The sequence below is a fragment of the Streptosporangium sp. NPDC002524 genome (assembly GCF_040295985.1).
Lineage (GTDB): Bacteria > Actinomycetota > Actinomycetes > Streptosporangiales > Streptosporangiaceae > Streptosporangium.
Genome location: NZ_JBEOWK010000005.1, coordinates 63,621 through 118,914, shown reverse-complemented (window position 1 = coordinate 118,914; position 55,294 = coordinate 63,621). Strand labels below are relative to the sequence as shown.

59 protein-coding genes and 2 tRNA genes (1 of these 61 running past the window's edge) are annotated in these 55,294 nt (G+C 68.1%); 23 read left to right on the top strand and 38 right to left on the bottom strand.

Annotated features, from left to right (window positions below):
- Positions 1-1,464, bottom strand: the 5' portion of a protein-coding gene (locus ABT053_RS09830) for an alkaline phosphatase family protein (protein WP_350968522.1). The gene continues 921 nt to the left of window position 1, outside the view; only the first 1,464 of its 2,385 coding nucleotides appear in the window; it begins with the start codon at positions 1,462-1,464; its stop codon lies off the left edge, out of view.
- Positions 1,465-1,773: 309 nt separating this feature from the next.
- Here ABT053_RS09830 and ABT053_RS09825 point away from each other — a divergent pair, with 309 nt between their 5' ends.
- The 3 genes from ABT053_RS09825 to serS all read left to right on the top strand — a co-directional run bounded on the left by ABT053_RS09825 (position 1,774) and on the right by serS (position 6,027).
- Positions 1,774-3,312 carry a glycosyltransferase 87 family protein gene (locus ABT053_RS09825; protein WP_350968521.1) on the top strand — a complete coding sequence of 513 codons (1,539 nt, stop codon included), beginning with the start codon at positions 1,774-1,776 and terminating at the stop codon, positions 3,310-3,312.
- Between the two features lie 273 nt (positions 3,313-3,585).
- Positions 3,586-4,506, top strand: a complete 921-nt coding sequence (gene pheA, locus ABT053_RS09820; RefSeq protein ID WP_350968520.1) for a prephenate dehydratase — start codon at positions 3,586-3,588, stop codon at positions 4,504-4,506.
- 258 nt (positions 4,507-4,764) lie between these two features.
- Positions 4,765-6,027: a serine--tRNA ligase gene (gene serS / locus ABT053_RS09815; RefSeq protein ID WP_350968519.1), complete on the top strand. Its 1,263-nt coding sequence runs from the start codon at positions 4,765-4,767 to the stop codon at positions 6,025-6,027.
- Between the two features lie 62 nt (positions 6,028-6,089).
- Here serS and ABT053_RS09810 read toward each other — a convergent pair whose 3' ends face one another.
- Positions 6,090-7,295, bottom strand: a complete 1,206-nt coding sequence (locus tag ABT053_RS09810) for a hypothetical protein (RefSeq protein WP_350968518.1) — start codon at positions 7,293-7,295, stop codon at positions 6,090-6,092.
- A gap of 369 nt (positions 7,296-7,664) precedes the next feature.
- The gene (locus ABT053_RS09805) at positions 7,665-7,868 is read right to left on the bottom strand and encodes a cold-shock protein (protein WP_012886943.1); all 204 of its coding nucleotides are present in this window, start codon (positions 7,866-7,868) and stop codon (positions 7,665-7,667) included.
- A 237-nt stretch (positions 7,869-8,105) separates the two neighbouring features.
- Between ABT053_RS09805 and ABT053_RS09800 the strand changes: the two genes are divergently transcribed.
- Positions 8,106-8,906, top strand: coding sequence for an HAD family hydrolase (locus tag ABT053_RS09800; protein ID WP_350968517.1), 801 nt, complete (start codon positions 8,106-8,108; stop codon positions 8,904-8,906).
- A gap of 145 nt (positions 8,907-9,051) precedes the next feature.
- On the opposite strand, the gene ABT053_RS09795 is transcribed toward ABT053_RS09800, so the two are convergent.
- Both ABT053_RS09795 and ABT053_RS09790 read right to left on the bottom strand, forming a co-directional pair.
- The gene (locus ABT053_RS09795; RefSeq protein ID WP_350968516.1) at positions 9,052-9,567 is read right to left on the bottom strand and encodes a bacterial proteasome activator family protein; all 516 of its coding nucleotides are present in this window, start codon (positions 9,565-9,567) and stop codon (positions 9,052-9,054) included.
- A gap of 4 nt (positions 9,568-9,571) precedes the next feature.
- Entirely contained in the window at positions 9,572-10,528 is a 957-nt protein-coding gene (locus ABT053_RS09790) for an NAD(P)H-quinone oxidoreductase (RefSeq protein ID WP_350968515.1), read from the bottom strand.
- A gap of 117 nt (positions 10,529-10,645) precedes the next feature.
- Here ABT053_RS09790 and ABT053_RS09785 point away from each other — a divergent pair, with 117 nt between their 5' ends.
- Entirely contained in the window at positions 10,646-13,081 is a 2,436-nt protein-coding gene (locus ABT053_RS09785) for a nucleotide-binding protein (protein ID WP_350968514.1), read from the top strand.
- A 119-nt stretch (positions 13,082-13,200) separates the two neighbouring features.
- A tRNA-Ser gene (locus ABT053_RS09780) sits at positions 13,201-13,289 on the top strand.
- An 80-nt stretch (positions 13,290-13,369) separates the two neighbouring features.
- Here the strand turns inward: ABT053_RS09780 and ABT053_RS09775 are convergent.
- Positions 13,370-13,588 carry a hypothetical protein gene (locus tag ABT053_RS09775; protein ID WP_350968513.1) on the bottom strand — a complete coding sequence of 73 codons (219 nt, stop codon included), beginning with the start codon at positions 13,586-13,588 and terminating at the stop codon, positions 13,370-13,372.
- Between ABT053_RS09775 and ABT053_RS09770 the strand changes: the two genes are divergently transcribed.
- Complete coding sequence (locus tag ABT053_RS09770) at positions 13,587-13,781, top strand: hypothetical protein (RefSeq protein ID WP_350968512.1); 195 nt, start codon at positions 13,587-13,589, stop codon at positions 13,779-13,781. The two genes, ABT053_RS09775 and ABT053_RS09770, sit on opposite strands and share 2 nt — an antisense overlap.
- Before the next feature lie 192 nt (positions 13,782-13,973).
- On the opposite strand, the gene ABT053_RS09765 is transcribed toward ABT053_RS09770, so the two are convergent.
- The 3 genes from ABT053_RS09765 to ABT053_RS09755 all read right to left on the bottom strand — a co-directional run bounded on the left by ABT053_RS09765 (position 13,974) and on the right by ABT053_RS09755 (position 16,067).
- Positions 13,974-14,483 carry an NUDIX domain-containing protein gene (locus ABT053_RS09765; RefSeq protein ID WP_350968511.1) on the bottom strand — a complete coding sequence of 170 codons (510 nt, stop codon included), beginning with the start codon at positions 14,481-14,483 and terminating at the stop codon, positions 13,974-13,976.
- A complete protein-coding gene (hemC, locus tag ABT053_RS09760; protein WP_350968509.1) occupies positions 14,480-15,478 on the bottom strand; it encodes a hydroxymethylbilane synthase in 999 nt (332 codons plus the stop codon). The genes ABT053_RS09765 and hemC overlap by 4 nt, the downstream gene beginning before the upstream one ends.
- Positions 15,479-15,665: 187 nt before the next feature.
- Positions 15,666-16,067: a hypothetical protein gene (locus ABT053_RS09755; RefSeq protein WP_350968507.1), complete on the bottom strand. Its 402-nt coding sequence runs from the start codon at positions 16,065-16,067 to the stop codon at positions 15,666-15,668.
- Between the two features lie 75 nt (positions 16,068-16,142).
- Between ABT053_RS09755 and ABT053_RS09750 the strand changes: the two genes are divergently transcribed.
- Positions 16,143-16,277, top strand: coding sequence for a hypothetical protein (locus tag ABT053_RS09750; RefSeq protein ID WP_350968506.1), 135 nt, complete (start codon positions 16,143-16,145; stop codon positions 16,275-16,277).
- A 104-nt stretch (positions 16,278-16,381) separates the two neighbouring features.
- On the opposite strand, the gene ABT053_RS09745 is transcribed toward ABT053_RS09750, so the two are convergent.
- The 4 genes from ABT053_RS09745 to ABT053_RS09730 form a co-directional block, all read right to left on the bottom strand.
- Positions 16,382-17,617, bottom strand: coding sequence for a helix-turn-helix domain-containing protein (locus tag ABT053_RS09745; RefSeq protein ID WP_350968505.1), 1,236 nt, complete (start codon positions 17,615-17,617; stop codon positions 16,382-16,384).
- A gap of 1,003 nt (positions 17,618-18,620) precedes the next feature.
- Entirely contained in the window at positions 18,621-19,580 is a 960-nt protein-coding gene (gene mltG / locus ABT053_RS09740; protein ID WP_350968504.1) for an endolytic transglycosylase MltG, read from the bottom strand.
- Positions 19,577-20,089: a SigE family RNA polymerase sigma factor gene (locus ABT053_RS09735; RefSeq protein ID WP_350968503.1), complete on the bottom strand. Its 513-nt coding sequence runs from the start codon at positions 20,087-20,089 to the stop codon at positions 19,577-19,579. Before ABT053_RS09735 ends, mltG begins: the two co-directional genes overlap by 4 nt.
- Before the next feature lie 345 nt (positions 20,090-20,434).
- Positions 20,435-20,824 carry a PPOX class F420-dependent oxidoreductase gene (locus ABT053_RS09730; RefSeq protein WP_350968502.1) on the bottom strand — a complete coding sequence of 130 codons (390 nt, stop codon included), beginning with the start codon at positions 20,822-20,824 and terminating at the stop codon, positions 20,435-20,437.
- A gap of 70 nt (positions 20,825-20,894) precedes the next feature.
- Between ABT053_RS09730 and ABT053_RS09725 the strand changes: the two genes are divergently transcribed.
- Positions 20,895-21,317, top strand: coding sequence for a MarR family winged helix-turn-helix transcriptional regulator (locus ABT053_RS09725; protein WP_350968501.1), 423 nt, complete (start codon positions 20,895-20,897; stop codon positions 21,315-21,317).
- A 123-nt stretch (positions 21,318-21,440) separates the two neighbouring features.
- Positions 21,441-21,947, top strand: coding sequence for a type II toxin-antitoxin system PemK/MazF family toxin (locus ABT053_RS09720; protein ID WP_350968500.1), 507 nt, complete (start codon positions 21,441-21,443; stop codon positions 21,945-21,947).
- A gap of 117 nt (positions 21,948-22,064) precedes the next feature.
- Here ABT053_RS09720 and ABT053_RS09715 read toward each other — a convergent pair whose 3' ends face one another.
- Positions 22,065-22,949, bottom strand: coding sequence for a hypothetical protein (locus ABT053_RS09715; protein ID WP_350968499.1), 885 nt, complete (start codon positions 22,947-22,949; stop codon positions 22,065-22,067).
- 273 nt (positions 22,950-23,222) lie between these two features.
- Positions 23,223-24,398 (bottom strand): epoxide hydrolase family protein, encoded by a 1,176-nt coding sequence (locus ABT053_RS09710; RefSeq protein WP_350968498.1) that lies wholly within the window; start codon positions 24,396-24,398, stop codon positions 23,223-23,225.
- Positions 24,399-24,566: 168 nt separating this feature from the next.
- Between ABT053_RS09710 and ABT053_RS09705 the strand changes: the two genes are divergently transcribed.
- A complete protein-coding gene (locus ABT053_RS09705) occupies positions 24,567-25,544 on the top strand; it encodes an FkbM family methyltransferase (RefSeq protein ID WP_350968497.1) in 978 nt (325 codons plus the stop codon).
- 122 nt (positions 25,545-25,666) lie between these two features.
- Here ABT053_RS09705 and ABT053_RS09700 read toward each other — a convergent pair whose 3' ends face one another.
- Positions 25,667-25,915: a cell division protein SepF gene (locus ABT053_RS09700; RefSeq protein WP_350968496.1), complete on the bottom strand. Its 249-nt coding sequence runs from the start codon at positions 25,913-25,915 to the stop codon at positions 25,667-25,669.
- Positions 25,916-26,020: 105 nt separating this feature from the next.
- Between ABT053_RS09700 and ABT053_RS09695 the strand changes: the two genes are divergently transcribed.
- Entirely contained in the window at positions 26,021-26,644 is a 624-nt protein-coding gene (locus ABT053_RS09695) for a DJ-1/PfpI family protein (protein WP_350968495.1), read from the top strand.
- Positions 26,645-26,881: 237 nt separating this feature from the next.
- A complete protein-coding gene (locus ABT053_RS09690; protein ID WP_350968494.1) occupies positions 26,882-27,412 on the top strand; it encodes a flavoprotein in 531 nt (176 codons plus the stop codon).
- Positions 27,413-27,580: 168 nt separating this feature from the next.
- On the opposite strand, the gene ABT053_RS09685 is transcribed toward ABT053_RS09690, so the two are convergent.
- The 5 genes from ABT053_RS09685 to ABT053_RS09665 all read right to left on the bottom strand — a co-directional run bounded on the left by ABT053_RS09685 (position 27,581) and on the right by ABT053_RS09665 (position 30,796).
- Positions 27,581-28,501 carry a protein phosphatase 2C domain-containing protein gene (locus ABT053_RS09685; protein WP_350968493.1) on the bottom strand — a complete coding sequence of 307 codons (921 nt, stop codon included), beginning with the start codon at positions 28,499-28,501 and terminating at the stop codon, positions 27,581-27,583.
- 210 nt (positions 28,502-28,711) lie between these two features.
- Entirely contained in the window at positions 28,712-28,948 is a 237-nt protein-coding gene (locus tag ABT053_RS09680) for a hypothetical protein (RefSeq protein ID WP_350968492.1), read from the bottom strand.
- Between the two features lie 282 nt (positions 28,949-29,230).
- Positions 29,231-29,617, bottom strand: coding sequence for a hypothetical protein (locus ABT053_RS09675; protein WP_350968491.1), 387 nt, complete (start codon positions 29,615-29,617; stop codon positions 29,231-29,233).
- 3 nt (positions 29,618-29,620) lie between these two features.
- The gene (locus ABT053_RS09670; protein ID WP_350968490.1) at positions 29,621-30,046 is read right to left on the bottom strand and encodes a hypothetical protein; all 426 of its coding nucleotides are present in this window, start codon (positions 30,044-30,046) and stop codon (positions 29,621-29,623) included.
- 57 nt (positions 30,047-30,103) lie between these two features.
- On the bottom strand, positions 30,104-30,796 hold the full coding sequence (locus ABT053_RS09665; protein ID WP_350968489.1) for a hypothetical protein: 693 nt from the start codon (positions 30,794-30,796) through the stop codon (positions 30,104-30,106).
- Between the two features lie 110 nt (positions 30,797-30,906).
- On the opposite strand from ABT053_RS09665, the gene ABT053_RS09660 reads away from it, so the two are divergent.
- Both ABT053_RS09660 and ABT053_RS09655 read left to right on the top strand, forming a co-directional pair.
- Positions 30,907-31,500 carry a cadmium resistance transporter gene (locus ABT053_RS09660; protein ID WP_350968488.1) on the top strand — a complete coding sequence of 198 codons (594 nt, stop codon included), beginning with the start codon at positions 30,907-30,909 and terminating at the stop codon, positions 31,498-31,500.
- A gap of 52 nt (positions 31,501-31,552) precedes the next feature.
- On the top strand, positions 31,553-32,365 hold the full coding sequence (locus ABT053_RS09655) for a PrsW family glutamic-type intramembrane protease (protein WP_350968487.1): 813 nt from the start codon (positions 31,553-31,555) through the stop codon (positions 32,363-32,365).
- A 207-nt stretch (positions 32,366-32,572) separates the two neighbouring features.
- Here ABT053_RS09655 and ABT053_RS09650 read toward each other — a convergent pair whose 3' ends face one another.
- From ABT053_RS09650 to ABT053_RS09640, 3 genes are all read right to left on the bottom strand, one after another.
- Complete coding sequence (locus tag ABT053_RS09650) at positions 32,573-33,436, bottom strand: NUDIX hydrolase (RefSeq protein WP_350968485.1); 864 nt, start codon at positions 33,434-33,436, stop codon at positions 32,573-32,575.
- Between the two features lie 93 nt (positions 33,437-33,529).
- Positions 33,530-34,387 (bottom strand): M15 family metallopeptidase, encoded by an 858-nt coding sequence (locus ABT053_RS09645; RefSeq protein ID WP_350968484.1) that lies wholly within the window; start codon positions 34,385-34,387, stop codon positions 33,530-33,532.
- 71 nt (positions 34,388-34,458) lie between these two features.
- Entirely contained in the window at positions 34,459-35,361 is a 903-nt protein-coding gene (locus tag ABT053_RS09640) for a MerR family transcriptional regulator (protein WP_350968482.1), read from the bottom strand.
- 54 nt (positions 35,362-35,415) lie between these two features.
- Here ABT053_RS09640 and rplK point away from each other — a divergent pair, with 54 nt between their 5' ends.
- Positions 35,416-35,850 (top strand): 50S ribosomal protein L11, encoded by a 435-nt coding sequence (gene rplK / locus ABT053_RS09635; RefSeq protein ID WP_350968481.1) that lies wholly within the window; start codon positions 35,416-35,418, stop codon positions 35,848-35,850.
- A gap of 312 nt (positions 35,851-36,162) precedes the next feature.
- On the top strand, positions 36,163-37,335 hold the full coding sequence (locus ABT053_RS09630; protein ID WP_425581868.1) for a DUF8462 domain-containing protein: 1,173 nt from the start codon (positions 36,163-36,165) through the stop codon (positions 37,333-37,335).
- 129 nt (positions 37,336-37,464) lie between these two features.
- Here the strand turns inward: ABT053_RS09630 and ABT053_RS09625 are convergent, their stop codons facing one another.
- Both ABT053_RS09625 and ABT053_RS09620 read right to left on the bottom strand, forming a co-directional pair.
- Positions 37,465-38,310 (bottom strand): MauE/DoxX family redox-associated membrane protein, encoded by an 846-nt coding sequence (locus tag ABT053_RS09625; protein ID WP_350968480.1) that lies wholly within the window; start codon positions 38,308-38,310, stop codon positions 37,465-37,467.
- A 5-nt stretch (positions 38,311-38,315) separates the two neighbouring features.
- Positions 38,316-39,266 carry a hypothetical protein gene (locus tag ABT053_RS09620; RefSeq protein WP_350968479.1) on the bottom strand — a complete coding sequence of 317 codons (951 nt, stop codon included), beginning with the start codon at positions 39,264-39,266 and terminating at the stop codon, positions 38,316-38,318.
- 215 nt (positions 39,267-39,481) lie between these two features.
- Here ABT053_RS09620 and ABT053_RS09615 point away from each other — a divergent pair, with 215 nt between their 5' ends.
- Positions 39,482-40,075, top strand: a complete 594-nt coding sequence (locus tag ABT053_RS09615; RefSeq protein WP_350968478.1) for a SigE family RNA polymerase sigma factor — start codon at positions 39,482-39,484, stop codon at positions 40,073-40,075.
- Between the two features lie 259 nt (positions 40,076-40,334).
- Here ABT053_RS09615 and ABT053_RS09610 read toward each other — a convergent pair whose 3' ends face one another.
- Positions 40,335-40,838, bottom strand: coding sequence for a MarR family winged helix-turn-helix transcriptional regulator (locus ABT053_RS09610; RefSeq protein ID WP_350968477.1), 504 nt, complete (start codon positions 40,836-40,838; stop codon positions 40,335-40,337).
- A gap of 102 nt (positions 40,839-40,940) precedes the next feature.
- On the opposite strand from ABT053_RS09610, the gene ABT053_RS09605 reads away from it, so the two are divergent.
- Together ABT053_RS09605 and ABT053_RS09600 are read left to right on the top strand one after the other, a co-directional pair.
- Positions 40,941-41,504, top strand: coding sequence for a YceI family protein (locus tag ABT053_RS09605; RefSeq protein ID WP_350968476.1), 564 nt, complete (start codon positions 40,941-40,943; stop codon positions 41,502-41,504).
- 272 nt (positions 41,505-41,776) lie between these two features.
- Positions 41,777-41,866 (top strand) — tRNA-Ser (locus ABT053_RS09600).
- An 89-nt stretch (positions 41,867-41,955) separates the two neighbouring features.
- On the opposite strand, the gene ABT053_RS09595 is transcribed toward ABT053_RS09600, so the two are convergent.
- From ABT053_RS09595 to ABT053_RS09570, 6 genes are all read right to left on the bottom strand, one after another.
- Positions 41,956-43,302, bottom strand: a complete 1,347-nt coding sequence (locus ABT053_RS09595; RefSeq protein ID WP_350968475.1) for a tyrosine-type recombinase/integrase — start codon at positions 43,300-43,302, stop codon at positions 41,956-41,958.
- Complete coding sequence (locus tag ABT053_RS09590) at positions 43,302-43,502, bottom strand: helix-turn-helix domain-containing protein (protein WP_350968474.1); 201 nt, start codon at positions 43,500-43,502, stop codon at positions 43,302-43,304. Before ABT053_RS09590 ends, ABT053_RS09595 begins: the two co-directional genes overlap by 1 nt.
- Before the next feature lies 1 nt (position 43,503).
- Positions 43,504-45,198 carry a replication initiator gene (locus tag ABT053_RS09585; RefSeq protein WP_350968473.1) on the bottom strand — a complete coding sequence of 565 codons (1,695 nt, stop codon included), beginning with the start codon at positions 45,196-45,198 and terminating at the stop codon, positions 43,504-43,506.
- The gene (locus ABT053_RS09580; RefSeq protein WP_350968472.1) at positions 45,195-45,389 is read right to left on the bottom strand and encodes a hypothetical protein; all 195 of its coding nucleotides are present in this window, start codon (positions 45,387-45,389) and stop codon (positions 45,195-45,197) included. Before ABT053_RS09580 ends, ABT053_RS09585 begins: the two co-directional genes overlap by 4 nt.
- Positions 45,386-46,810 (bottom strand): FtsK/SpoIIIE domain-containing protein, encoded by a 1,425-nt coding sequence (locus tag ABT053_RS09575; protein WP_350968471.1) that lies wholly within the window; start codon positions 46,808-46,810, stop codon positions 45,386-45,388. The genes ABT053_RS09580 and ABT053_RS09575 overlap by 4 nt, the downstream gene beginning before the upstream one ends.
- Positions 46,811-46,892: 82 nt before the next feature.
- A complete protein-coding gene (locus ABT053_RS09570; protein WP_350968470.1) occupies positions 46,893-47,318 on the bottom strand; it encodes a plasmid replication, integration and excision activator in 426 nt (141 codons plus the stop codon).
- A gap of 213 nt (positions 47,319-47,531) precedes the next feature.
- Between ABT053_RS09570 and ABT053_RS09565 the strand changes: the two genes are divergently transcribed.
- Entirely contained in the window at positions 47,532-47,792 is a 261-nt protein-coding gene (locus tag ABT053_RS09565; RefSeq protein ID WP_350968469.1) for a hypothetical protein, read from the top strand.
- Positions 47,793-47,813: 21 nt separating this feature from the next.
- Here the strand turns inward: ABT053_RS09565 and ABT053_RS09560 are convergent, their stop codons facing one another.
- From ABT053_RS09560 to ABT053_RS09540, 5 genes are all read right to left on the bottom strand, one after another.
- Positions 47,814-48,635, bottom strand: coding sequence for an integrase (locus tag ABT053_RS09560; RefSeq protein WP_350968468.1), 822 nt, complete (start codon positions 48,633-48,635; stop codon positions 47,814-47,816).
- A gap of 1 nt (position 48,636) precedes the next feature.
- Positions 48,637-49,479 carry a sigma factor-like helix-turn-helix DNA-binding protein gene (locus ABT053_RS09555; protein ID WP_350968467.1) on the bottom strand — a complete coding sequence of 281 codons (843 nt, stop codon included), beginning with the start codon at positions 49,477-49,479 and terminating at the stop codon, positions 48,637-48,639.
- Positions 49,480-49,625: 146 nt separating this feature from the next.
- Entirely contained in the window at positions 49,626-49,835 is a 210-nt protein-coding gene (locus tag ABT053_RS09550; RefSeq protein WP_350968466.1) for a hypothetical protein, read from the bottom strand.
- A gap of 56 nt (positions 49,836-49,891) precedes the next feature.
- Positions 49,892-50,299 (bottom strand): ATP-binding protein, encoded by a 408-nt coding sequence (locus ABT053_RS09545; protein WP_350968465.1) that lies wholly within the window; start codon positions 50,297-50,299, stop codon positions 49,892-49,894.
- A gap of 96 nt (positions 50,300-50,395) precedes the next feature.
- Positions 50,396-51,205, bottom strand: coding sequence for a helix-turn-helix domain-containing protein (locus ABT053_RS09540; protein WP_350968464.1), 810 nt, complete (start codon positions 51,203-51,205; stop codon positions 50,396-50,398).
- A gap of 642 nt (positions 51,206-51,847) precedes the next feature.
- Here ABT053_RS09540 and ABT053_RS09535 point away from each other — a divergent pair.
- Together ABT053_RS09535 and ABT053_RS09530 are read left to right on the top strand one after the other, a co-directional pair.
- On the top strand, positions 51,848-52,174 hold the full coding sequence (locus ABT053_RS09535; RefSeq protein WP_350968463.1) for a trypco2 family protein: 327 nt from the start codon (positions 51,848-51,850) through the stop codon (positions 52,172-52,174).
- 6 nt (positions 52,175-52,180) lie between these two features.
- Positions 52,181-55,294, top strand: a 3,114-nt coding sequence (locus tag ABT053_RS09530) for a P-loop domain-containing protein (RefSeq protein WP_350968462.1), incomplete at its 3' end; no start/stop codon positions are given.

Below are 55,294 nucleotides of genomic sequence, written 5' to 3'. Positions count from 1 at the left end.
CGCGCAGGCGAATCCGAGGATGGTGACGATCACCCAGACCATCGGCGCGGGCAGGCTCCACCAGGGGACCAGCTGCGCCAGGAAGGTGGAGACCGCGATCGCCCCGCTGACCACGGCGACGACCCGGACGGCCGTCAGGGCGCGGGAGCCGCCCCAGCCCCGGCGGATCGCGACGGCGGCGAGCAGGTAGAACAGGATCTGGACCGCCACGAACACCGCGAAGAACGGCCCCCGCACCTCGCGCAGCACCTGGCTCGCCAGGTCGTCGTCGGCCAGCTTCCCGGCCGTCGCCGCGACCGGCTCCCCGCTCGGCCCGCCGCCCAGCCAGGCGCGTCCCACGACCCCGTTGGGGGCCTTGAGGCCCAGCAGGCCGATCGCGGTGGCGGTGAGGTCGGTGTTCGTGACCAGGCCGTCCTGGCGGGTGGAGGCGGCGGTGAGGTAGCCGCGCGCGTATGTCCCCCCGCCGGGCGACGGGCCCCGGGCGATCGCCACGTGCAGGTGGGGCACCATCGAGGTGTCGGCCAGGCCCGCGACCAGGACCGTGGTCCCTGTCGCGGGTGCCGTGGCCAGGCGGCCGAGGACCGCGCCCACCACGCGGTCGGCCCCCGTCGCGGCCTCCTGCCTGACCCGGACGGCCATCCCGTCCGGAACGTCGTCCGCGACGTCGTTCGAGGTGCCGTCCGGGACGTCGTCCGCGGCGTCGTCCGGGGTTTCGGCCGGAGTGCCGGTCGGGGTTTCGGCCGGAGTGCCGGTCGGGGCGGGGGCGCCGCCGGTCCAGGCCCGGGTGAGGTCACCGGCCTCGACCACGATCAGCCCGTACGGGGACAGGTCGCCCAGCTGCTCGATGCTCGCCGCGTATTTCCCGATTTTTCCGAACTTGTTGGCAGCGGCGAGGGCGGCTCCCGGCCCGACGGCGGCCACCTTCAGGCCCGCGCCGGTCGCGAGCTCGCCCAGCTGCCCGAGAACCGGCCGGTAGGAGGTGGCGGCGTTGAAGGCGGACAGCTCGGCCCAGCCGGGCACGCTCGCCTCGCCGCCGGGGGCCGTCTCCGGCGCGCGCGGGGGCTCGCAGCCCGTACCGGGCGCGCCCGCGCGCTGGCCCGCCGAGACCGTCAGCCAGCCCGCCACCGGGCAGGTGATCCCCAGCTCGGGCGGCGGGACCGCCCGGGTGGACATGGACGCGGACCCGCCCTCGCCCACCAGTTTCCACAGGTTCGGGGTCCGCTCCCGGTCCAGGTCACCCCACTCCAGGCCCGGTATCCCGACGATCACGACCTTCCCGGGAAGCGCCCGCGCCGGAACACCTGTCGTACCGGCACCGGAGGCGTCCGTCGCGGTGGCACCGGAGGCACCCGGAGCACCGGAGGCACCTGGAACGCCTGGAGCGCCGGAGGCGGCGAAGGCCTTCGAGGCGCCCGGGACGCCGAGGAGCACGCAGAGCCCGGCCAGCAACGCAACCAGCAGCACAGCCGGCAACCCGGTCGGCAACCCGGTCGGCAACCCGGTCGGCGGCACGGCCAGAGACACGGTCGGTTGCGAGGCCGGTAGCAGGATCGGCGGGGCCTGCGACGGGGAAGCGACGACTGGAGCGATCCTGGCGGCCCGGTGGGGCGCCGGTCGCGTCGCGGTCCCCCCGGGGGCCGGGCGCGCGGGCCCGTGACCGCGGTGTGTCGAAGCCATCCGGTTCCCCTGTCCGTATCCGTCGGGCGGCCGTTTCCCCGGCCCCACGGTAACCGGCCCCACGATATGGCCGACCCCACGGTAACCTGCCTGCTCGTGAGGACTGGCGAGGTGACCACGACCGAGCGGCGCCCCCGGACATGGCTGTCGTGGCTGGCGTGGCTGCCCGCGTTGCTGCTCGTCGCCGCCGCGGTGTCCCCGCTGGTGCTCCACTGGCTGGGCAACGTCGACGACCAGCGCCTGGTCGACCTGGACGTCTACCGTACCGGCGGGGCGGCGATCCTGGAGGGCCGGTCCGTCTACGGGTTCGTCACGCCCGCGCCGCAGCTGCTGCCCTTCACCTACCCGCCCGTGGCGGCGCTGCTCGCCACACCGCTGGCGGCGATGTCCTGGACGGCGGCGCAGTGGGCGTGGACCGCGTTGATCTTCCTGACGCTGGCGATCACCGTCCGGCTCTCCTTCCGCGCCCTGCTCGGCGGAGCGCGCACCGCACCGGGCACGCCGGACGGGGGTCCGGTCCCACCGCCCGCCGTTCTCGATGAGCGAGCCGTTCCGGGCACGCCCGCCCTTCCCGGTACGTCCCCCGGAGGGACGGAGGCCGCGCCCGCTTCCAGTACGCCCGCCGGAAGCGCGGCGCGGGCAGCGAGGCCGGCCAGGGGCGTACGCGCCCTGCTCAGCGGGCCGGTCGGGTTCAGCGGGCCGGTCGGGCTCGGCGACGCGGGCGCGACGAGCGAGGCAGGTGGGGCGAGTGAGGCAGGTGGGACGGGCCGCCTGTGGACGCCCCTGCTGTTCGCCGCCCTGATGATCGCGTGCACCTACCTGATGCCGATCAGGGACCAGGTCCGCTTCGGCCAGGTGGACATCCTGCTCGTGGCGCTCTGCCTGGCCGACTGCGTGGCCCGGCGCCCGGTGTGGCCGCGCGGCATGCTGATCGGCCTGGCCACCGCGGTCAAGCTCACCCCGGGCGTCTTCCTGATCTACCTTCTCATCGCCGGTTTCGGGCCGGGCGCGAGGCGGGAGCAGCGCGGGACCTTCCTCGTGGCCGCGCTCACCGCGGCGCTGCTGACCCTGCTGCCGTTCCTGGTGATCCCGGCGGACGCCGCCGACTTCTGGTTCCGCGCGCTGCTCGACCCCGAGCGGCTCGGTGCCAACGCCGCGACCACCAACCAGTCGATGCGCGGCATGCTCATCCGGCTCTACCTGCCCGACGCGCTGACGAGCCTGCTCTGGGCGGCGCTGGTCGCCGTGGTCGCCTGGTACGGCTTCCGGTACGCCCGCAGGGCCCTGCTCGACGGGCACCTCGTGGCGGGGACCGCCCTGGTCGGGCTGATGGCCGTGCTGCTGTCGCCGGTCGCCTGGATCCACCACCTGGCCTGGGTGGTCGTGGTGCTCGGCGCGCTGGCCGGCGACGGGCGCGACCCGGTCAGGCTCCGGGTGGCCGCCGGGGTCTGGCTCTACTACGTGCTGCCGATCCCCTGGTGGGGAGTGACGATCAAGGCCGCGGAGATCCCGGTGCTCAGCCCCGTGCTGGGCAAGATCGTGCAGAACGGCTTCGGCCTGGGCGCGCTGGCCCTGGTCTGGTTGCTGGGGGTCTGGCTTCCCAGGCGGAGAGAGACGTTCCAAGCACTCTCCTGACGGCCCCGGACCGTCTTCGCACTCGATCTTCCGATGATCCCGGACCGTCGGCGGTTCCGGTCGCCTCCCCGGCGGGATACGGCCTCGGACGCGGAGCGGCCGGGAGGGGCGGCGGCCCCGGGCGTGCCGTGGCCGGCGAGGGGGCGACCGAGAGCATGATCGAAAGAAAACAGCCTCTGACGTGGTACGACGCCGAGTGACCAGATCGGGGTCGGTCGCGGCAGTATGTAATCCTCCGCACATTTTCTGACAGTCGCCGGATAACCTGGGGGCATGTCGAAACTCGCTTACCTGGGACCGGAGGGGACCTTCACCGAGGAAGCCCTGCGCATCCTGGCGCCCGAGGCCGAGCGCCTGCCGAGCCCGAACGTCACCGCGGCCCTGGAGGCCGTCCGGCGCGGCGAGGCCGACGGAGCCGTCGTCCCGATGGAGAACTCCCTCGAAGGCGCCATCACCACGACCCTCGACGAGCTCGCCCGGGGCGAGTCGCTGCTCATCACCGCCGAGCTGCTGCTCCCCGTCGAGTTCTCGCTCCTGGCGCGTCCCGGCACCGAGATCGGCCACATCAAGAGGGTCTTCTCCCACCCGGCGGCCATCACCCAGTGCCGCAACTTCATCGCCCGCGAGCTGCCCGACGCCGTGGTGGTCGCCGCCCCGTCGACCGCCGCCGCGGCACAGGAGGTCGCGCTTCCCGGCTCGCCGTACGACGCGGCCATCGCCGCGCGCATCGCCGGTGAGCACTACGGCCTGGTCGAGCTCGCGTCCGGGATCGGCGACCGCACCGACACCGTCACCCGGTTCGTCCAGGTGTCGCGTCCCGGCCCGCTGCCCGAGCCGACCGGTTCCGACCGCACCTCACTCGTCGTCTTCCTCGCCGACGACCACCCGGGCGCGCTGCAGGAGATGCTGACCGAGTTCTCCGTCCGCGGCGTCAACCTCTCCCGCATCGAGTCGCGGCCCACCGGCGACGGCATCGGCCGCTACTTCTTCCACTTCGAGTTCGAGGGCCACGCCGCCGACGCCCGCGTCGGAGAGGCGATCTCGGGTCTGCACCGCATCTCCGCCAGGGTGCGCTTCCTGGGCAGCTACCCGCGCGCCGACGGCCTCTTCCCGCAGATCAAGCGCGGCACGAACGACGACGCCTTCGCCGACGCCGCCGGCTGGCTCAACAGGGTCCGTACCGGCCAGGTCTGATCGTCCCCCGGCCCGCGAGCCGGAGCCCGATCCCCGTACGCCGCCGGTCCACGTCCGCCGAAGCCATCCCGCCGGGCGGGAACGGCCGGGGAGAGGCCGAGACCGCGCGAGGAAAAGCCGGGACCGCGCGAGGAAGAGCCGGGACCGGGGCGGGAACGGCCGGGGACTGGGCGGGACCGGGCGGGAAACGGACGTCGCGGGGGCGGGCCGGGCCAATCCAGGCGCGGACGCTCGCCGTACATCGGTAGCCTTGTGGCTGTGATTGACCTGCGTACCCTTCGTGAGGATCCCGACCGGCTACGGGCGTCGCAGCGTGCCCGCGGTGAGGACGACTCTGTCGTCGACACGCTGCTCGACCTCGACGAGCGGCGGCGCGGCGCGCTGAGCCGCTTCGAGACGCTCCGCGCCGAGCAGAAAACCGTCGGCAAGTCGGTCTCCCGTGCCTCCGGGGAGGAGAAGGCCACCCTGCTGGAGCGGGCGAAGGACCTCTCCTCGCAGGTCAAGTCCGCCGAGGCGGAGGCGGAGAAGCTCGGCGGCGAGCTCGACGAGCTCCTCTACACGGTGCCCAACCTCGTGGAGGAGGGGGCTCCCGCCGGTGGCGAGGACGACTACGTCGTGCTGGAGGAGATCGGCGAGAAGCCGTCCTTCGGCTTCGAGCCCAAGGACCACCTGGCGCTGGGCGAGCTGCTCGGCGCGATCGACATGGAGCGCGGCGCGAAGGTCTCGGGCTCGCGGTTCTTCTTCCTGAAGGGTGTCGGCGCGCGGCTGCAGCTCGGTCTCCTCAACATGGCCATGCAGCAGGCGATCGAGGCGGGCTTCGTCCCGATGATCACGCCCGTGCTGGTCAAGCCGGAGTCGATGAAGGGCACCGGCTTCCTCGGCGCCCACGCCAGCGAGGTCTACCACCTGCCCGACGACGACCTGTTCCTGGTCGGCACGAGCGAGGTGCCGATGGCGGCCTACCACGGTGACGAGATCCTGGACGGCTCCGCGCTCCCGCACCGCTACGCCGGATGGTCCTCGTGCTTTCGCCGCGAGGCGGGCTCGTACGGCAAGGACACGCGGGGCATCATCCGGGTCCACCAGTTCGACAAGGTCGAGATGTTCTCCTACGTGCGCCCCGAGGAGGCACACGCCGAGCACCTGCGCCTGCTCGACTGGGAGAAGGAGATGCTGGCCAAGGTCGAGCTCCCCTACCGGGTGATCGACACCGCGGCCGGAGACCTGGGGTCCTCGGCCGCGCGGAAGTTCGACTGCGAGGCGTGGGTGCCCAGCCAGGGCCGCTACCGCGAGCTCACCTCGACCTCCAACTGCACCGACTTCCAGGCCCGCCGCCTCGGCGTCCGCTTCCGCGACTCCGGCGGCAAGCCCCAGCACGTGGCCACCCTGAACGGCACGCTGGCCACCACCCGCTGGATCGTCGCCATCCTGGAGAACCACCAGCAGGCCGATGGCTCCGTCGTGCTCCCCAAGGCCCTGCGCCCGTACGTCGGCCTCGACGTCCTCGAACCCGTCAAGTAGGCCCGCGCCGCCCGGCGAGGTTTCACCGTGAGGGCCCCGCCACGGCGGGGCCTTCACCGCGTTCACGCCCGACGTCCCGGCGCCTCCTCCGTCCCCTCCGTCCCCTCCTCCGCCTGCGCCGCGCCCGCCCAGCCGACCAGGACGGACCCCCCGACGCCGATCCCGCCGACGAGCCAGGCGAGGAACCCGGCCGTCGGATAGTCGTCGATCACGCCCGACTCCCAGCCGGTGAAGAGCGCCCACATCGCGAACGGCGTGCAGCAGGCGATGGTGACCAGCGCCGCGCAGGTCCGCGCCGGCACGCGCGCCCGGATCGCCGCCGTCGACACGAGGATCGTCGCGACGAGGGCGCAGGCACCGCCGAGCAGGGCCATGAGGGCGCCGATGTCGACGATGTACGTCGTGTCGGACGGCAGGACGAGCACGAAACCGGCCACGGTGAGGAAGTACGCGGGCCCGGTCAAGCCGGTGACCCGCCGAGTGTGACGGCGTGCCACGGCCATGCCGGACATGAAGCCGAGCAGGCCGGCGAAGAGGCCGACGCGGTGCTCCGTCCTCAGGTCGACGCCCGGCGCGCCGAGCGGGATCGCCGCGTCCGGGGAGAAACCCCCGTCGAGCGGGCCCATCCGCCGCCAGTTCCCCCGCGCGTCCCGTACGGCGATGCCGTCCTCGCCGTTGGCCGCCACGACGACGTGACCGTCCGTCACGCGCTGCACCGCGATGGCCGAGGAACCGTGCCACGGCCTGTTCGACATGCCGGCCGCCCGCCGCCGGAGCGCGTCCTCACGCCCCGGGGAGACCTCCCACACCGTTTTCCAGCTGTTCCCGCCGTCCCGGGACTCGTCCACCGCCAGCCGAGGAGGGACGACGCGATAGCAGTGCGCGGGCTCACCGGGCAGACAGGCCCGGGTCGCCGGATCGGGGACGGGCGAGGACCCGGATTCCGGGGAGCCGGGTTCTGGGGAGCCGGGTTCTGGGGAGCCCGGGTCCCGTGCGGGACGACCGATCCACGTACGGCCGCCGTCGCCGGAGAGGCTCTCGGCATCCTGATCCAGGACCACGGCGATGACCTCGCCGCGTACGAGGACATTCGTCGCCGCGGGCGGCTGTGGTTCGCCCGCGGTGGCGGTCCCCCCGACGAGGGCGAACGGGATGACGAGCAGCGGCACGAAGGTGGCGACCACGGTCGCCGGATGTCCGAACCAGGCGAGGCGTTTCATGACCAGGTAGACCCACCGCGCCGAGGCCCGGTTCGGGGGCGGCGGCATTCGTGACCGGGGTGTGTCCCGGGAACCGGAGTTCTCATACGTCCCGGAACCCGGGCGCCTCGCACGTCCCGGCGTCGGATGGATCATGCCCGTCGCTGCCGCCCGGCACGTCCACAGTCGCGCGGAAAGGCGGGAAGCGGCCGTCGGCGTCAAAACCCCGTCACCGTCCCGGGCGAAGCCCTCAGGATCGCTCTCAGCGACGAGGGGAGGGCTGGGCCGACGCCCCTGGGAGGTCTCCCGGGATGCCGGGCGTCCCGGGCGCTCCGGTTACCCCGGGTGCCCGGACGTTCCCGAGGTGTTCGGGAAACGGAAAGGCGGGGTTCGCCAGAAGCGAACCCCGCCTTCCCGTTCAACCAAGAGGTCTATGCGTCAGACGGCGCGGACCTGCGAGGCCTGCGGGCCCTTCTGGCCCTGGGTGATCTCGAACTCGACCCGCTGGCCGTCTTCGAGGCTACGGTAGCCGTTGCCCTGGATCTCGGAGAAGTGCACGAACACGTCCGGTGCACCGCCGTCCGGTGCGATGAAGCCGAAGCCCTTTTCAGCGTTGAACCACTTGACGGTTCCCTGAGCCATTAAAGCTCTCCCTCAGGATTTGAAACTTTGGGATTCACACCTCATGAACCCCATGTGTCGTACAGCGGGCCCCGGGGTGGCTCAGTCAAACTGGTTTTCACAACGGGATTCAGCTAATACAACGCCATCACATCTAACACTATCCGGCGCAGGCGTGTTCCCGCCATGAGGAAGATTCCTCGGACCGGATCCCGGGGGCCGACACGCCGGCCATCACAGTGCAGACTGGGACGTGTTATGCAAAGCCCCAGGCTGGTCGCCACCGACCTCGACGGCACCGCTCTGCGCTCGGACGGCACCGTCTCCCCCCGTACGGCCGCCGCTTTTGCGCTTGTGGAGAACGCCGGGGCCACACTGGTCTTCGTGACCGGCAGGCCACCTCGCTGGATGCACATGGTCGCGGGAGCCGTACGCCACCGGGGGCTGGCCATATGCGCCAACGGAGCCCTCGTCTACGACCTGCACAGTGAGCAGATCGTCAAATCCCACCTCATCCACCCGGACGTGCTTGAAGAGGTGGTGAGGCGTCTTCGGGAAAAGGTTCCCGACCTCGCGTTCTCTGTGGAATACGAGGGCGGATTCGCCCACGAATCGGACTTCCGTCTCGGAGGATGGGACAGTAAGGCAGTTGTCGGACTCCGTGTCGGAACGGACACACTCACCTCGCGACCCTGCGCCAAACTTCTGGCACTGCATCCAAGAATGGACCCCGACATCCTCCACGCGGCGGTCTGCGGGCTGGTCGGCGACCTGGTCACCCCCACCCACTCCAGCGGCCGGGCACTGATCGAGATGAGCGCGCACGGCGTGACGAAGGCCTCGGCGCTGTCCCACCTGGCCACGACGCTCGGCGTCGCGGCCGAGGAGGTGATCGCCTTCGGGGACATGCCCAACGATCTTCCGATGCTGCGGTGGGCGGGCGTCTCGTACGCCGTCGCCAACGCCCACCCGGAGGTGCTGGCCGCGGTCGATCACGTGACCGCGGCCAACAACGACGACGGGGTCGCCGGGATCCTCGAGGAGCTCTACGGATCGTGACGGGCCCCACGGGCTCATACGGCCCCACGGGCCCACGGGCTCACACGCGGCCCTTCGAAGGCCCGGAAGGCTCTGGGAAGGCCCTGTGAAGGTCCGTGACCGAGAAGCCCCGGCACAGGGCCCGGCAGACCGGTCTCCGGTCTCCCTACAGGTAGGGGCCCGCGTTGCCGCCCGGGGGGCCCTCCTGCTGCTGGAGGGACATGCCGCCGGGCAGCGCTCTGCGCATGTTCTCCAGCTGGGCGCGAGCCGCCATCTGCTGGGCGAACAACGTGGTCTGTATGCCGTGGAACAGCCCTTCGAGCCAGCCGACCAGCTGGGCGTGGGCGATCCGGAGCTCCGCCTCGCTGGGCGGGGTGCCGTTGACGTCCTCGGTGAAAGGCAGCGAGAGCCGTTCCAGCTCCTCGACCAGCTCCGGTGCCAGACCGTCTTCGAGCTCCTTGATGGAGCTCTGGTGGATCTCCTTGAGCCGCTTGCGGCTGGCCTCGTCCAGCGGGGCCGCCCGGACCTCCTCGAGGAGCTGGCGGATCATGCTGCCGATGCGCATCACCTTGGCGGGCTGCTCGACGAGGTCGGCGATCGACCGGGTCTCGCCCTCCTCCTCGCCCTGGGAGCCCTGGGGACCCACGACCACGATGTGCGGAGTGCTCTCCTCAGCGTTCATAGCCTCAACTTACTAGCAGGATTTTCCCGATGTGTTCTCCGGACTCCAGGATGCGGTGGGCCTCGGCCGCGTCGCTCATCGGCACCCGGGCGTGCACCACGGGCCGGATCGCCCCGGCGTCGAGCAGGGGCCAGACGTTGTCCACGACCCCGCGCACGATGACCCCCTTCTCGTCGACGGGCCGGGAGCGCAGCGTGGTGCCGTGCACCGAGGCCCGCTTCGCGAGCAGGGCTCCCAGGTTCAGCTCGCCCTTCGTGCCGCCCTGCAGGCCGATCACGACCAGCCGGCCGCCCGTCTTGAGAACCTTGATGTTCTTCGCGAGGTATTCGCCGCCCATGATGTCGAGAACCACGTCGGCCTTGACCTTCTCCGAGAAGTCCTCCCGCCGGTAGTCGATCCCCTCGTCGGCGCCCAGCTCCAGGCAGCGGGCGATCTTCTCGGGGGACCCGGCGGTGACGACCACGCGCGAGCCGAACGCCTTCGCCAGCTGTACGGCCATCGTGCCGATCCCGCTGGCCCCGCCGTGCACGAGGAGGGTCTCGCCCTTCCGCAGGCGCGCGGTCATGAAGACGTTGGACCAGACCGTGCAGGCCACCTCGGGCAGCCCGGCGGCCTCGACCGGGTCGACGCCCTCCGGCACCCGCATGACCTGCTGCCAGGGAACGGCGACCTTCTCCGCGTACCCGCCGCCGCTGAGCAACGCGCACACCCGGTCACCCGGCGCGAACCCCTCGACGTCCGGCCCCACCGCCTCGACCACGCCGGAACACTCCATGCCCGGGTACGGGGAGGCGCCGGGGGGCGGGTCGTAGAAGCCCTGACGCTGCAGCGCGTCGGCCCTGTTGACCGCGGAGGCGGCCACGTCGATGATGACTTCGCCGCGCTCGGGCAGCGGGTCGGGGACCTCCCGCCACGTCAGCACTTCCGGTCCACCTGGTTTATCGATCACGATGGCGCGCATGTGAGCAAAGGTATCCGGTGAGCCCCAACTTGGTGGTTGCTCACGTTGACAGGAACACAGGGCGTTAACCTGCTATGTGTTTGCTGCCCTTTTATGCCCATCCCGAGGGGGAACACGGTGGCAAGACACGATCGTGAGGAATCTCTCGAGGAACAGCTCGCGTGGCTCGACGCCATCAAGGAGCAGGAGGAGGAGGCGCCCGCCCTGGCGGTGAAGGCCACCGCGGTGGACGACGCCGTCGTCTCGCCGTACCCGAAGGACCCCTGGAGCCTGGTCCCGACCGAGCCCGACGCGACGTCCTCGCCGCTGTTCCGCGCGGCCGTCGACTCGGCCCACCCGGTCACCGACCCGCCGGTGGAGGACGCCGACGCGGCCGACTGGATGGAGGCCTCCGACACGGTGAGTTCCTTCACCGTGCCCGCTCCGGCATCCGGCAAGCAGGACAACGACGGCTTCCTGGCGCCGCTCAAGCCCCTGCCACGCCAGGAGTCCGCCGACACGGGTGACTACGGTCACGCCGACTTCACCGAGCCGCACCTCCGCACCCCGTTCGCGGCGCCTCCCCAGGAGCCGTCGCGCGGGTTGTTCGAGCAACCGCAGCGTCCGGCGGAGCCGGCATCTCCCGCGCCTGCTCCCGCCTCGACCTCAGCTTCGACCTCAGCTTCGACCTCGGCTTCGGTTGAGGCCGCCGACGCGGAGCCGTCCAAGCCGTCGTCCTCGGACACCGAGCGGTTCACCTTCGGCGGCACCGACTCCGACCGTTTCTCCTTCGGGAGCGGCGGCACGCGGTCCACCTCGGGGGGCAAGGACTTCTCCTCGACCAGCGGAGACTTCTCCGCCGGGTCCTCGGGGTCCGGCGGAACCGCCGAGGCCGACCGGTCCTCGTCCGGCACGTCGGGGTCCGGTACGTCCGGTGGGTCCGGTGCGTCCGACGGTGCCGAGCACGACCGCGACCGTACGATCTTCGAACCGTTCGAGTCCTTCGAATCCACGGTGACGTCGGTGGTGAAGGAGCCGCCCAGGCAGGCACCCGAGCGCTTCGAACCCGCCCCCGAGCGCTTCGAGTCGGCCTCGGATCGCTTCGAGCCCGCTTCGGACCGTTTCGAACCCGTCTCGGACCGCTTCGAACCCGTCCCGGCGCCTGTCCCCACGTCCGGATCCGAGCCCAAGCCCGAGCCCGCCGATCCGTTCCGGGCCCCCGAATCCTTCGGCACCGACAGGCCGGAAGCGGCCGCGCCGCCGGAGCGTCCCGCCACCTCGGGTGCGTTCGGTTCGGATCCGGGCCCCTTCGGTACGGAGACCGCCCCCGGTTCCCCTGGTTCCCGCGGCTCCTTCGGCCACGAGCGTTCCAGCTCGGCTCCGCCTCCTTCCGGTTCTTCCGGTTCCTCCGGTTTCACCTTCTCCGGTCCCACGGCCTTCGCGCCGGGACGGGACGCGCCCCCCGCCCCCGAGCGGGACTCGTCCCAGGAGCGCACGGAACGGGAGAACCCCTTCGCGCCGGGACGGGACGCGGCCGAACCGGTGCGGGAGCCGTACCAGGCACGCCGCCGCCAGACGGCTCCGGCACCCGCCTTCGGCGCACCGGCCAGGCAGCAGCAGCCTCCGGGCACGGCTCCCCGGCAGTCCGCCGACAGCCTGGACCCGGAGTCGCTGCTGAGGGGCCGTCGCAACGCGCCCGCCGGGGGCTGGCGGAAGCTGGTCTACAAGGCGTCCGCCGGGCTGATCAAGCCCGGCGAGTCCCCGGAGGTCCGCCGCCGCAGGGAGCTGGTCGGCCGCGCACGCACCCCGGTGGCCACCGGCCACCACCGCGTCGCCGTACTCAGCCTCAAGGGCGGTGTCGGCAAGACCACCACCACGGTCGGCCTCGGCGCCACCCTGGCCCAGGTACGCGGCGACCGGGTCATCGCGGTCGACGCCAACCCCGACCGGGGCACCCTGTCGGACAAGGTCGAGCTGGAGACCTCCGCGACCGTCCGGGACCTGCTCAACGAGCGGCAGCAGATCAAGAGGTACGTCGACATCCGGGCCTTCACCTCCCAGGCCCCGTCGCGGCTGGAGATCCTCGCCTCCGACCGTGACCCGTCGGTGTCCGAGGCCTTCAGCGCGGCCGACTACCAGTCGGTCTCCCAGGTGCTGGAAAACTTCTACTCGATCTGCATCACCGACTGCGGCACCGGCCTGCTCCACTCGGCCATGTCCGGCGTTCTCGGACTGGCCGACCAGCTCGTCCTGGTCAGCTCCCCCTCCGTGGACGGCGCCCGCGCCGCCTCGGCGACCCTCGACTGGCTGGAGGCCCACCACTACGAGGAGCTCGTCCGCTCCGCGACCGTGGTGCTGTGCAGCGTCCGCCCGCGCTCGAAATCGACCGTCGACCTCGACCGCCTGGAGGCCCACTTCGCGGCCCGCTGCCGCGCCGTCATCCGCGTCCCCTACGACCCGCACCTGGAGGAGGGCGCGGAGATCGACCTGGAAAGGCTGCAGGCCGGCACCCGCGAGTCCTACCTCCGCCTGGCCGCCTCGGTCGGCGACGGTTTCGCGGGTCCCCAGCCCTGATCCACACCGGCGGGCGCCACGTCCTCCAGATTGGAGGCGTGGCGCCTTCCGGGTCCGGGCACGCCCGGTCCAATGAGAGACTAGGGTGCAATCTGACACGTTCTCAGGACGTGTCACCAGGAGAGCTCGCCTAGTGGACGATGGCGGCGGTCTTGAAAACCGCTAGGCCGGGTGACCGGTCTCGTGGGTTCGAATCCCACGCTCTCCGCCTACCAGGAGAAACGTCGGAAGCCGGGTCCGGTGAAGATCGCCGGACCGCTCCGATGGGAACAAAATGGGAACACCCCGTCATGATCTTGCCTCTTTCGGGGCCTTCCAGCCGGGGATGAGCGCCACCACTTTCTCCGCCGCGTCGTCCAGGACTGCCCGCCGGACGTGCTGGTAGAGGTCCCGGGTGATGGTCGTCGTCGAGTGGCCGAGCTGGACCGAGACGACCTTGACGTCCAGCCCCGCCTCCTTACCCATAAGTAGAGCACTGATCGCGTGCTGCGCGTGCTGAATCTCCATGCTCGTCCGAGGCGCGGGAGACGGCTTCCCGTCAGCCGTCGGGGTGGTCGAGGTCGCCTCGTGGAAGGGCGACGAGGTATTCGTCTCCTCTGTCGAGGTGACCGCCGCGGTGGTCGACCGGGGCCGATGGACAACGGACGCCTGCGCGGCCATCGCCGCCAAGATGTCGACGATGCGCTCTCGGTACAGCTAACGTCCGAAGGCTGGGAACTGACCTTCTGCGCTATCGGTGCCCCCGCCCGGAGGACGAGTCGAGGCGGGGGCACCGTTCGCGGCCAGCTGTTCGACAAGCGCCCCGTCCCTGAGGCGCCGCCCGGCCGCGCTCACCCTCACCCGAGATCCAGAAACCGAATCGGGTCGGTCGGGGCGAGGAAGTCCACGATCATCACGGCATTACTGCTCGTTCGCGTATCGAAGCGGGATCTTGGTCGATGTAGTGGCCTGGGCCGTGCAGCCCGGCCTCGGTGAGTCGTTCGGCGAGCAGCGGATGAAGCCGGCGGGCCGCGTACTGTGCGGGGCTGAGCTGCCAGTCGTCTACCTCACTGGTCTGCAAGGTGATCGCCGCCTGGTCCCGAAGTCGCAGGGTGCGGGTGGCGAAGACGAACGCGATCCGATCGCGCCGGTCGATGCTGCCGGCCGGGACCCAGGCGACGGTGATGAGGCTTTCGGCGGGCAGGGTCAGGCCGGTTTCCTCGCGGGCTTCTCGGCTGGCGGCTGCGGCTGGGCTTTCGCCGTGGCGGGCGCGTCCGCCGGGGAGCTGCCACCGGGTGTGGTCACGGGTGGTCCGCAGGGTGAGCCACCGGCCCGCCTCGTCGAGCACGAGGAGGTGGGCGGTGACAGCACAGCCGTGCGGCCTATCTGCGGCAACAGGCCGTACGGCTGGCGCTGAGGTCATTTCCGGGTGGCGGTGATCAGGTTGCGGGCGCCCTGGTGGAGCAGGTCGGCGGCGACGCGAGCGCCGAGGGTGGCGGGGTCGTCGTGGGTGCCCCAGGCGTGGGAACGGACGAAGGCGCTGCCGTCGCGGTTGAACACCATGCCGAACATGGACATCTTCCCGTCGGCGGTGGTGGAGGCGTGCCCGGCGATGGGGCTGTTGCAATGGCCGAAGAGCATGTGCAGCATGGTTCGCTCGGCGAGGATGTGGCGAGCGGTCGCGGGGTGGTTGAGTTCGTCCAGGAGTCGCATGGCGGGGGCATCGGAGCTGCGGGCCTGGATGCCGACGACACCGGCGCCCACGGGCGGGACCATGGACACGACGCCTTCGCCCGCGCTGTGGAACTCCAGGGGCAGGATCTCGTGGTGGCGCTCCAGCAGGCCGAGGCGAAGCAGGCTGGTGCGGGCGAGGATCAGCGCGGCGTACTTGCTCTCGTTCTCGTCCAGCTTGGCCAGGCGGGTGTCGACGTTGCCACGGATGCGTTCGGTACGCAGGTCAGGCCGGTGGATGCTGAGCTGGGCGCGGCGTCGTACGGAACTGGTGCCGATCAGCGACCCGGACGGGAGGTCGGCCAGGACTACGCCGTCGCGGGTGACCACGACGTCGTGGACGTCGTCGCGTGGCAGGTAGGCGCCGAACGCCGTCCCCTCGGCCAACGGCACGTCGCCGGGGACGTCCTTTATGCAGTGGACGGCTATGTCGATCCGGCCACTGGTCAGCGCACGGTCGATTTCCTTGCTGAAGGCGCCCTTGCCGCCGATTTCGGCGAGGTCGCCGGGCCACAGGTCGGCGCTGACTTGGGTGGGCACGATCTCGATGGGGACGCCGGGTGCGAGTTGAGTGATCAGTTCGGCGACGTGGCCGGTTTGGATCTTGGCCATGGTGGAGGTGCGGGTGCCGATCCGTAGGGGGATTTCGGCGAAGCGGGCGAGGAGGATTTCGGTTAAGGGATTCACGGCGGCTCCTTAGTAAGGAAATAACTACGTAGAGTAGTTATCTGTTGGAGGGTGGCATCCCGCAGGTGGGCGGGGGCAGGGGCAACCATCCTCGCGACCGGTCCTCACGCCCCTGATTTCGGGGCAGCCAGGTCGCGCTCAACCCCCCAGGCGGCCCCTGGTGTGCGCACCACGCCTGCGGGGAGTTTCAGGAGGTGAAGGTGTGGGTGGCGCGCGCCCTGTGTATCCGCTCCACCTGGGTGGCTAAGGCGGTCGCGAGCGCCTCGGCGGAGAAGCACATGAGCTCGGCCAGCACCCCGGCCTGCTTCTGCCGACCGGTCGGCGCGGTGCGCAGGACGGCGTGCCAGACCGGGGTGGACAGGTCGGCCACACAGGTGATGTCCCACCCAGGGAACTCCTGCCGCAGCGCCTCCAGCTGCCGCTCAGCCCGATGCGCGGCCTCGTCGGAGAACTGACCCTCGCCGAGGAAGAACGCCACCTCGTTCGACAGGGCACCATCCTCACGCTGCTCTCGCCCGGCCCGCTCCACCTCGGCGAGCTGCCGACACAGATCAGCCGGGCCGGGCGCGTGCAGGGTGCGAGAGCACACGCATTCCGGAAGGCGACACGGCCCGGTCGCGTACCAGATGCCGCTCGCCCGCCAGATCCGCCAAGGCGGGAACGCGTGACCGAGGTGCAGCAGGAGAGCGTGGGCCTGCTCGTCGGTCAACAGGAGCGACGCGTGCTCATCCTGCGGCGCGAACACACCCTCCGCGTGCAAGACGGTCGCGGCGCCGCGTTCTGCGGCTTGAACATGTAGGGGCGTATTCACATGGCTCCTTCATCGCGTCTGTGTCCGGAGACACGTGACGCTATGCAGCGGGCCATGAGCCGAGGGGCACGGTTTCTGCCCCCTGGTTGCGGTCAGACCAGAAGGCCGATTCGGTCAGCCAGAGCGTGCGCCTGCGACCGGAGAGACGCCGGACCCTCGGTGAGTTCCAAGGTCAGGCGACGCGCGTAACCGTTGTACTTGATCGTGTCGGGTGCGACCTGCTGGGCGAGCTCCAGCGTTCCGAGCACGGCGGCGTGGTCACGCTGCAGATGATGGGCACGGGCAACCTCGATGAGATGCCGCCCTCGGCGCGGCCGGGAAGGGATCGGGGCGGAGAGCGCGTTGTCGGCCTGCCGCGCGGACTCGCCGCCCTGGTGGAGTTCGACGGCAACGGTGACGGCGTGCGCGTCCATGATGACCCGCGAGAACGAAGTCCAGGGCTGGTAGTAGGCCGCGGGGAGCCGTTCGGCGATCCGGGCCGCTTCGTCCCAGTGCAGCCACGCGTCCCCGGTCTGGCCGAGCCGGGCGGAGGTGAACGCCAGCTCGAAGGAGAGCGCGCCCCACATGGCGAGCAGCTCCACCCCGGCGTCGTCGAGGCGCGACTGAATGGCGGCCATGCCCTGCTGGTTGACCTCCCGGGCGGCGTCGAAGTCGCCGGTGTCACGGTGTGCCTGGGCGAGGAACCACACAGCGCAGGTGAGCGCGAGCGGATCCTCTGACTCCTGGGCCGCTGTCAGTGCCCGGTCAGTCACCCGCCAGAGCAGGTCCTGGGCGGGCTGGTAGGCGAGGAACATCTGGGCGAGGCCGTAGGTCTCGGTGAGCAGGGCGAGCGCTTGGCGCCGATCGGCGTCGCGGTACATCGCCGCGGCGAGCTGGACGTCGCGCAGGAGGTCCGGCAGCAGCTCGCCGAGGGCGGTCCGGTGGTCGGGGGAGGAATGCCGGACCCGCCAGGCGGCGTCCAGGCGGGCGCGCAATGTGGTGAGCGGCTGCACCGCACCGGCCGGTACCAGCGATGTCGAGTTGATCGCGGCCCGTACGTCCTCAAGTGCGGGGTGGCCGGGGCCGGTGAACATCCGTACCGGCATGGACTGGTCCCCGGTCAGCTCCGAGAGGTCCCGGACACGCAGCGCCTCGGCGAGCTGCAGGAGGATCGGCAGCCGGGGGTTCTGCTGGAGGCGGCCCGTTTCGACCTGCTTGAGCCAGGAGGTGGATTTGCCGACCAGCCCGGCGAGGACTTCTCGGGTCATGCCTCGCCGTTCACGGAGGAACTGGATGCGCTGGCCCACCGTGAGTACCGGACCGAGGGGTTCGTTGGTAGCGTTGCTCATAGGCCCTTCACCTTCCTGAGCGTCTCGACAACCTCAGGCTACGGTGCGGGGCCTTCATCATGCGAGGAGTCATCCCGCCTGACGGGTGGGGATCGACCAAGGTCCGAAGTAGGAATTCACCGAATAGCAGTGAACGTCTGTGCGTGTTTCGCTACGGTGCGTGCCGTGAATGCCGAATTACTCCCCGTTGCCGTTTCCATTTTCTTCTCGGTCCTCGCCACTGGTCTGGCCGCCTGGGCACTCCTATATCAACGGTCCAGTGCTGCCTTCGCGAAGCTCTCTGCTGGCGAAGCCACACGCTCAGCGGACGCGTCTGAGAAATCAGCGGAAGCCTCTGAGAGATCAGCAACTGCAGCCGAAAACGCCGCAGCATCTAGCGCACGCTCTGCATCGGCATCTGAACGATCGGCGCTCACCAGCGAAGAGATGCTTGAAATCGAGCGAGAGAGACCTCAAGCCGACCATCGCCTGGAGGTTGGAAAGGCCTTCGAAAGAGCGCCTACTCCTGCGCAACATCGGAATGGAGACAGCCACCGGGATCACCATCAAGGATGCCGACAAACTGCGGAACATGGTCTCCATCGGCATATGATCGATGATCACTGTCGTCAGTCAACGCCCTTGTGAGCGTCTCACCAGCACCGTCGCGCATGGTCAACGTGAGCAAACGATCGCCAACGCAACGATCAGGTGTCTTGAAAACCGCTAGGCCGGGTGACCGGTCTCGTGGGTTCGAATCCCACGCTCTCCGCCGAGCATCACGAACGGCGTCTGACCAGGGGCTTTCCTCGGACCAGGCGCCGTTGATCGTTTCCGGGGTGTGCGGCCGCCACTTCGGTTGAACCGCACCGGGATTGCCGGAGGTTTTGGTCTGACCCGGCGCGGTGCAGAGTGTCATCGCGACCCGATGAAGGTACGAGGAGGGGGAGCTTGTCTCATCGGTGAACCGGGGACCGCGGCGCGTCGCTCCATCAACCGGTCCCGCGGTCAATCGGTACTACGGTCAATCGGTCCCGCGGTTCCTCTTGAATTCCTCGACCAGTTCGAAGAACTCGGATTCGGAGGTGGCGAACTTCGTGACGCCCTTCTCCCGGTCGGTCGTCACGAAGTACAGCCAGGGTCCGGTGGCCGGTTTCAGGGCGGCTTCGATGGCGTCGGGGCCCGGGTTGCAGATGGGGCCGGGCGGCAGGCCGAGGCGCGCGTAGGTGTTGTACGGCGACCGGCTCCCGAGATCCTCGTCCGAGGCCGTGACGCCGGACTTGTTCAGGCCGTACATGATCGTGCTGTCCATGGACAGTCTCATCTCGGGCTTGTGGTTCAGCCGGTTGTGGATGACTCGCGCGATCTTGGGCATGTCGCGCCTGTCGGTCGCCTCGGCCTGGACGATGCTGGCGATGGTCAGGATCTCCAGCGGCGTACGGCCGACACGCCCGGCACCGTCCACCAGGTCGCTGGCCTCGGCGGCGCGGTTGAAGCGTGTCACCATCGCGGCGAGGAGTTCGCCGGGGCTCGACGTGGGCGAGACCTCATAGGTCCCGGGGAAGGCGAAGCCTTCCAGCGCGCCCCTGGCGTAGGCCGGAAGGCCGAGCGCCTTGCCGTTCCCAGCGGCTCGTTCGAACTCCGCCCGCGGTCTGCCGGTGGCGGTCGACAGCTGCTCCAAGGTCTGTAAGAGCCGTAATCCTTCTCTCACGGTCAGGGTGGTCCGTACCTGCTCGGTCTCCGCAAGAGTCTCGCCGGAGCCCCGCGTGGCGAGGTCCTTGGAGACCGCCACCTGAGAGGACAGCCCCTGGACCACGAGCGTGGATCCGACCGCCATCACGGCTACGGCCGCCGCCGTCGCCAGGGCGAGGCCCCGCCGACGGGATCGACCCCGGTTGACCTGGAAGAACCGGCCCGGCGGGGGTGGCTGCTCCTCGTGGGCCATGTCGGAAAGGGTCTCGCGCAGCAGATCCTCGATGTTCATCCGAACTCCCTCACCGTGCTCAGTTCAGGTGCGGCCTTCTTCAGACGCTCCAGCGACCGGTAGATCTGGCTGCGCACCGATCCCACCCTGACATCGAGCAGCCGCGCGATCTCGGTCTCGGACAGGTCCTCGAAGTAGCGCAGCACGAGCATGGTCCGCTGCCGGGGTGTCAGCCGGGCGAGAGCCGCGCGCATCACCAGGCGAAGATCCACCATCTCGGCGTACCCGTCGCCGATCTGTTCGGGCAGCCATCCGGTGGACACCTCCGCGACGCGGGAACGGCGCCGCCACCAGCTCACCTGCTCGTGGTACATGACACGGCGGACGTAACCCTCGATGGCAGCCGGGTCGCGCAGGCTGCGCCACTTCGCCGCCGTCTTCGCCAGCGCCGACTGCACCAGGTCCTCGGCGGCGTGCCGGTCACCGGTCAGCAAGTACGCGGTGCGGAACAGCGCTCCCGATCGATCGACGACGAACTCCCGGAAGTCCGCCTCAAATCCTGGATCCACCTGTCCTCCTCGCGATGTCACCAAGCAAGGACGTGGTCAGGACGTCGATCTATGCCGGTATGGCCGAACCGGTCTGCGTCAAGGGCCGCACGCCCCGGCTTGCGTCAGGGGCCGCATACCCCGGCCTGCGTCATTTGCCTTCGCCACTCGCGGGCCCAGCCTGAAACGACTTTCGAAGGGCGAAGGGCGCGCTTCCGGATCGGTGCCGCCCTCCCGATCGCCCGATGATCGCCGTCTCCGCCCGGGGCCGTCGATCGGGCGACACCCCGCCGACTCGAATGCCGCCGGAGGTGCGGTGGTCGTCTCATCGGTCTCGGGCCCGGCCCGTTCGGTGGTGGGAACGCGTCACTGGCCGGTGAAGTGGGTGGGGCGCACGACGAGGACCACTCTGCGCTCGGCGTCGCCGACCGGTGGTTCGTACTCCAGCCCGTAGCGCCTGGCCAGCACGTCGAAGAAGGCGCCCTCGGGGTCGGGGTCGATCCGTTCGACGGTGCCGCGGACCTCCAGGTAGCGGTACGGCTGCTCCGGGTCGTTGACGGAGACGGCCACGTGAGGGCGGGCGCTCGCGTTGCGTCCCTTCTGACGGTCCGTCGTGGTGGTGAGGCGCAGGAACTCGCCGTCCCAGACGGTCCACACCGGTGTCACCTGCGGGGTGCCGCCGGGCATCAGGGTCGCCAGGTGCGCGTACAGGGGGCGGGTCAGCAGGTCGAGATGGCTCTCCGGGATCACGGTCATGGCGGCACGCTATCAAAGCTTTGATACTCATAAGAAGTTTTCTATGTGGGACGGCTTGTAAGCTCCGCTCATGGACATGCCCGCGCGGGAGCGGCTCGGCCTGCCCGTGAAGCGCGCCGAGCAGCGGCTCATGGCCGCCAAGCACGCGGCGGTGAGGACCGCGGGGCTGACCGTGCCGCAGTACGCCGCCCTGCTCGTGCTGGCCGACAACCCGGGCATCTCCGCGGCCGCCCTGGCCAGGGAGTGCCTCGTCACCCCGCAGGCGATGACGGTCGTGCTGAGGAACCTGCTGGCGAGCGGCCTGATCGAACGCGGCCCGCACCAGTGGCACCGCACGATGCTGGAGACCCACCTCACCGACGCGGGCCGTGAGGCGCTGCGCGCCGCGGACGCGGCGGCCGTGGTCATCGAGCGCAGGATCGCCGACGCCTTCACCCCCGAGGAGCGCGACACGCTCCGGGACCTGCTCGTCCGCTTCACCGATGCGATCTAGACATCCCGGACGCCGGTGATCTCCTGCCCGAGCTTCACCGGTGCGTTCTTCCACATCCAATGCGTAAAGATGAAATATCCAACCAAGATTGGGATTCAGTGCTTGCCGAGTATGTTGTGAGCCATGACTGAAGCCCTCGGCGAAGCCGGTAAATTACTGGGCATTCTGGTGGTCATCGGCGTATGCGTAGCGATCATATATGCCCTTGTCCGCTTTGTTCGCTGGATCTTCGCCCCCCGCCCCTCCGGGCCCCAGGTGCACGAGGCGCCGCCGGATCCGGCCTGGCAGTCACGCCCACGCCCCGGCGACATCTGGTGGGCCGGCGTGCCGTTCGCCGACGGCTCGGGCGGAAAGGTCAGACCGTGTCTGGTGATTCGCACCCATCCGGCGGGCGTGGAGGTTCTGAAAATCACCAGTCAGGACAAATCACATCGGATGAATTGCGTCAGCATCCCCACCGCCCACTGGGACCGGCGTGCGGAAAAGGACAGCTGGCTCGATCTCGACGCCCCGTACTTCATCGACGATCACGATTTCCAGCGGCGCGCCGGTACGTGCGACGACGGGACCTGGTCGCTGGTGAGACGCCGGCACCGGACGGGGTGGGTCCACTCTCCCGGTCGTCGATGACGCCCGTTCGATTCCCGCCCTCGCCACCGCCGGAGTGAGGGACGGCCCCCCGGGCCGAACCCTCCGGGCCGGAACCGTGCCCGCTCTTCGCGCCGGGCCGACCCTCCCTCGGCCGCGTTACGACGAAGGGCCGCCCGGCGTGAAATGGGACCGCGGCCGGGGCCGGAGGGTGGTGGTTGCCTGGAGGAGTACGGCGGCCGGGACGCGGGAGCCGGCCTTCAGGACGATCGTGGCGTCGTCGCGGTCGATCACGTAGGCGGTACCCGTGTCCGTGACCCGCCGCCACGTCCGCGGGCCCGCCGGCTCGTACGCGGAGTCCTCGCCGGGCGGGTCCACCCGGGAGCGGACGGTCACGGCGATGGTGGAGGCGTCGCGCTCGGCGGGGGTGGCGGCGCGGTGCAGTCCCGCCGGGCGCAGGAGATAGCGCAGGTCGCCGGGACGGGCGGAGGGGCGCTCGACCGTGTAGGCGGGCAGGTCGGGAGCGAGCAACGGGATCCCCGGATCGGGGAGGTGGGGGCGCGGTCCCGCCAGCGGTATCGGCGGAGGTCCGCCCACGGCCGTCAGCGGCAGCTCCCGCCACCACCAGGATCCTCCCGGCGTGGTGAGCAGGGCGGTCAGCCCGTACGCCAGGGTGAGGGCGACGGAGACGGCGACGAGCGAGTTTCCGACGATCTGCGAGGCGGCCGTGCCGAGGACGGCCCAGAGGGCGACGCCCACGATCGGTGCGGGCAGGGCGACGTGCCAGGCGGGCCGCACGCGCAGCGCCCACAGCGACGGCCAGGCCAGGACCAGCAGGAACGGTACGGCTGCCGCGGCGATTCCCAGCCCCGGGGCGAAACGGCCCCAGCCGGGGGTGCCGCCCGAGCCGTCGTACGGGACGAAGGCCAGGCCGGAGAGGACGACGACCCAGGCGAGCAGCGGAAGGACGAGGCCGACCAGCGCGGCGGCCAGCGTACGGTGAACGGCCGAGGGTGCCGTGAAGCGCTTGCCGGTGGAACGCACGGGATCAAGGATGGCACGCGGGGCCGTGCCCCTGCCGTCCCCCGGGCCGCCTGCCGTCCCCCGGGCCGCCTGCCGTCCGCCGGGCCGCTGGCCGTCTCCCGGGCCGCCTGCCGTCTCCCGGGCCGCTGGCCGCCTCCCGGGCCGCCCGCCGTCCCCCGTGCCCCGTGCCCCTGCCGTCCCCCGTCCCCCGTGCCCCGGCCGTCTCCCGGGCCGCCCACCGTCCCCCCGGGCCAGCCCGCCGCTGTTGACGCCGTCGACGCCGGGCCGGTGCTCTCAGCCCGTCGTCGCCGTCCGGTAGGGGCGGAAGAACGCGCGCAGCTCCTCCGCGTAGAGCTCGGGCACCTCGAACGGCGCGAAGTGGCCCCCGGCGGCGGGTTCGGTCACGCGCACGAGGTTCGTCGTGCGTTCGAGCCACGCCCTCGGCGGCCGGAGGATGTCACCGGGGAAGAGCGAGAAGCCGGACGGGACCTCGACCCGGCGGGCGTGCTGCGCGGGCGGAATGGCGGCGTTGGCGTGGTACATGCGCATCGACGAGCCGATCGTCGAGGTGAGCCAGTAGATCGTGAGATTCGTGAGGATCTCGTCCTTCGTGAAGCGCCGCTCGACGTCACCCCCGCAGTCGCTCCACGCGCGGAGCTTCTCGACGATCCACGCCGCGAGCCCGGCCGGTGAGTCGTTGAGCCCGAAGGCCGGGGTCTGCGGCTTGGTGCGATGCATGGCGGCGTAGGCGCCCTCGTCCCTGCCCCAGGCCGTGACGCGTTCGATCCAGGCGCGTTCCTCGGGTTCCAGGTCCGCCGGGTCGCCGGTGAGGACGGGCACCCCCGCGTCGGTACGGTGAACGGCCACGACCCGCTCGGGATGGTCGAGCGAGAGATAGCGGCTCACGTGACCGCCGATGTCCCCGCCCGCGGCACCGAACCGCGGATAGCCGAGGACGCGCATGAGCTCGGCCCACAGCCCGGCGACGGCGACGGAGTCAAGGGGCGGGCCGGTGGGACGGTCGGAGTATCCGTAGCCGGGCATGTCGGGGATCACGACGTCGAACGCGTCGGCGGGGTCGGCGCCGTGCGCGCCGGGGTCGGTCAGCAGCGGGACGACCTTCTGGTACCGCCAGAACGAGTCGGGCCAGCCGTGGCTGAGGACGAGCGGCAGCACCGGCCCCGCCGGGGCGACGGCCCTGGCGTGCACGAAGTGGATCCCGAGGCCGCCGACCGGGACGCGGAAGCGGGGGAGCCGGGAAAGGTCCGCCTCCCGCGCCTCCCAGTCGAACCCGTCCGCCCAGTAGGCGACGAGCTCACGGAGGTAGGCGAGGTCGGTCCCGAGCGACCATCCGGCGTCCTCCGGCGCGTCGGGCCAGCGCGTCGCGCGCAGCCGCGCCCGGAGGTCCTCCAGCGCCGCGGGGGTGGTCCGCGAGGTGAACGGTTCGGGGCGGGGCGGGGCATCCGGCATGGGCCGCATGTTACTGAACGAGACCCGGCCCGCCCCCTCGCGGACTTGTCGGCGTGGCGCGGCGGACAGGGAACGGGTCGATCGGCCCCATTCCGTTTCCGAGAAACGACTACTGGTACTGGTTGGATTTCTGCCCGGATGAGTCGTGATTGGAGCAAACTTCGAATCATGGCCCTATCGATGAAACGGCTGCGGCGGGATCTCGCCGTCGGGGTGATGCGAGCGGCCAGGGCGGCGAACAGGAGCCGGATGGCCCGCACGCTGCTGCGCGGCCGTAGCGTCCGGCGTCTTCCCCTGGTCAACCGGCTTTATCACACGGTTTTCCGGTTGGGCGTCACCGGCGGGAATCGCGACGCCGAGGTGCGTTACCGGGGTGTCGTGCTGACCGGCCCGGTGTGGGACGCGACGATCATGCCCTCGATCTCGGCGGGATACTACGAGGAGTTCGAGGTCGGTGTCTTCGAGCAATTGGCCTCGGTCAGTCAGTCGATTGTCGACGTCGGGGCGAACATCGGTGTGTACGCCTGCACCGGAGGGACGCGCCTTTCGGGGGACGGCAGACTGATCGCCTTCGAGCCGGTCCCGGAGAACGTCGCCTACCTGCGGCGCAACGTGGAGCGCAACGACCTGACCGGCCGCGTGACCGTGGAGCCGGTGGCCGTGGGGGCGTCGCCCGGCGAGCTGACCGTGCACCTGTCGGGCGAGCAGTCCGGCAAGCACTCGGCCGCCGCGGCGAACGTCGGGACGCCCGCGGGCGCGGTCACCATGCCGATGACGTCGATCGACGCCTACCTCGCCGACAACCGCCTCGGCCCGCCCGACATCATCAAGATCGACGTCGAGGGCTACGAGGGCTTCGTGCTGCGGGGCGCCGTCCAGACCATGGCCGCCCTGCCGACGCTGCTGTTCGAGCTGCACCCCGAGCTCCAGGCGAACTGCGGCTGCGACACGAGCGAGCTGCTCGACCTCGTCTTCGCCCATTACCCCTGGGTCTTCATGGTGGACGAGCTGGACAACGTCCTGCGCCCGTGTACGCGAGCCGACCTCGACAACCCCGGCGCGATCGGCCTCTACCGCTCCAACCTCGTGGCGATCGGCCGCCGGGAGCACCGGGACGCGGTCCGGAAGTGGCACGACCTCGGCTGAGCACCGCCGTGCCCGGCTCGGGGAACACGACGGCCCCGGCGCGGGGGGCCGAGGGGCCGAGGGGCCGCCGACAGTCCTCGGCGCGCCGGTCGATCCGCCGTACCGGCGGCACGTCACCCGTTCTACGGCACCTCTTCGGTGACCGGCACCCGGTTGCCCATCCCGCGCGGCATCAGCAGGAACACCTTGGGCGACAGTCGGTCCATGTCCCCGCCCCTGCCGAACACCAGTCCGGCGGCGAAGTCGACGAACTGCTTCGCCTCGTCGTCCGGCAGCGCGGTGAGGTCCATCACCACCGGTACACCGGTACGGAAGAAGTGCCCGACGTAGATCGCCTCGTTGTAGTTCTGGGGGCGTAGGGTTTTGACCACCGGACAAGTCTCCACCGTCCGTCACGCCCGTCAAGGTGTCTTCCGGAACGCGGGACGGCACGTCGCCGTCCGTGCTCGCGGCGGCTCACAGCAGGGGGAATCGCCGTGCGTATCGTCATAGCGCTGTTCGACCGGTTCACCGCGCTCGACGCGGTCGGCCCGTACGAGGTGCTCAGGTTCCTGCCGGGTGCCGAGGTCGTGTTCGCGGCCGCCGAGGCCGGGCCGGTACGGAACGACGCCGGGTCCCTGGTGCTCACCGCGAGCGCGGCGTTCGCCGACGTCGGCTCCTGTGACGTGCTGCTCGTCCCGGGAGGTCCGGGGAGCCGGGCACTGCTCGACGACGACGTGCTCCTCGGCTGGATCCGCCGGATGGACGGGGTGAGCACGTGGACGACCTCGGTGTGCACCGGGTCGTTGCTGCTGGGGGCCGCGGGGTTGCTCACCGGGCTCTCGGCGACGACCCACTGGGGCGCGGTCGACGTGCTGGAGTCGTTCGGGGCCACCTACACCGCCGAACGCGTGGTGTTCCAGGGGAAGGTCGTGACCGCCGCCGGGGTGTCCTCCGGCATCGACATGGCCCTCGCCCTCGCGGGGCGCATCGCCGGTCAGACGGCGGCCGAGGCGATCCAGCTCGTCATCGAGTACGACCCGCGGCCGCCGTTCGACGCCGGATCTCCCGCCAAGGCGCCGCAGGCCGCGAAGGACTTCCTCGCGGAGAGAATCCGCTGACCGGCCTCACGAGACAGTGGGAAGAGCCCGCCGGCCGACCTCACGAGGCAGCGGAAAGGCTTCGCCGACCGACCTCACGAGGGGGGAGCCCGCTGACCGACCTCACGAGGGGGGAGCCCGCTGACCGACCTCGCGAGACAACGGAGAGAATCCGCTGACCGGCCTCGCGGGACACGGGTCCGTGAGGCCTTCGGTCCATGAGTTCTCGAACCCGCCCGCGTACCCGGGAGTGATCGCATGACTGAGCCCGGCAGGATCCTCTACGTCATCGTGTGCGCGGCCGGTGCCGCCCGCGACGTCGGCCGTCTCGTCGCCCTTGCCCTGGACGAGGGCTGGGTCGTCCAGGTCGTCGCCACCCCGTCCGCGCTCGGCTTCGTCGACGTCCCCGTCCTGGAACGGCAGACCGGACGCCCCGTCCGCAGCCGCTACCGGACACCGGACGAGCCCAAGCCCCCGAGAGCCGACGCGATCGTCGTCGCCCCCGCCACGTACAACACCGTCAACAAGTTCGCCCAGGGCATCGCCGACACCTACGCCCTCGGCCTCCTCGCCGAAGCCCCCGGCCTCGGCATCCCCGTGGTCGTCCTGCCCTTCGTCAACGACGCCCTCGCCACGCGCGTGCCGTTCCGGCGGAGCGTCGAGAGCCTCCGGGCCGAGGGCGTCCGCGTCCTGCCCAGTCCTTCCGAGTCCGATCTGGCGGTCGCGGAAGGCGGAAGCCGGGAGAACGACCCCTGGGCCCTCGCCCTCAAGGAGCTCTCCGGGAAGTAGGTCCGTGAGACGCGCGGCGACCGGAGACGAGCCCTGTTCCACCGGCCCCGCGCGAAGGAGCACGGGGCCGGCGAGCCGGAGCGGACGTCGCGCGCGGGCACCGGTCCGGTGCCGTCCGCGTGAGGGGCACCGGACGATCACCGGAGAGGTGGGCCGGTGGGCCGGGGGTCAGCCGAACAGGCAATAGGCGGCCGTCGCGTCGTCGTGGGGTTTCACCCGGGGCCAGCGGGAGCCGTCGGGATCGGTGCGCTCCGCCTCGCGGACCCGGCGGATCAGCTCGCCGGGGCCGGACCGTTCGAGGGTGTCGAGGGCCTCGCGCCAGGTGGCCAGCCCGAACGGGTCGACGAGCCGGGAGGCCCCGTCGCTGAGCAGGGCGACCGCCCGTACCCGGTCGGCGGGGAGCGTGCCGGTGAGCGACCGCTCGGCGGTGAGCGGGTCGACGGCGGCGATCCAGAAGCCGCCCTCGCGGTTGCGGTGGTCCCGCATGGTCTCCACGTACTCCCGGCGCGCGGTGACGTGCTCGGCGCTTCCGTGGGCGAGGCCGTCCAAGGCCGACCGGTGCGCCCTGCCGACCCGGTCCACCCGGTCGTCGCAGACGACCGTCGGCTCCGCCTGTCCGGCCACGTCCAGGACGAGGACGGAGTCCGCCAGGACGAGGAAGTCCAGGTCGCCCGCCGCACGGCGGACCATGACCACCGTGGCGGACGGCGATCCGGGGTGGGTGAGGTCGCAGACGAAGTCGTGGAGGGAGGCGACGGCCTTGATGCCGTTCGCGAGTATCTCCGTGAGCGTCCCGGTGTCCTGCGTCATGCCCGCGAGGAGGGTCGAGCCCAGGGAGCGGACGTACCAGCCGACGCCGTGGTCACACCCGGACTCCGCGCCCGCCGGGGTGCCCGCGCCGTCGAGGAGGACGAAGGCGTCCGGGGTCGCGCCGAAGAAGTCCTCGTTGTCGTCGTTGCCTGCCGCGTTCCCGGTGGTCCCGGTGTCCGCTGTGTTCCCGGCGTTCCCGGCGTTTTCGGTGTCCTCGGCGATCCCAGTGTCCGCGTCATGCCTGCCGGGGGCCGCTTCGGTGGCGAAGGTGATGCGCATCGGTTCGGAGCTCCTCGTGCTGGACGGGCTCGCGCCGGACGGGCGTGCACGTTTCCCTCACGAGTTCCCCCGATGGAACGGCGTATTCCCGCCCGTTCCCCACCTGGACGCTCCTCACGGTGTATCTCCACGGCGGGGGTACGGGTCCGGGAGGACACCGGGGTACGGGGCGGAGCGCCGGGGCGACCCTTCGGGGGGAGGGTTCCGGTTTCAGTAAGAGGGCTCCGAAATGGACTCGGCCCGATAGACGTCCATCGGTCCCTCGTCGTCCTCGTCCACCCCCACCTTCCTCAGCAGCAAAGTCCGGCTGCCGATTTTCAGGGAACGTTCGCCGTTGATCTCCGTGGACGCGAACACCGTGACCGCGTGACCGTGCATATCGCGCACCTCGTCGTATTCTGGTCCGTCAGGAATGTCTAGCTTGATGCGCCTCGTCTGGAACGTCACTCCCCCAGTGTGAAAGCCACGGCCCCGAAAATCGATCGTGCGCGTGACGATATTTGGCATCATTTTCGACGGGAAAGGTATGGGCGCCGATCCCTTCCCCGGCCCGGGTCCCCGCGTACGGCGGCGGGGCCCGCCGGGCGCGGGGCGGCGCCGGGCGGCATCGGCGGCGCGTCCCCGATCGCGTCCCCGATTGCACCGCCGTTCCGGGCCCCGCGAGGGCCGCTGCCGGGCCTCGCGAAGGCCGCAGGGCACCGGGACCGGGACCGCTAGGGCAGGGGAACGCTAGGGCAGGGGGTCGATCCCGATGTTCTGGTCGTACTGGACGAGCTCCGCCCCGCGATCGGTGAGGATGGGCCACCTGGTGACGCGGGCACACCAGACGACGTGCCCGGCCGTGATGTCGCGCGAGCCGTCGAGGATCTCCGCGATGTCCCCCACCTTCCCGTGGGTGAAGTCGTCGATCATCACCCCGGGTGTCGTGACGAGCTCGAACAGCTCCTCCTGGGTCGAGAGCGGGGAGATGGACAGGACGGCCGCGAGGCTGGTGGCCGGGACGCATATCCCGCCGCCGCGGAAGAGACACATGGCGGTGACGCTCCGGGAGTATTCGGTCTTCGCCACCGCGATGTCGACCAGTGCGCTCACGTCGAGCACTCGACCGGGAAGCATGGCTCAGCGCCTCCGGAAACGGCGGATGCCGATCTGGCCCCACTCCGCCTCGGAGAGCTGGTCGACCCCGAGGGAGTCGGCCGCCGTGTCGAGGTCTTCGCGATGCAGGTTCCAGCGGTGCATCAGGGTGATCACGTGGGGTTTGTTGCCGATCTCTCGCTGGACGGCCGCGTGGATCACGTCGGCGACCCGGTTTCCGGTCAGTCGCGCCTTACGAGAAAGCGCCTCATAATCCGCTTTATCTAGCTCTATGGTGATAGCTGTGTCGGAATCTGGCGTGCGGATTGACTTTTGTCCTTCTCTGAGCTGGAGATGGGCCAGCCACAGCGGAACCGGTTCCGATTCTTGCCTGGCGCCATCGTGATCATTCGATGATGATGGTTTTTCCGATCCTGTGCCGTCTCGCCATGCCGGCATGGAGTGGGCCATGCGTTCGACAGTAGCTGCGAATTGCGAATTATGGCAGCACTTCTGAGCCAAAGGTCATCACTCCAGGAACCCCGACGGCTGGGTGGCGGGATCGCTGGGAACACTCGGATTCGTAGGAACAGAGGGCACCGAGGGCACCGAGGGGTCGGCGGGCTGGGCGGGCTGGGCGGGGGTGGGAGTGGGGGCGGGGGGCGAGGTCGGGGTGACCGCGCCGCAGAATCCCAGGGCCCGCCGTTGCTCGGCTATCCGGTCGACCGGGCTCTGGTACGTGAGCCGTTCCTCGGGTGAGGGCTCGTACCGCCACGTGTCGCCCTCGAAGGCGAAGTCGAAGTCCGTCGCGTCGCCGAGCCGGGTCGCCTGGACCCTGGCGCTGTCGCCGGTGATCGTGACGGTGTCGATGGTGAGCGGGGAGTTCGGCAGGGGCGGGGGGCAGATCTCGAACAGCCGCACATACTCCTCCCGCGCGATCAGTCCCTGCGCCTCGGCGGTCCACAGGTCCCAGAAGTCGCCGTACGACCCGCTGCCGTAGGCGTCGAGCGCCGGTTGGACGGCCTGGCGGACCGAGACCTCCGAGTGCTCGGCACCGCGCGTCGGAGTCGCCGTGCTCGGCGGTGACGAGGGGGGGTTGAACACCATGAAGACGGTGACGACGGCCCCGATGGCCACGCCGACGGCCATGACGACCATCACGGCCAGCCCTCGCCCCGTCTCGCCCCGCGACGGCTGGCCGTACTGCGGCGGATAGCCCACGTGCGGTCTCCGGGGGACTGGCAAGAGCGGATGAAAGTGATCATAACGCCCGCAGCTCTCGGCTGACCACGGTCATCGCGTACCCGGAAGGGGAACGACATAATGCGCGCGTGATTCAAACGATCGGTACGGCCGCCGCCGTCTTCGCCGGTACCAACGTGGACGACATCATCATTCTGACGGTGCTCTTCCTGGCGTCCAGGGCGGGGGGCGTCCCCCGCCCCTGGCAGATCGTCGCGGGCCAGTACGCGGGCATCGCCGCGCTGGTGGCCGTCTCGGCCGCGGCGGCTCTCGGGCTCGCGGTGGTGCCGGACCGCTGGGTGGGACTGCTCGGCCTGGTGCCGTTCGGCATGGGGGTGTGGGGGCTGGTCAAAGCGTGGAGAGCCCGGCGGGCCGGGAAGGACGGCGACGACGAGGCGCCCCGGGTCGCCTCGGGCGTGCTCTCGATCGCGGGGGTGACCGTCGCGAACGGGGCCGACAACATCTCCGTCTACACCCCGATGTTCCGCACGATCGGCCCGGCGTCCAGTGTCGTCACGGTGGTCGTGTTCGCGGTGCTCGTCGCGGTCTGGTGCGCGGCGGCCTCCTGGCTCGGGTCGCACAAGAAGGTCATCGCCCTGGTGGAACGGACGGGGGCGTGGCTGGTGCCCGTGGTCTTCATGGTCATCGGCGCCGTCATCGTGGCGGAGTCGATATTTAGATAAATATCGACAAATCGCCCGAATCTAGGGCAAACGTACGGGGAAATTACGTACCATGCGAGACCATTTGCGCTTCTACCAGCATCGATGGTTCAAGGCGTGGATCGCCCTGATCGCTCTGTCCTTCTCGCTCATCGCCATGATGCAGGCGGCCGGTAACCAGGCGCTCCTGCCCGCGGCCTTCTTCTACGGGGCCGCGGCCGGGCCCCTCGCCCTCCTGCTCGCCATCCAGGACCGTATCCACATCGCCACCAGCGTGCCGCCCATGACGCTGATGGGCATGTTCCTGTTCGGCGGGGGCGTCGCCCTCCTGCTGGGCGGCTACTTCGACGCGCTCTTCATCTCCGGGAAGGACAGCACCTCGATCCTGCGGGTCGGCTGGATCGAGGAACCCGCGAAACTCGTCCCGCCCCTCGCGGTCGCGCTCACCGGCCGTCACCTCACCAAGGCCGCGGGGGTCGCGCTCGGCCTCTCCTGCGCGACCGGATTCGCGATCATGGAGTCGATGGCGTACGCCTGGAAGAGCCTCGCCAACCACGACGGCGCCATGGGCGCGGGCACGGTCCTTCTCCTGCGCGGCCTCAGCACCCCCTTCAGCCACCTCGTCTGGACCGGCCTGGTCTGCGCGGTGGCCTTCGGGGCCTGGCAGGTCAGGGGACGCGCGGTCGTGACCCTGCCCGTGGTCGCCGCCTTCGTCGTGGCGGCCACGCTCCACTCGCTCAGCGACGGCCTGCTCGTCCTGGACATCCCCGGGCCGGTCAGGCTGCTCTTCCTCGCGGTCGCCGTGGCGAGCTACTGGCTGTTCCACCGGGCCACCCGAGACCTGAAACCGGTGCCGACCCCGGCACCGGAGCCGTCCCACGCCTGACCTCCCACCCTCCCGGGCGCCGGGGTTACTCCGTGCCTCACCTCCCACGCTCGCGGGCCGTCCCGCGCCTGACTCCCGGGCACCGGGGTCGCTCCGCGCATGCCCTCACGCGCTCACGGGCCGTCCCACGCTTGACCCTCGAGAACCGGGGCTACTCCGTGCGTGACCCGCGCCCGACCCCCGGGCACCGGAGCCGTCCCCGGAACGTCACAGCCGCGCCAGCAGCCACCGGGGCCCGGTGACCTCGGCGCCCAGTGCCGTGACCCGCTCGCGCAGCCCCCGGTCGGCGGTGACGACCAGGACGCGCTCCCAGGGCCGGGCGTCCCGTACGGCCTGGACGACGGCGTCGTCCCCGCTCCCCGGCGCGGCGATCACGGAGACGCCGGGCGCGGGGGCGGTGTCGCGGGCGGCGCCCTCGACGACCGCGGTCAGCCGGGGGAACCAGCGGGCCAGCACCGGGGCGCGGCCGGGCGGGGTCAACAGGCCGTCGGCGGCACGCGCGCCGGCCTCGGAGAGCAGTTTGGCCGCGGCCCCCGCGCGGTCCCGCCACCAGCCGTGCTCGGCGCGGGCGCCCACGATGTTGGCGACGTCGAGGACGACGAGGGAGGGGGCGAGCGCGAGGCCGACGACCGGCCAGGTCGCGGCGAAACCGGGGTGGAGGGTCCTGGCGGTGATCTCCTCGGCGGGGATCCAGCGCAGGTCGTCGCTCTCGGCGTTGGCGGGGATCGCGCGCAGCAGCTCGGCGGCCTCGGCGATCACGGTCTCGAAGGACCAGCCGCCGTGGTCGTCGAGGTAGACCCCCTGGACCCGCAGGCCGGTGCCGTCCAGCGCGGCCTCCTCGAAGGCCTCGCGCAGGGCGGTGCCGACCGCGTCCTCGTGGCTGTCGCGGGCACCGCCCGGCAGTCCCCAGGTGCCGCCGTGGTGGCTCCACACGGCGCGCTTCTGCATCAGGACGCGGGGGCCGTCCGTGGCGTCGTGGTGGACGGCGAGCAGGCCGGCCGCGCCGTACACGCCCCAGTGCCGGTGCCCGAGATCGCACCGAGCCCACCCGTCCCCGTCCCCGGCCGTCATGGACCAATGATGCACCAGGCCACGGCCGCGCACTCCCCGCCCCCGGCCACCGGGGAGAGGCCGGTGAGAGAGGAGATGACCGGCGGGCCTCTCTCAGTTCCCGCCCTTGCTGAAGTGCTGGTAGTCCTTGATGCCGGACCAGTAGCCGCCCCACTCCCAGCCCCTCTGCTGGAAGGCCTTGACCACGCGGTCGCCCGCGTTGATCACTCCGGGAGCCCGGACGGGGCGCTTGAAGAACTTGCTCGCGTTCTTGTGGGACCCCGTGCCGTTGGCGTAGATGTACGGGTTCTCGCGCGGGTTGATGTCGACGGCCAGGCCGTAGGCGTGCTTGGACCAGCTGCTCGACCCCTCCGCGGGGCGGCAGTTGAAGGCCGAGGTGTTGTCCGCGTCGATCGAGGCGTAGTCGTCGGCCTTGTAGGCGTCGACGAGCCGCATCTTGTAGATCGGCCAGCGCCAGTCGTACAGGCGGCGGAAGACGGAGACGATGTCGTCGGTCACGGCCTTGTTCACGACCAGCTCGCCGGTGTGCGGCTTGTCGTCGAAGCCCCAGTAGGTCATCGTGATCAGCCGCAGGCCGCTCACCGGGACCGGGCATCCGGGCCGCCACGAGTGTTGGAGCCGTTCGCGGGGGACCCGGGAGACCTTCGCGGAGAACTCCGGCGGGCCCGCCGGGGTCGGCGACGCGGTGGTGGACGGCCCGGTGGTGGGCGGCCCGGTCGTCGGCGTCACGACGGTCGGCTCCGGTGCGGCCACCTCCGTGGCGGGCTCGGGGGCGGCCACGTCGGTGGCGGGCTCGGGGGCGGGCGAGGGCGCCGAGATCGGTGCCGAGGTGGCCGGGGGCGCGGCCGGGGCGGGCTGGGAGGCGGCCGTGCCGCACGAGGCCGCCGCCAGGCAGCCGACGGCCGTCGCGAGCGCGGCCCGCGTACGGATCATGAATCTGGAACCTGACACGTGCCGCCTCCTCAGAAAAACGGATCCCCAGAAAAACGGACAAAAGCGACAAAAGTATTGTAGGTGGTCGGCTATCCGAGGTGGGTGGCGGCCGCCGCGGCGATCCACTCGTGGGCGATCACGGACTCCGGCGGCCAGGGCGTGCCGTTGACCACGGCCACCAGCTCCCAGTATCGCCCGGCGCGCGGGTCGTGCTCCGCGTAGCCCCGTACGACCGACTCCGGGGTGCGCCTCTGCGCCGAGGCCAGGGCCGTGACGAGCTCGGCCACGAGGGGCGCGGCGGCCTCCGACCCCGGGGGCACCCCGTCCCGCGCCGCGGCCAGCGCCCTCTCCGTGACCAGGGCGTTGGTCTCGCGCCAGGCCGCCATGTCGATCCGGTCGGCGTTCTCCCAGAAGTCGTCGCTCGTCGCGCGCAGCGAGGCGCGGAAGCCCTCGTCGGCGAGCAGCTCGGTCAGCTCCAGCCAGGCGTCGAGCTGCTCGATGCCCGGCTCGTCGGGCAGGTCGGGCACCATCGCCGCGCGCAGGCCGCCGAGCCACTCCTTCCTGGCGGCGTTCTCGCCGGCGACCTCGTCGACGAACTCGTTCACCAGCGCCGCCGTCTCCGCCGCGCCGAGCCGCCCGAGGGCGTTGAGCCGCCGCAGGTCGTCGTCGGCGGGCTCGTCCCGCTCCAGGGTGGCCCTGAGCACCGCCCGGGTCCGCTGCAGCGCCCTGATCTGCGTCTCCACCGTACGGAGGTGCAGGGACAGCACCTCGCCCAGGTCGCGGTCGCCGAGCGATCTGATGGTCGCGAGGTCGACGCCGATCTCGCGCAGCGTCCTGACGAGCTCCAGCCGCCCGCGGTCCTCGTCGCCGTAGAGGCGGTAGCCGCTCCGGGTGCGGCCGCGCTCGGGGAGCACCCCGATGTCGGAGTAGAAGCGGATCGTCTTCACCGGCAGCCCGGAGAGCCGGGCGAGCTGTCCGATCGTGTAGCTCATGGCCCCGATTATTCCGTTGAGTCTCCAGTAACAGGAGACTTTAGCTTGGCGGGCATGTCGAACGTGTCGAAGAAGAAGATCAGCCGGGTCGCGAAACTGCAGCTCCAGGCCGGTGAGGCCGGTCCCGCCACCGTGGGCAAGGATCTGGGCCCGCTGGGCCTGAACCTCATGGAGTTCTGCCGTCAGTACAACGCGGCCACCCAGGACCGGCGGGGGTTCGTCGTCCCCGTCGTCGTCACCGTGTTCGAGGACCGCTCGTTCGAGCTGACGATCAAAATGCCCACCACGGCCTCGCTGATCCGCCGGGTCGTCGGCCTGGAGGGGGGCAGCCCCCGGCCGGGACACCAGGCGGCGGGCGTGATCACCCGCGCGCAGCTGAGGGAGGTCGCCAGGACCAAGCTGCCCGACCTCAACACCACCGACCTGGACCAGGCGGAGAGGATCGTCGCCGGCACCGCCCGCTCGATGGGACTGACCGTCCGGGACTGAGCCCTATGTCCCCGTACGTCTCCATGAGGCTTACCGCCTGGTTCGTACATTCCTTGGGGAGGCTTTTCATCGAAACGTATCGCGCCTGTGTTCGAACCCGCGCTACAGTCATGGGCACGGGATCGAACACGGGTTCGGGCTGACGTTCTCGCAGGTGAGGGGTGTGTCATGGCGATGCTCGCGGTGCCGCCGACGGTGCGCCCCCCGTCGTCCGGGTCTCCGGCGGAGCGCGGCGCGACACGCCGTAGCACTTTCTACGGAATTCTAAGCCGGCCGCTATATCCCGTCATAAAGTCCGAGAGCGTGGACCCCGTGCGCAATCCCTACGCTCCCGGTGCCGGACAGCGCCCCCCAGAGCTCGCCGGCCGCGACCGCGAGCTGCAGCAGTTCGAGATCGTTCTCGAACGAGTGGCCCGTGGGCGCCCCGAGCGCAGCATGGTGGTCACCGGCCTGCGCGGCGTGGGCAAGACCGTCCTGCTCAACACCTTCAAGTCGATGGCGATGCAGCGGCTGTGGGGCACCGGCAAGATCGAGGCCAGGCCCGACCAGTCGATCCGGCGGCCGGTGGCCGCCGCCCTGCACATGGCGGTCAGGGAGCTGGCCCCGAGGCACCGGGCGCCCGAGCGCATCGAGGAGTTCCTCGGCGTGCTCAAGGCGTTCGCGATGCGCGACCCGTCCGCGGCCAAGGGCACCTCGCACTGGTCGCCCGCGATCGACGTGCCCGCGGGCCGGGGGCGCGCCGACTCGGGAGACCTGGAGATCGACCTCACCGAGCTGTTCGTCGACGCCGCCGCGGTCGCCACCGACCTGGGGGTCGGCATCGCGCTGTTCATCGACGAGATGCAGGACGTGCAGGCCCCCGACGTCTCGGCGCTCTGCGCGGCCTGCCACGAGCTCTCCCAGAGCGGCGGCCCGCTGATCGTGGTCGGCGCGGGGCTGCCGCACCTGCCCAGCGTGCTGTCGGCGAGCAAGAGCTACTCCGAGCGGCTCTTCCGCTACGCCAGGATCGACCGTCTCGACCGCGAGGCGGCGGACCTTGCGCTCATCGCCCCGGCCGAGAGCGAGGGCGTGGAGTTCACCCAGGACGCCCTCGACGCCCTCTACGTCGCCGCCGACGGCTACCCCTATTTCGTCCAGGCGTACGGCAAGGTCGCCTGGGACCTGGCGCTGCGCAGCCCGATCACCGCCGACGACATCAGGGTCTCCGCGCCGGAGGCCGAGGAGGAGCTCGCGGTCGGCTTCTTCGGCAGCCGCTACGAGCGGGCCACTCCCGCCGAGCGCGACTACATGCACGCCATGGCCGCCATCGGCGACGAGCCCGTCGCCACCGCCGAGGTGGCCGAGGGGCTCGGCCGCAAGCCGTCGAGCCTCTCCCCGGCTCGCGACAGCCTCATCAAGAAGGGCCTGATCTACAGCGCCGAACGCGGGCTGATCGCGTTCACCGTGCCGCACTTCGGAAAGTTCCTGCGTTCACAACCGGTCTGACTGAACATTTGTTCGATATGATGCGGGGGAGCCCCTAGCCCTCTATATGGCTCTCTAGTGGGGAAGCTAGAGAGCCATATAGAGCTCAATCATGCTGCCCTGGAGAACCCTAGGGAAATCTAGGGTTCTCTAGTGTCCAGCCGATATCGGCAGAGATTCGGCAACAGCCCCGGTCTCCACCGGCTGCCCGTCCGAGCCGACCATCGCGACCCGCACCGCCGGGTGCCGCCCGCTCAGATAGACCGCGAAGACCACGTCGACCGGGTCGCCCGCGTGGCTGCTGCCCGGATAGACGAAGAACCGCCAGCACAGCTCCCGCCAGCTGTCGACCGGCTCCCTGCTCGACAACATTCCCTCGTGCGAGCGCCAGACCGTGCTCGACCGCAGCCGCCCGAGCGCGGTGGCCGGGTCGAGGCGGCGCTGCTCGCAGGGAGCCCGATAGCGGAGCCTCGCGACCGTCTCCTCGATCTCCGGCGAGAGCGTGGCGAGCACCAGCAGTCCCGCGAGCACGGCCGGCGCGTGCGTCCAGGTCAGGTCCGCCATCGCCGCCCAGCCGGGAACCGCCGGGGTCCAGACCAGTCCCAGGGACATCGCCGTCAGCACCATGGTGCGGCCCAGCGACCGCCGGCCCACCGGGAGCGCGCTCACCTCGCCGAAGCAGCCGCAGCCCGCGTCCGGGCGACGGCGCCGCAGCTCCCACAGGACGTAGGTGGAGACCGCGAAGAACCCGCCGATCCCCCACCGGAAGAACGGATGGCCGGTCAGCAGCAGCCCGCTCGCCAGGAACAGCTCCCCGAGCGCGCAGCCCACCATCGCGGGCCCGCGCCAGCGCTCGGGCACCAGCACGGCCGGTCCCAGCCTGCTCAGCATGCCCGGTTCGGTCTCGCGCGCGGCCGTCCAGATCTTCGCGACCGTACCCGCGGCCAGCAGCAGGAACACGACCGGCAACTGCGCGGCGGCGATCGTCGTCAGCATCTGCGTCACCCCATTCCAAGCCGGGCGTTGAAGCACCCGGTGGTCAGGTCTCCGCCGAGTTCCACGAAGGAGCTCGGGGACAGTTCAAGGATCCGGCCGCGCGGCGAGGTGCCGCACTCCAGGCACCGGTCGCAGAAGCGCCCGGCCAGGCAGCCGCACGCCACGATCGGCAGGACCGAGGTGCGCCCGGCGCACACGTTGCGCACGTTGAGCATCGACCCCAGCGCCAGGTAGGGCAGACCGGCGCAGGACACCCCGGTGTCGTCGCACGCCGTGTCGGCCCGTTCCAGCATGGGGTACGCCACCCCCTGCTCCCCGCAGTCGAAGGTGTCCGACCAGGTGGCCGTGCCCGAGATCCGCGACTGAACGCCGACGTAGCCGGGGGGCGGCGGCGGCACGGCCGTCCACCGGTAGGGCGGCTGCGAGGTCGCCGGTAGCCGCGCCAGTGCCGTGCCGTCCTCGCGGACCCCGATGGCGTCGAACAGGTAGCCGGGCTCGAACTGCGGGTGCCTGACCCGCAGCCGCCCGGAGGACCGGTAGGGGATGACGATCGTGCGCCGCCCGCGGTGCGGCCCGCAGTACAGCTCCACGACGTGGTCCTTGCCCTCGGAGCCGATCGACTGGATCACCCCGGTGATCCTGGTGATGTCCGCCCAGATCCGGTCCACGACCCGGCCGGCCCGCAGCGCCTTGATGATCACGTTGGACCCGCGGGGGAGGTCGGCGGGGTTGACGGCCTCCCCGCGCCAGGCGGTCGCCCAGGGGGCGATGACGAGCCGTTCCTCGTCGCCGGTCGGGGTGTCGATGACGATCAGGTGCGGGCTGACGTCGAGGATCGTGCCGCTGACCGCGTGGAAGGGCTCGCCTTCGGCGGGGAGGGGGCCCGGCTCCTGGACGGTCCGGCCAAGCGCGGCGGCCGCCAGCGTACGGCGGCGATCGGCGCTGCGATAGGGCATCGTCGCTCCCCAATTCTGCGAGGTGTCGCAGCCAGCGTCACACGCTTCGCGGAATCCCGCTGTCCGCTCCACCAATAATCACGGCAGGTGTCCAACCGGGTACTAAAGTTCCCCTCCCTGGTAGAACGCATTGGTGTCCGCCCGATGACAAACCGCTATCTAATGCTTCTTGCTGGCCTCATCGCCCATCGAAGCTGATCTTTACCGTTGATGGGATGAAATATAGATTTCGGTTCAGCCGCAGTATGGGTTCCGGCTGCGATTCTGACGACCATACGCACCTGGAGCTCAGGCTGGTGATCACGGTGGCCGGCGGAACCGACGAGGAGTTCCGCGAGTATGTCGTTGCTCGCGGCCCCGCGCTGCTGCGTGCCGCCCACCGGCTCACCGGGCACCCGAGCGACGCCGAGGACCTGTTGCAGGCGGCGCTGGTGAAGACCTACCTCGCCTGGGACCGCATCCAGGACCGCACCGCCCTGGACTGCTACGTACGCCGGGCGATGGTCAATATCAACATCTCCTGGTGGCGGCGGCGCAAGCTGGAGGAGTATCCGTCGGGCGAACTCCCCGAGCCGGTCGTCGCGGGCGCCCAGCACCTTCCCGAGCGCGTCGAGCAGGCCCTCGACCGGCTGCCCGTCCGGATGCGGACCGCCGTCGTCCTGCGCTACTACGAGGACATGACCGAGCCGGAGATCGCCAAGGCCCTGGGCATCAGCGTCGGGACGGTCAAGAGCACGGTCTCCCGGGGAATGGCCAAACTCCGGGGCGACCTCACCTCTGAGCCGCGACACCTGGAACCGCAGGTCTGACGCGGTGGCCGGGCCCTCGCCCGCTCACCGGCTTTGTGGCTGTTCCCCTGCGGGGAACCTCTTGCTGGTTCGCCCGTACGGAACCTCTGCCGGTTCGCCCGTACGGAGAGCCCCTGTCGGCCGTCCCCGAGTCTCAACAAAACCCGCGTATTCGCGGGGAACATGAGGGGAGATGAGGGGATATGAGAGGACTTGCGCGGAACTCGTATGGGACTCCCGCGGAACTTGTCGCGGACCTCGTACCGGATGGATGGCCGCGTCACTCGGACGGGATGAGCGCGCTCTCCTCCGGACGGAGGCTCTCCGCCCCCGCGGTGGCGCACGGTCGCACGGCGTCGCGGATGGTCCTCAGGGTGCCGAGGAAGGTGTCGAGCTCCGCGGGAGGCAGCAGCCCGGTGAACCAGGTGTCGATGTCGATCAGGTGCTGCGGGAGGACGCCGCCGAGCCGGTCGGTGCCGGCGTCGGTGATCACCGCGTAGGAGGCCCGCCGGTCGGTGGGGCACGCCTGCCTCGTGACCAGCCCCTCGCGCTCCAGCCGGTCGACGACCCGGGTCGTCCCGCTCGTGGACAGACCCGTCTGCGCGGCCAGGTCGCTCATCCGCAGCCGCCCCTGTGGCGAGCGCGCGAGCCTTATCAACGTCTCGAAGTCGATCTCTGAGAGCTTCGCGGCGGCGAAGGACTCGTGCGTCTTCGCTGAGATACCGGCGTAGACCTCGGCAAGGAGGCCCATCGCCGTCAGCCGGGAGTCGTCGAAGTGGTTCACGCTCACACCCTACCCGACAGTAGTTGACGAGAGGAATATTCCTCGTGTAGAAATCTGTTGACGCAAGCATCCACTCAGCAAGCATCTCTTCGGGAGCAGAAAATGACCACTCGGACCTGGGAGAACCTTCAGATCCCCGCCCCGGGCACCTACGCTCTGGACGTCGCCCACACCCAGATCGGCTTCGTCGTCAAGCACATGATGGTGAGCAAGGTCCGCGGTCACTTCAACGAGTTCGCCGGTACCGTCACCATCGCCGAGAACCCCCTGGACTCCTCCGCGCAGCTCTCGATCAAGGCCGCGAGCATCACCACCGGCGCTCCCGACCGCGACGGCCACCTGCGCAGCGACGACTTCCTCTCCGCCGACAAGTTCCCGGAGCTGACCTTCCGCAGCACCCGCGTCGTCGGCCACTCCGGTGACGAGTTCACCCTCGTCGGTGACCTCACCATCCGCGACGTCACCAAGCCGGTCGAGCTCACCGTCGAGTACGGCGGCGCCGGCACCAACCCGTGGGGCCAGGACGTCTGGGGCTACTCGATCAAGGCCGAGATCGACCGCGAGGAGTTCGGCCTGACCTGGAACCAGGCGCTGGAGACCGGCGGCGTCCTGGTCGGCAAGAAGATCAAGATTGAGATCGAGGGCGAGGCCAACCCGGCCGCCTGATCTCCGTGACCACCCGAGGTCTCTCCCGTCCCGCCGGGCGGCGAGGGGCCTCAATGGTGTTCACTCGTTGAGATGTAGCGTCTCGCAAACTGGGAATCCACAGGATTTCCACCGTGCTCATCTGCGGACTTCTCGGTTTGTCCACAGGGTCGGGGAGAGTTATCCACCACTTGTGGATAACTCTCCCCCAACTCTTGCCCGAGACGCGATCGTCAACCGCTTTGCCGCCTTGCCTGATGGCCGGTACTCTGTGCTGAGCCGAACGGCAACCAGGAGGCTTCGCCTAGTCAGGTCTATGGCGCCGCACTGCTAATGCGGTTTGGGTTTACCGCCCATCCGGGGTTCAAATCCCCGAGCCTCCGCAGGTCAGAGGCCCTCTCCCGAGATACGGGGAGAGGGCCTTTTTGATCTCTAAGTGCCTCATAGTTGCAGTCCTAGTTGCAACGAGGGTTCAGGACTCCCCCCAGAGCGCCGAGGCCAGGCGCTCGCCGGCGTCGCGCATGAGCGGTGTGGACACATGTGCATAACGCTCGGTCGTGGTCACCCTCGTGTGGCCCAGGACCTCCTGAACGACCCGGATGTTCACCCCTTGCTCGATGAGCAGCGTCGCGGTGGTGTGGCGAGCGTCGTGCACCCGGACGTCCCGAACCCCGGCCTGCTTGAGGATGGTTTTCCACACCTTCCAGTCTTCGGTGCGCTCGATCGGACCGCCATGGCGGGTGGCGAACACGAGATCGTGATCCTCCCAGCGTTCCCCCGCCTTGAGACGCTCCGCAGTCTGGATCTTGCGGTGTGCCTTGAGGAGCGCGAGCAACTCGGGAGGGCATTGAAGGGTGAGCTTGCTCTTGCCTTTTCGCTGGCGGAAGACGATGCCCCCGCCCGTGCGTTTCGGGCACCTGTCGGCGTGGCTCGTACAGTCCTTGAGACAGGTCCTCTTGAAACAGGTGTGCCCCTGCTTCTTGCAACCCTCCTTGCAGCCGGGGTTGTGTCCGTGATCACTGCACTTCTTTTTGCAGGGCCAGCGATGCCACTTCTCCCCGCATTTATGGGGATCGGCGCACCCGTGTTGCCATTCGGTGCGCTGGATCTGGAACCACGCCCTGATCACTCCGGTCTCCAGGTCGACGTACTGCCAGCGGAGTCCGAGCGCCTCGCCCTGGCGGATGCCGAGAGCCAGAGCGACCGACCAGCGCGCCCCGTTCCGCCGGGTGCCGGCCACGTCGAGGATGTCGCGGGCCTCTTCGCGGCTCAGCGGTTCGATCTCGGTGGAGGCTGCCGAGGGGGCGTCGACCAGAGTCGCGACGTTCCGTGTGAGCTTGTTGCGGCGCACCGCGATGGTCAGCGCCCGCGACAGGATGCGATGAACCTTGAGAACGGTGCTGGTCGAGAGGTTCTTCTCAAGCATCGTGGTGTAAGCCGTGTCGAGGTGTTCGGGAGCGAGCCGGTTGAGCCGATGCCGTCCGAGCAGCGGAATGATCCAGTGACGCGTCTTGGACCGGTAGTCCGTCAGCGTGCGCGGCGCCATCTTGCCGGAGATCACGAGCCGCTCACAGATCACGTCGAGATACTCGGTCATCCACTCGGCGACGGTGGGCGCACGGCCGGGCTTGGTGACCTGTCCGGATTCCCGGTTGTTCTCCAGCTCCCGCACCTTGCGGGTCACTTCGGCCTCAGTCGTGGCCATCCGGTGACGACGGTCGAGGGAGCCGTCCGGCTTGATGCCCAAAGTGACCCAGCCGTGCCAGTAGCCGTCGTTGCCGAAGTAGATCGAGGACCGGCCATCCGGCTTCTTCGCCATCACGCCGCCTCGTCCTGGGAGAGCCCCGCCTTGGCCTCCAGTGCATGGGCGAACTCGTGGAGCGCCCACCGGGGGACCAGCCGGTATCCCTCGTCTTTGATCGACTTCAGTTCGCCGGATTTGATCAGTCGGAAGACGGCAGTACGGCTCATGCCGAGCATCACGGCGGCATCCTTGGGCCGGTAGAACAGTGGTTCCATGTCAGGCCGCCTCTCCGATTGCCGAAAGATCCTCGATCGGTCGTCCGTCTGCTCTGGCTTGGAGTTCGATCAGGCGTGCGCGGGTGCGCTGGCGGTTGGCGACCTCGCACAGCAGCCGTTTGGCCAGCGGGGTGCGGTTCGGGTCCTTGGAGGAGACCGGCCGCCAGACGTAGCGGTGCGGGTCGGTAACGGTGTCGTCGGGCAGGCCGAGCATGTCGAGCACCCAGGCCCGGCGATCGGCCTTGTGTTCACGCAGAGTCTTGTTCGACCACTTGCGGGAGACCAGGATGCGACGGCCCGCGTAGCCGAGGTGTTCGGCCTTGTGTGCCTTGCCGCGGCATCGGCCTGGCAGCATGCCCGCCTTGGCGCCCTTGGGCTGGATGCCGTAGCGCAGCCAGTTCGCGCACGCCGGGGAGCAGGGTTCATAGCGCAGCGCTTCAACCATGCGGGTGGCGTGGTCACGGCGAGCCTGGTTGGCGACGTCGTCAGGGTCGAGGGGGTCGCCGAGGCTCTTGGTCAGGTACTTCGACAAGTAGATGAGGCACTGGTCGGCATCCGGCGATCCGGCCAGTACGCCCTGAACATCGGCCTGAGCACCGAAGCGGACCACGTGCAGCGGTTCGGCCGCCTTGTTGGCGCCGAGCTGGTCGAGTGCCTCATCCCAGGTAGGCAGTACTTCCCCGGTGGCAGGGTCGAGGTAGTCGCCGGCCTGCCCGTCCGGGTAGGGCTCAGCGCGTTCAGCCCGTGGTGCCCAGATGGGCAGGTGGTCACCGTCGAAGCGGACCTCGTCGACCGATGGCCACCATACCTGGTGGTAGGTGGCGGCAGCGATGGCCTTGACCTCCGCGCGGGGCATGGTGCCGCGGATGGCCATGTGCAGGTGCGGGGCGAGGCGCTTTTGGGGTTCGACGGAGGCGAAGTACTGCACGTCATAGCCCGCCACCCGCCGGAGGTTCTGCACGAACCGGTCCACCAGCTTGGAGAAGTGCAGCGCGTCGCGTGCCGCGCGAGCGTAGTCGTAGGTGGCCGGGTTGACCGGGACGCCGTTGTTGACGCGCCCGTAGGAGGGAAGCGTCAGCGTGACGAACAGAGACGGTCGGTAGACCTTGCCATCAGAGGCGATGAAGGTCCGCCCCAGGGTGGTGTTCTGCTTGGCCCGCTTGGGCAGGTCGGGGGCATCCTGGCGCCGCCTCGTCGAGCGGGAACGCTTCGGGGTTGCCCGGCCGCCCAGGACATTGCCGCGCATCCCCGCGGCGTTGATTTCGGCGTCGATGCCCGCGATGGCCTCGTCCCAGTCGAGGGTGTCTTCCCCGTCCCTCTCTGCCTCGTCGCGCTTGGCTTGGACGTCGGCCCGAAACTCGATCAGCCATTGCTGGCCGTCGGTGGAGGGGTGAGGTTCGGCGACCGGTTCGTGGTCGAGGTGCCAGCCCTCGCGACACTGAGCCTTACGCAGCTGCTTGTTGCGGGTGGCGCATGGCGGGCATTTGGCTTCCTGGGTGGCGCCGCAGGGGATGTTGAACGACTCGGTCATACCGGTGTGGGTGTCGAGGCGCCGCAGCTCGATCGGCCGGATGCACACACCGTTGTTCTTGGTGACCTCCACCGCGACGTCCAGGGCGAAGGGCAGGGTGTCGCGGATGAGGCGGGGAAGGGTGCGGTTGGAGCCGTCCGGCGAGGGGGTGGGGGTGTCGGTCACATGTCCTCCTCTCGGGCTAGCACGTCGGCGGTGAAGCGGTAGGAAGCGCTGTAGGGGTCACGGCGCAGTCGAATGTTGATCAGGTCGGAGAGCACCAGCTCAAAGCGCGGCGGGGAGTCGGACAGGTTGCCCAGGAGGCGGAAGGGGACGGTGTCGATTTCGGCGAGGGTGCCCTGAATGATGATCTTCACTGGTGTGCCTCCTCGGCGAAGTCGGCGACCATGGCGCGGATATCGGCGTCAGAGACGTAGCCGGCACGGGCGCGGATCGGGTCGGGGGAGGTCTCCAGGCGGACGTAGCCGATGCCCGCGCCCTGCTCGGGGATCGGGGAGATGTGATCGGCCAGTGCTCCGCGGTCGCGTGCGCCGTCGCCGAGGACCATGTCCACCTGCTCGGACTCATCCAGGCGAAGGGCGATCTTGTCGGGGAACAGGTTGCGGACGTTCATGACCTCTTTTCGCGGGTCCTGGAGGGCGGCCATCACGCCGAAGCCGACCGCGCGGCCCTGGGTGGTGAGCGTCGCCAGGGCGGCGGAGATGCGCAGCTTGAGGCCCTTGTCGGATTGGTAGGCGGTCAAGAAGGCAACCTCGTCGACGACCACCAGGACGAACGGGTCATCGACGGTGGGGGTGTGGGAGCGCTGGAGTCCGGCGAACCGGTCGGCCCGCTCCTGCATGACCTTTACGGCTGCCTCCAGCAGATCGGCGCAGTCGGCCGGGTTCGCGGCGTAGCGGTCACCGAACAGGGCACGGCCGAAGGACAGTTCCATCCGCTTGGGATCCAGCGCCCACACCTGCGCCAGGCCCGCCCGCACCGCAGGCAGGAGGCCACGGATGGTGGACCAGATGACCGACCCCTTGCCCGCTCCGGTGGCGCCGGCCACCAGGACATGGGTGCCGTGAACTTTGAGCCGCCACGGGGTACCGTCCTCGCATCGGCCGATCTCGACCGGCTCGACCGACACCACCTCGGGGATCGGTAGCGCGGGTAAGGGGGTGGCCAGCGGGTCACGCCGGGGAAAGGCCAGCAGCAACCGGCCCGACCGGGCCACCGTGACTCGACACGAGGTGGCACCGAACCCATGGGCCAGGTGCTCGATGCGGTTGGTCCAGTCCTTGCCCGCCTGTCCGCTGATCATCTTCACCGTGACCAGGTCCGCCCACGAGGTGCAGGTGACGCGCACGATGTGAGGCAGGTAGTCCCGGCTGTGCAGGTTCCGGCCGAGCCCGGAGACGATCATCACCGGTTGCCAGTGCCGCCGGTAGATCCACACCAGCCGCCACCAGGCCAGCAGCCGCCAACCCATCCAGCGGTTGAACGAGGACCTGTCGAAGAACGGCCACGGCGCCAGCAGCGAGAGCGGAACGGTGACGACGACCACGGCGAGCTGCCAGCCGTACAGGACACCGAGCACCGTAGGAACGGCGAGCACGGCCACCGCGATCGGGTGACGCCAGATGAGCCGGACGAGTCCGGCCAGCAGCCGCCACAGGAAGATCGTGATGGTGAAGATGGCCGGGGTACGCACCACGGCCGGGCGGAAGACGACGGCGGTATCGGGGGTCGTGGTGACGAGGGTACGAGCCTCGTCACCGGGCAGCTTTTTGAACATTAGGCTTGAGCCCTCTCTTGATTCGCGTCTGGGGAGAACCGAGGGGCCGCCGGAATGCCAGTTCCAGCGGCCCCGCTTCATGTCAGGCCGCGATGTCCTTACCGGCCGATGCCTTGGCCGGGGACGCCGCGGTGCGGGGAGGACGCATCGTGGTTGCTCGGATGGACCAGGCCAGGCGTCCGGTGTTCTGGTTGACGTAGGCGGTGGCGGTCATGCCGTCGAACTCCACCGGTACGAACGGCAGGCCCGGCAGCGCAGCGGGAACGGTCGGCTGGATGGGGGACAGGATCTTGACCGAGACCGTCTTCTGGCCGGCCTTGACGGTGGGGTCGGCGTCCATGACCGCGACCTGCCAGACCAGCTCTCCGGTGTTCTTGTCCTTGGCGTAGACGGTGCGGCCCTTGGACGAGGCGTCGAAGTCCTTGACCTGCTCGACCTCACCGACGATGAAGCAGCCGTGCGGGAAGACCTGCCCGAAGTGGACGGGGATGGGGCCTTGGATGGCCATGGGCTCTACCTTTCGTCTATCCCCCTAGACAGTGACAGGTGTTCTGTCGGGGCGAATTGTCTAGGGGGCTATGCGGGGAACTCTAGGCTTTCTCTCCCCAACTGTCTAGGGGGGTAAACAAGAGTCGTGCGCTTTAAGTCGGAACCCTTTGCGGAGCAAGGTCGTTTTTCGCCGTGGTGACCACTACGCGTTGGCCCTGAAGGACGGATCCCTGTGCCGAAAGCCATGAATAACAGCGAGGTTCAGCAGATCGTCGAAGATGCCCGGCTCGCGCGTGCGGAAGGCCGCATGATCTTCACAGCCATTGCGATGATCGATTTCCGTAAAGAGGCTTACACGGCTTGGGACATCTCCGAGTTGATCGAAGGCGTGGAGCGTCAGGGATGGTTGCTGGCCCACACGTCCGAGATGTACGTCGGGATCGCGACCGGCCACCTACGTATGACCTCTGTCTTCCGCCGACACGACTGGTAGCACAGCGTGCCGCTTACGGCATCAGGTGATCCTGCCGTAGGCGGCCGTGGCATCGTCGAATATCTTTCCTCGCGTCCAGCGGGAGCCGTTCAGATCGGAGCGTTCTGCCTCGCGGACCTGGCGAATCAACTCGGCCGGGCCGTCGTGGTCGAGGAGGTCGAGGAGTTGCCGCCAGGTGGCCAGGCCGAATCGGTCGACGAGCCGGGACGCCCCGTCACTCAGGACCGCAACGGCCCGTACCCGGTCGACCGGCACCGTTCCGGTCAGCGCCTGTTCCGCGGCCAGGGGATCGACCGCGGCGACCCAGAATCCGCCGTCGACATTGCGGTGTGCGCGCATGGCCTCCATGTAGTGGCTCAGGGCAAGGAGGTGTTCCGGGCTTCCCCCGGTAGCGGCGTTCATCGGGCCCCGGTAGCGATTACCGGTCAAGGCTTCCCGCTCGTCGCAGATGACCATGGGGTTGGCATCGAGGACGTCGAGGACGAGTACGGAGTCGGCCAGTACGAGCCAGTCCAGGGTGTCGGTGCTGCGGCGGAGCATGACCACGGTGGCCGAGGGGGAGCCGGGGTGGGAGAGGTCGCAGCAGAAGTCGTGTATCGAGGCCGTGGCTTTGATTCCTGCGGCGAGGATCGTGGTCAGGGAGTCGGCGCTTTGGGTTACACCGGCCAGAAGGGTCGAGCCGAGGGTGTGTGAATACCAGGCGACGCCATGGGAGCAGCCCGATTCCAGATCCGCGGGGGTGCCGGCACCGTCTAGGAGAACAATGGCGTCAGGGGTAGCGCCGATGAAATCTTCGTTGGGCCGGTCGGGGTAAGCGGGTTCGGTGGCGAGAGTGAGCCGCATGTCAGTCGTCCTCGTGTCGATAGAGCGGACTGGCAAGTTTGGTTCGGGTCGGTTCTCCGCTGTCGGGGTCGTACTCCACGCTGACCACGGTGGAGAAGCGCTGGTCTCCGACCTGTCCCCAGATCGTCGCGATCTCCGAGGTGAGCAGGTCCACCACGCCGAGGGAGCCGTTGGTACGGATTCCGGCGATGGCTAGGAAGGTGCCGTTGCCGTCCGGCCGGGAGAGACGGCCGAGGTACGCCGAATCGGTTGGCTGCTCCGGGACGACCTGGGTGCCCGACCGGTAGGCGACGTCGGTGCGGGTGTCGCGCAACAGCCAGCCGAGGTCGTCGCGTTCCCAGCGGATGACGGGATCGGTGTCGTAGGCCGTCTGCATCGCCTCGGACATGCGGGGACCGCAGACGACCACGAGATTGGGCCGGTTGAGGTCGATCTGACCGTCGATGGTGACGTTGTCTGAAGCGATGGCGAGCCCAAAGGATTTGGCGAGCTCTTCCAAGCGCTGGCCCGAGCGCATGTCGTCCAAGGCGAGGACGGGCCGCTTCTTCTCCGGGTCGAGCCGCAGGGGAGTGACCACGGTTACCAGGCCCGTGCCGAGGAACGCGCCTTCCGGGGCTGGTCCGGTGTGTTTGATCTGGTGAATGCGCCCGCGTGACAGCCCGGCTTGTTCGGCGATCTGGGCGTAGGAGACACCTTGGGCGTGTAGCTCCTGAATCACCCGGCGCCGTAGCCGGGCCAGTTCGGTGACCTCCTGTTGAGCGGCGCTGAGCCGTTCGGTCGCGGTTCGGATCAACAGGTACGGGTCGTCGATGGCGGCGATCCGATCAAGGTCACTCGGCGGCACGGTGGTTCCCCTTCGGTGGTGCTCCGCCGAGTCTAGACCCCTAGACGAAATGCCGTCTATCCCCCTTGACAGTACGGATTTAAGCGTTTCACCCGTTTTTAGACTTACTGCCCGGATCGCTGAACGACGCTTCGGTACACCCCTGGTCATCGAGCGCGACCCGTCAGCATCGCCGCCCACAGCTCCTGACCTTCGGCCATGCGCGTCCGGCTGGTCTCCTGGACGGTGCGCGGTGTTCCCTGCACGGTCCGGCGGAGGAAGACCTGACCGCCCGAGGCGCACAGCTCGTAGACGACCGAACGGCAGTGGCAGGTCCAGGCGAGCACCCGGAACCGCTCACCGGGCCGCGGATCCATCCAGGTAAGCCGGGCATGATCGGCTTGGGGGATCGGAACGTGAGCAGCCAGGCAGCTCACTGCCGTACCGCCGGCTGGGGGAGCAGTTCCAGGACGGCCCACACGATGCGCCCTTTGTCGTCCCCGGTCACACCCCAACTCGCTGCGAGTTCGGTGACCAGCATCAGCCCTCGTCCGTCTTCCCCATCCTCGTGATGTGGGAAGGCCCGAGGAGAGCGAGGGCCGCCTTCGTCCAGGACGCCGATCCAGAGCCGATCGGCTTCCGTATGGATCGACACCGTGAACCGGCCTCCGAATCGGCCGCTCTCGGAATGCCGGACCGCATTGGTGGCCAGCTCGCTGACGATCAGTTCGGCATCTTCGGCTTCCGGCCAGCCGCTCAGCATGGCGGTGACGAACCGGCGAGCTTCGACGATGGATCGGGGAGAGTCGAGGAAGGTGCGGGAGATGCGGAAGAGCGACATGGTGGGCTCCGACGTCTAGGGGGCTATACATCCATCCCGTCAGAGTATGAGCGAACCCGGAAACTACTCAAGGTATTCGACGCATAAATACGTCAGTTATTCGAGGTGGGCCATCAACTTCTGATACTCCGCCCCGATCTGCGCCAAAAGATCCCGCAGCCCATCGCCATAAACAGCCGCCGCCGCGAACGCCTCGAAGGTATCCCCGTGCGCCGCGATCTCTCCCGGTTCGCTCAGCGTGAGATCACCGGTGAGGCTCTCCACCACGCTCACCGACCCGTCATAGATCGTGAACCCATGCAGCGGGAACCCCGGAGCCTCCACCGACCACGGCACTATCCCAAGCCCCACATGGGGAAGCGTCGAGACCTGAAGCAATCGATCAAGTTGCGCCCGCATCAACGCCGGCGACCCCGGCCACGTCCGAACCGCCCCCTCCGTCAACACGAAGGAGAACTCACGCCCCGACTCGAACAGAACAGCTTGCGCCTCCACCCGAACCGCCGCAGCCTTCGCCGCATCCTCCTCGTCGACGTCCCGGCCGAAGGCCAAAGCGAGCCGCGCGTACTCCGCCGTCTGAAGCAACGCCGGGATCATTGCCGATTGAAACGACACCACCCGCTGAGCCGATCGCAGCCGGGCAGCATTGGCCGCCTCCCGGCCGGCAAGCCCACCCTTGAGACGGGAGACCTCATCACGAAGCCGTACGAGCAGAGCATCCAACTCCCCGCGGCCCACGTCGTCCAGGTCCAGCGCTTCGACAAGCCGATCGACCGTCTCCGGAACCGGAAGAAGCTGCCCCGTCTCAATCCGCGAGATCGTCGGCTGAGCCACCCCAGCCCGCAACGCCAGATCCTTACCGGTCAGTTCAGCATCTTTACGCAGCCGACGCAGCAACTCACCCAACGCCCGAAGCCGATCCCGTCGATCCTCCACACCCAGCGTTCTACCAGCCGCTCACGCATCGAGCGTCGCCCATCCCGGATCACTGCCGAATTGTTCTCATAGGTATCAAGGCGGCGGCGCGGCGCGCCGCCGCACGGCCCTCCACCCGCCCGCCGTCCGGGCGTGCGGCGTGGGCGCCGGTCCCGAACGGCGGCGGAAATCGGGCCGCCCACCGCACCACCTGCCCACCGCACCTACCCATGGCCACCGTACCGAGGCCGCGCCACCGCCCGAGGATAGATCAACGGGTTAGTGGATGGTCCTTTCAGAGGTTTCAGACGGTTGCACCCGACGATCGCCTGATGACAGTTAATGTTGGCTCAGGGCTGGGGGCGATCGACGAGTCGGGACTTCGTTCCTCAGTACCGACTCACCGAGTGCTCTGCTAGCTCTCCGTACCGTTCTATGTTTCAGAGCTAGTCACCCAGTTCTGAGGCGAGGCAGTTGCAGAACCCGTGTGACGATCCTCGCTCGACATATGCGCAGGTGAATGACTATCTTTCCATGATCCTAGTGGGCTGTAGCGCTTAACCGTTCCTGAACGCGAACATCTAAGCTAGTTCTACTTCATTTCTTCGATGTGAGTGTTAAGATTCATCGTTCATGGTGCCAATAGAAGCGCAGGATGAAGTGATCGAACTTACTACAGTCGTGAAAGCACTCCGCTCGCAACTCACTAAGGCAGTCGATGAGGCCCCACACGAAGAGATTCGGTTTGAGCTAGGACCAATCGAGCTTGAGTTTTCCGTAGTAGTGACCCAAGAAGATAATGTCGGCGGAAAAATTCATTTTTGGATACTAGGCGTAGATGGTAGCTCAAAAGAGACGGCATCTTCTACACAACGAATAAAATTAACTCTACAGCCTAAGAGTGCGAATTCGACCGCTACCCCTTGGATCTCTGGCCCGTCTGGGGAGAAAGAGCGTTAATGATCGATGGATCATGATGATTTTGATCTTTATGAGTCGTTTGAGTTGGAGGTGTCATCTGCCGACTCTGAAATCGAAAATGCATCTGATTCAGGCTTAGACCCCGATCGAGTTGCCGAAATTATAGTTATCCTGATTGATGGATCGAGAGAGCGAGGATCGGGTTATCTTGTATGTGCCGACAGAGTAATTACATGTGCACATGTAATTAAGAACGCAATCAGCGTCCATGTCAGATTCAATGCCGATAGCGAAGATGAATGGACAGGCGAATCCTCCATCGATTTTGTTTCCTCGAAATGCGATACCGCCGTACTCTCTATACAGTATCGCAATAACGATGATCTAGTTAAGTTGGAATTTGGCCGTATTGGCAGGAAAAATGCAGTTCTTTCATGCTCTGCCGTTGGATATCCCAGATTTAAACTGCGCGATGATCACGAAAGAAAACTTCCCGACGGGACTCCATCACAATATCGTGATAGCTTTCATCTAAATGGTAGCGTTCCGCTGCTTTCCAATCAGAAACAGAACAGCCTGGAAGTAAGCATAAGTAACCCGCCATCTCCTGCCTACAATGATGGATCACCATGGGAGGGGATGTCCGGTGCTGCACTTTTTTCAGGAAATTTAGTCATTGGCTTGATCAGCCTGCATTACTCCACGGAGGGGTTCGCTCGCCTAGCGGCTGTAAGGGTTGACTCGTGGTATCGCTTACTAGATGAGCATGAGTTGGAGCTGCTGATACAGCTCCTAGATCTCCCAGGTGTAGAAACACAGTTAGCCGATGCTCTTTCGCCAACTGCAACACCCTTGATCGAATCTAGTTATTTAGCACGAGTTCGTAGCTTAGCACCAAGTGAGCTAATCGATCGTGAGGATGATATAGCTGATTTGGTTAAATTTTGCGCCAGTACTGAAGGCTATCTTTTAGTGCATGCTCCACCATGGGCAGGCAAAACCGCCTTGACTGCCTGGTTTGTTCTTAACCCGCCGGCTGGCGTTCGCATAGCTTCCTTCTTCATAACGCTTCGGGCTGCTAGCGAAGCAAGTAGCCAAGCTTTTCTTATATCGATGATTGACCAGCTTTCTTTTATAGCTGGCGTACCAAGAAAAATCGCCACAGAGAATAGCAAGCGTGTTGAGCAGTTTCATCACTTGATTGAAACTGCCGCTAAAAGAGTGCATGAGCATGAGGAAGATAAACTTCTGCTAATTATCGATGGTTTGGATGAGGATAGTGGCGGCCGGCCAAGTATTGCGGCACTCCTACCTCGTAATTTACCATTTAACGTTCTTGTTCTGGTCACAAGCCGTGTTCATCCCGACCTTCCTGTCGATGTTCCAGGACAACACCCACTACGAAGTTGTGAACAGCGTCCACTTATCTCTTCACCGCATGCTACGAACCTTGAAATCGAAGCTGAAAATGAACTGCTCCTTCAATTAGAGAGTGAATCGGGGAACATAGATATAATTGGCTACCTAGCTGCATGCCAAGATAGTCTGTCCTGTAAAAACCTAGCCGAACTCACCGGTCAACCACATTATGAAATTAGAAAAAAAGTAAGGGCCTCTTTTGGTCGAACTTTGCGAACAAGCATAAAAGATCGAAATGATGAGACTTACGTATTTGCTCACGACACTCTTCGAGTAATGGCTAGAGACCTTCTTTCTGGAGACTTAGAGCGTTACCGAGAAGGCATTCACGAATGGGCTGAAGATTACAGAACTAAGGGCTGGCCACAGAGTACTCCAAGATATCTTCTGCACCCGTATGGGAAAATGTTATTAGACACCGACGACTTCGTTCGTTATAGCAAAATTGCAGCAGATACTCAACGACATAATCTCATGCTGTCCGAGGAAATGTTGGCCGCAGGGGCTATTAGTGAAATCATCACAGCTCAAGATATTATTGGCAAGCACGATTTCAACGTAACCCTATTGACAATGCTTGCTATTGAGCGGGAACGAGTGCTTAACAGGAGAAAGGTATTGGATACTCTCTATCGGAAATTGGTGAAGCATGACGGCAGCTATATCATGAACGATAAGTATTCAATTCAAGAAAATATCCCTAATCAAGTCAAAGTGTTAACTGCAATTTCGTCGAAGATATCTAATTATGACCGCGGTCGGGCACTTGCAATAGCTGTAAGCTCAAAAAATCTTGCGCTATCCATCACTAACCCGCTACGGCAGGCGGGCCCGCTCATAGATGTAGCAGTAGCGTTGGCACACGCGGAGCAATGGGAATCATCTCGGTTAACAGCACTAGAAATTGACGACGTCGAACACCGAGGTAACGCACTGAGGAACATTGCGATTGTTATGGCGGAGGCTGGGCGAGGAGAGCTATCGAATTATGTAGCGGAATCTATTGATGTTCACACGTGGCGCATTGAAACGAAACTGCATCTAGCCGCAACTCTGGTTGAAAAATCACCTAAACAAGCGTTAGCCATAATCAATCCCATTAAAGATGGCTTAAGCTTCGGTGAGAGCTTGCGGAGAGAGAGAGCTTTAATTAAATTAGCCAGCATTTTAAGTAAAGCTGGTAATACGGAGCGGGCCGAACGCCTTGCGCAGACAGCAAGAGATAAGCGCACAAAGAAAGCTATACTAGCTGACGCTTCTATAGAGCTGGCGCGCTCTGGCCAGGCGAAACTCGCTGAACGGATGCTCAATGGCGTGCCGCGCTCTTGGTTGCGAGATAAGACAACGGCTGAAAATTCAATTACGATAGCCCAAACTGGTAATTGGAAAGTCGCCGAGAAGATGGCCCGTACTATCCCTGATTCCCAAGAACGAGCGAGGGCGTTGGGGTATCTTGGCGCCTTGCTTTTAGAGAGCGACCCGAAACGAGGGAGGGGTGTTGTTGCTGAAGCGCAGATGCTCGCTTCATCGTTAAGTCCCTCTTCTAAGTCGCATGCTTTGCTGGATCTCGGATCAGCATTAATGGAATCTGGCCACTTTAGTTATGCCGAGAAGGTGATGCGTGACATCCCTGATTCCCAAAAGCGAGCGAGGGCGTTGGGGTATCTTGGCGCCTTGCTTTTAGAGAGCGACCCGAAACGAGGGAGGGGTGTTGTTGCTGAAGCGCAGATGCTCGCTTCA

Bases quoted from the DNA above. Each gene is read 5' to 3' on its own strand.
- pheA (WP_350968520.1), top strand. From the start codon at position 3,586: ATGTCGAAACTCGCTTACCTGGGACCGGAGGGGACCTTCACCGAGGAA.
- ABT053_RS09810 (WP_350968518.1), bottom strand. From the start codon at position 7,295: ATGCCGCCGCCCCCGAACCGGGCCTCGGCGCGGTGGGTCTACCTGGTC.
- ABT053_RS09805 (WP_012886943.1), bottom strand. From the start codon at position 7,868: ATGGCTCAGGGAACCGTCAAGTGGTTCAACGCTGAAAAGGGCTTCGGC.
- ABT053_RS09800 (WP_350968517.1), top strand. From the start codon at position 8,106: ATGCAAAGCCCCAGGCTGGTCGCCACCGACCTCGACGGCACCGCTCTG.
- ABT053_RS09795 (WP_350968516.1), bottom strand. From the start codon at position 9,567: ATGAACGCTGAGGAGAGCACTCCGCACATCGTGGTCGTGGGTCCCCAG.
- ABT053_RS09790 (WP_350968515.1), bottom strand. From the start codon at position 10,528: ATGCGCGCCATCGTGATCGATAAACCAGGTGGACCGGAAGTGCTGACG.
- ABT053_RS09770 (WP_350968512.1), top strand. From the start codon at position 13,587: ATGCTCGTCCGAGGCGCGGGAGACGGCTTCCCGTCAGCCGTCGGGGTG.
- ABT053_RS09775 (WP_350968513.1), bottom strand. From the start codon at position 13,588: ATGGAGATTCAGCACGCGCAGCACGCGATCAGTGCTCTACTTATGGGT.
- ABT053_RS09765 (WP_350968511.1), bottom strand. From the start codon at position 14,483: ATGACCTCAGCGCCAGCCGTACGGCCTGTTGCCGCAGATAGGCCGCAC.
- ABT053_RS09745 (WP_350968505.1), bottom strand. From the start codon at position 17,617: ATGAGCAACGCTACCAACGAACCCCTCGGTCCGGTACTCACGGTGGGC.
- mltG (WP_350968504.1), bottom strand. From the start codon at position 19,580: ATGAACATCGAGGATCTGCTGCGCGAGACCCTTTCCGACATGGCCCAC.
- ABT053_RS09730 (WP_350968502.1), bottom strand. From the start codon at position 20,824: ATGACCGTGATCCCGGAGAGCCATCTCGACCTGCTGACCCGCCCCCTG.
- ABT053_RS09725 (WP_350968501.1), top strand. From the start codon at position 20,895: ATGGACATGCCCGCGCGGGAGCGGCTCGGCCTGCCCGTGAAGCGCGCC.
- ABT053_RS09720 (WP_350968500.1), top strand. From the start codon at position 21,441: ATGACTGAAGCCCTCGGCGAAGCCGGTAAATTACTGGGCATTCTGGTG.
- ABT053_RS09710 (WP_350968498.1), bottom strand. From the start codon at position 24,398: ATGCCGGATGCCCCGCCCCGCCCCGAACCGTTCACCTCGCGGACCACC.
- ABT053_RS09705 (WP_350968497.1), top strand. From the start codon at position 24,567: ATGGCCCTATCGATGAAACGGCTGCGGCGGGATCTCGCCGTCGGGGTG.
- ABT053_RS09690 (WP_350968494.1), top strand. From the start codon at position 26,882: ATGACTGAGCCCGGCAGGATCCTCTACGTCATCGTGTGCGCGGCCGGT.
- ABT053_RS09685 (WP_350968493.1), bottom strand. From the start codon at position 28,501: ATGCGCATCACCTTCGCCACCGAAGCGGCCCCCGGCAGGCATGACGCG.
- ABT053_RS09675 (WP_350968491.1), bottom strand. From the start codon at position 29,617: ATGCTTCCCGGTCGAGTGCTCGACGTGAGCGCACTGGTCGACATCGCG.
- ABT053_RS09670 (WP_350968490.1), bottom strand. From the start codon at position 30,046: ATGGCCCACTCCATGCCGGCATGGCGAGACGGCACAGGATCGGAAAAA.
- ABT053_RS09655 (WP_350968487.1), top strand. From the start codon at position 31,553: ATGCGAGACCATTTGCGCTTCTACCAGCATCGATGGTTCAAGGCGTGG.
- ABT053_RS09650 (WP_350968485.1), bottom strand. From the start codon at position 33,436: ATGACGGCCGGGGACGGGGACGGGTGGGCTCGGTGCGATCTCGGGCAC.
- ABT053_RS09640 (WP_350968482.1), bottom strand. From the start codon at position 35,361: ATGAGCTACACGATCGGACAGCTCGCCCGGCTCTCCGGGCTGCCGGTG.
- rplK (WP_350968481.1), top strand. From the start codon at position 35,416: ATGTCGAACGTGTCGAAGAAGAAGATCAGCCGGGTCGCGAAACTGCAG.
- ABT053_RS09625 (WP_350968480.1), bottom strand. From the start codon at position 38,310: ATGCTGACGACGATCGCCGCCGCGCAGTTGCCGGTCGTGTTCCTGCTG.
- ABT053_RS09620 (WP_350968479.1), bottom strand. From the start codon at position 39,266: ATGCCCTATCGCAGCGCCGATCGCCGCCGTACGCTGGCGGCCGCCGCG.
- ABT053_RS09615 (WP_350968478.1), top strand. From the start codon at position 39,482: ATGAAATATAGATTTCGGTTCAGCCGCAGTATGGGTTCCGGCTGCGAT.
- ABT053_RS09605 (WP_350968476.1), top strand. From the start codon at position 40,941: ATGACCACTCGGACCTGGGAGAACCTTCAGATCCCCGCCCCGGGCACC.
- ABT053_RS09595 (WP_350968475.1), bottom strand. From the start codon at position 43,302: ATGGCGAAGAAGCCGGATGGCCGGTCCTCGATCTACTTCGGCAACGAC.
- ABT053_RS09590 (WP_350968474.1), bottom strand. From the start codon at position 43,502: ATGGAACCACTGTTCTACCGGCCCAAGGATGCCGCCGTGATGCTCGGC.
- ABT053_RS09575 (WP_350968471.1), bottom strand. From the start codon at position 46,810: ATGTTCAAAAAGCTGCCCGGTGACGAGGCTCGTACCCTCGTCACCACG.
- ABT053_RS09570 (WP_350968470.1), bottom strand. From the start codon at position 47,318: ATGGCCATCCAAGGCCCCATCCCCGTCCACTTCGGGCAGGTCTTCCCG.
- ABT053_RS09560 (WP_350968468.1), bottom strand. From the start codon at position 48,635: ATGCGGCTCACTCTCGCCACCGAACCCGCTTACCCCGACCGGCCCAAC.
- ABT053_RS09550 (WP_350968466.1), bottom strand. From the start codon at position 49,835: ATGGATCCGCGGCCCGGTGAGCGGTTCCGGGTGCTCGCCTGGACCTGC.
- ABT053_RS09545 (WP_350968465.1), bottom strand. From the start codon at position 50,299: ATGTCGCTCTTCCGCATCTCCCGCACCTTCCTCGACTCTCCCCGATCC.
- ABT053_RS09535 (WP_350968463.1), top strand. From the start codon at position 51,848: ATGGTGCCAATAGAAGCGCAGGATGAAGTGATCGAACTTACTACAGTC.